The sequence below is a fragment of the Acinetobacter sp. ANC 4973 genome (assembly GCF_002135275.1).
Lineage (GTDB): Bacteria > Pseudomonadota > Gammaproteobacteria > Pseudomonadales > Moraxellaceae > Acinetobacter > Acinetobacter kyonggiensis.
The window spans coordinates 1-47188 of the sequence record NZ_NEGM01000020.1; the positions used below are offsets into that span (position 1 = coordinate 1).

Here is a 47188-nt window from a genome sequence, read left to right on the forward strand (position 1 = left end):
TAAATAAAGCTGCCACTTAAAATTTAGTTTAAATATTTTTTGATTTGATCAAGTACTTGTTGGGTCTTTTCTGCATGTAACCAGTGCCCTGCATCTGCTACAACTTGAATTTTAGCTTTTGGAAATTGTTGTTCAATTGCTGCGAAATGTTCAGTTGTACTAATATATGCAGACTCTCCCCCTCGAATAAAGAGTGTTTCTTTGTCGCATGGTTGAATAGCATCCCAATGTAAAATATCAGAATAATGCTTAAATAAGGCATCGACATTAAAAAGCCACCGACCTTGAGCAAAAGATTTCATTAAAAATTGAATAACCATTTCTTCATGTAAATATTCACGCATGATTTGGCTTGCTTGTAGACGACTTTCAACTTTTGCATTTTGTACTGAAAATAATGCTTTAAAAATTTGATCATGGTGGTTTTGAGTGTATGCAAATGGTGCTATATCCAAGATAACCAATTGCTTAATTCTTTCACCTGCTTGATGAACCAATTGCATTGCAATTTTTCCACCCATTGAATGACCAATGACAGAAAATGTTTGAATATTGATGGAATCAAGCGTATCCAAAATATCTTGTGCCATTACAGCATAATTCATTTCATCTGAATGCGCTGAAAGCCCATGATTACGGACATCTATTTGAATGACAGAATGAGAGTTATAAAATTCGCGCGCAAGCATTGCTAAATTACTTAAACTCCCAAAAATACCATGAATAAATACAATAGGTGTTTTTTCGGTTGCTGTTTCATTGGAATGAATTTGATAATTTAGAAGCATAAATTTCTTTTAACAATTTAAGATTGATTTATATTTGATGATAATAGGAATTTAATCAATTGCCATTTTTTAAAAATATTATTTTGCTTAGGCTATTTTATAGCATGTTTAAAATACGATTCAAAATGTTTATAAAAAAATAGTTGGTTTATTTAATCAGCACCGTAATTTAACAAGTCAAATGAACAGCATCTCATTTCAAAAAAACCAGAAATATTGGTTATTTAAAATAATTGAATGGTAGTTTTAAATAACGAATTCCATTGCCTTCTGGTTCAGGGAATTTCCCTCCGTTCATATTAATCTGAATCGCAGGTAAAATCAGCTTAGGCATTGCAAGTGTGGCATCACGGCGATTACGCATTGCTACAAATTCAGCCTTTGTTGTTTGATCATTGATATGAATATTTGTGCTCTTCTGCGCTTGAATACGACTTTCACAGCGATATTGATGTCGACCTTCAGGTAAATAATCATGGCAAAGGAAAACACGAATATTATCAGCTAACTGATAAAGCATTTTTACCGAATCAAATAAAACTGAAGCACTACCCTTCGGAAAATCGCACCGTGCTGTTCCATAATCTGGCATAAATAAGGTATCACCGACAAATACAGCATCATCTATCACATAACTTAAACATGCAGGCGTATGCCCAGGCGTTGGTATGTTATATGCAATTAATTCACCAATTTTGAACTGTTCATGATCCTCAAATAAATAATCAAATGCTTGCTGGGCGTTAAAGTGCTTGATATCTAAATTATAAATTGAACTAAACGTCTCTTGTACAATGGCAATTTTTTTACTCATCGCAATTTGACCGCCTAAACGCTCTTTTAAATATTGTGATGCAGTTAAATGATCAGCATGGACATGCGTTTCTAAAATCCATTCTACGCTTAGGCTATTTTCTTGAATATAATTCACAATTAAATCAGCATTTGTGGTTTTCGTTGTTGCAGATGCAGCATCATAATCTAAAACACTATCGATAATGGCGCATTTTCCGCTGATAGGGTCAGCTACAACATAACTAAAGGTATTGGTCTGCTCATCAAAAAAATGTTGTACCTGTGGATGTTGTGTCATGAATTTCTTCCTGCCCATTTATGATGAATCAATAAACCTGCGAACATCGCGATAATAAAGTAAATTGCCTGATAGTAGCCTAGGCCAATTAAAGTTAAACTCGGTGCTGGGCAAATCCCCGCAATCCCCCAACCGATTCCAAAAATCGAACTCCCAATCAGCAGTTTAGAATCAATTGTATTGTTTTTAGGTAAATCAATCGCATCACCATATAATGTTTTTGGCGCACGATGACGTACTACTTTTTGAAATGGAATAAATGCGACAGCAATCGCCCCTAGCATCACAAATGCAAGACTTGGATCCCACTGACCGAATATATCAAGGAAATTTAATACTTTTTCTGGATTAGACATACCTGAAAGAATTAAACCAATTGAAAATAATCCACCAAATACAAAAGCCAATATATTTTTCATTTTAGAACGCTCCAATGATATGACGAATGAGATAAACAGTAACAAATCCAGCAAACATAAAAGTCAGGGTTGCAATCATTGAACGCTTAGAAAGTCGACTTATTCCACAAATACCATGTCCGCTGGTACATCCAGAACCCATACGCGTACCAAAACCGACCAATAATCCTGCAACAATCATCATTAGTGGGCTTGCATTAAGTTCAATATTTGGCGTTTGTACCATGCCATAAAAAAATGGCACTACAAATAAGCCCAATAAAAACCACAGTGCAGGCGTCTTAAATATCGTTTGCAAATTTAAGACTTGAGCAATTAAACCACTGACCCCTGCTATACGACCATTTACATATAAATAGCCCACGACAGAGAGACCTAAAAGTGTTCCACCTAGAAATGCGAGTAGGAAGTCGTGCATGATAGAGCGCTCCAAAACAATATACTTTTATATAATGTATTTTAAAATATATCAAGTGCCGTAACTTTATGGATCATAGATTGAGAAGTTTATTTTATTGACATCTTGTGGGAGTTTGGTTGAGTTTACTCGTTGGAAAGGAGCTATATTAGCCAACTGTTTTATACTTAAATTATTTTAATATGTACGCGGCATATACAATATAAAGTATGGTTAAATTTTGTTTAATCTATGGAAGACCTTTTAGAGATCCAGACTGATGCCACTGACTAAGTCGCCTAATACATCAATTAAATCACTGCCTAATTCTGCTAAATCAAATATATCTAATCCTGAAGTAATTTCTGTATTGTTATTTTTGTCTTGTTGCTCTTGCTCAACCTCTTTTACATCAAGATCATCAATAATTTCTATCTTTTCAGAAAACTGAATGTTTGTCATTTTATTTAAACCTTAGTTATTGATTTCGTAGTTATTATTTAATTTTATGAACTACATTTTATAATATACACAATGTTGTTTGCTTTTAAAGATGATTTTTAAAAATCCTTTATTCTGCTGTGAAATCTTTAAGTACTTTTTCTGCAAACCACCACGGTAAATGTAGAACATCAGGATTCATTTTCAAGGTTTCTGCTGATTGAATCTCGGCAATAAATGCAGCTTTTTCGCCATTTGAAGAATTATCAAATAAATACGCTCGATCACTGGCATCTACTGCTTGCATTAATAAATCCATACTACGGTAATAGCGTTCTACAATCTTCTTTTCAGGTACAGGATGACCGCCCACACTCACTCGATACTGAACTCGAGCAATATTAATCAGCGGATCGACAGTCGATACATAATACAAATAAGTTTTAAAGCCTTGGCGCTGCGCCTCTTGTAGAAACTCTACTTTAGAAATATGTGACATCACTGTTTCAAAAGTAAAACTAATCTTTAAGCGTAAAAATTCTAAGCGAATATAATCAATGATACGCGCACAGAGATAAGAATCTATTTCTGAGCTAGCGAATTGAATGTTGTAGTCATCCAATAAAATAGGATCGAGTTTCAGTAAAGGAATGAAATTGCCAATTTGAGGACGCTTTTTTTGCTTTAAAAAATCCATCAAATCTTGTGCTTTTAACGCAGAATGATAAACCATCAAATTTAATTGATGAGTCGTATTCAACATTTGTTCTAATTCATCAGCATTTAAATAAGCCCCAATATGATGGGGCAATAAATATTCTTTGACTGTGCTTTTTCCAGACCCATTAGGACCAGCAAACATTCTTATTCTTGGTTGAGGCATTAAATTATACAGCAGCCTCTTGTTTTTTCTTACGTTTTAATACTTTAGGAAGATGATCAAGCGTGACATAGCATTGAGATAAGTCTTGAAGAACAGTCTCAACCCCATTCACTTCACGTTGTACCAGTTGCTGCTCTTTTGCGTAAACGACGGTCGCAACCGAACATGCTTTATTAAAAGCATGACGAAAGGCATGTATAGCAAGTTTAGGAATCATATCATCCTCATATTTGCTTGCCTTCATAAGGCTGTAATAAGCTGTCATAGAACAACTCCCGTTACACAATTTATATTTCCATCTTATATTAACATAGTACAAATAATTGTCTATTTATACACCAACATAGAAATGTAACCGCTGACTGGATAAATTCGCCATTTAATCATGTTGTTTCAGTAAAAACCGTGAGATCTAACTCCTATTCTAAAAAAAGAAAAGCCACTAATCTAGTGGCTAAAAATAAAGAACTATCTAAAAAAATTAACCTCAGTACACTCTGGAAAGTATCTAGACCAAAATTTTAGACTTAATCTTCTTTCCAAACATCTTCGTAATCTTCACGGTCAATCATAAAACGAAAACCTTCTGCCAAAGCTAAGTACGGTAGCACTTCAGGTAAAATGTCCTGTAACTCTCGAACAGTCATGGTTTGGAAAAAATCCTCGCCCGCTTCAAGTTCCCCACCATAAATAAACCAAGCAACATTTTCTTCTGTTTCAGGCTTTTTACGAATACCAACAATCGGTTCTTGATTTAATGTCTCTACAGCAACTGCAACAACATCATCACCACTCACTTTAATATAGGCAGAATCAAACTCCTCACACAATAACTTTTGTTCTGCGATGAGTTCTTCTAAAGGAGATTTCTGGATCATTGCTTATACCTTGCTACATAGAGCTGAATGCTGCATTTTATCCTAGATTATAAATGTGTTGGCAATCTTTTTATTTGCATGGTTTTTTGCTAGTCTTGAAAAAGTTACAAATTCAAGACTAAAAATGAAAGTAGAAGATTCAGGCATAATAGAACATCAACACGGCGGTAAGCGCAAAAATGCAGGACGCAAAACTCACTACCAAGAAAAAACAGTGGTTATGCGTGTGCCAGAGTCCAAAGTTTTAGAAATAAAAGCATGGTTAAAGCCAACACCTGAAGATGATCTGAGTCAGAAAATTGAGCTGCAAGCAATTCGAAATCAAACAGCATTAAATATTCCTTATCCAGCTATTGCCGATGATTATTCCTTTACAGACCAAGATTACACAGAAGACTTTATCGATTTAAATGAATATTTGGTACATAACCCATTAAGTACATTTGTATTGCGGGTGAGTTCACTGTCTATGAAAAATGCAGGTATAGACCTAGATGATCAAATTCTTATTGATCGTAGCTTAACCGCAGGACACGGCGATATTGTTCTGGCATTAATTCATAATGAATTTACCGTAAAACGGCTGATGAAAGAAAAACAGCAGCGTGCCCCAACCAAGATGTGGTTAAAAGCAGAAAACCCTGATTACCCTGATATTTATTTACGCGATGAAGAACAATTAATTATTTGGGGCGTTGTAACCTGTATTTTAAAAAAACTGAGATAATGAAATTGTATGAATAAAATTCGTCTTTTGAGTGTTGATGCCGATTAGGTTGTTTGGACTACTATTTTGCCGCATTGTTTAGCGATGCTCAGTTAGCAAGCCATACCCCATTTTATAGTCTATTGATTCTCTCTCAGTAAACACCCCATCTACTCTCGAGATGCGATTAACTGTAACTACTCAAGCCTATACGACTTTAAAGATCTTCAATTATACCTTCTTGATTATTCGAATCATCAGCTAAGCACTTTGTTAGTGCTTTAACTCCCCTTTTTTGAAAAAGTTACAAATTCAAGAAGCCAAAAATAGAAAGATCATACTTGAATTTAAGCAATATTCATTTCTGTACAAAGCAATAGCCATCTATCTCACACAATAATAAAGACGCTTCTACCTACCTGAGTAACAACGCCAAAAGCTGAGAAATAGATATGACGGTTTCTTTTGACTGAATTAAAAAAGTTTTTAAATGAATTGATCGTAAAATCAGCGAACAATTGCCCAATAATGAACTTTATAATCGCGATAACATAACTTTTGCCAATGAACATCATCTCATGCAATCGTTTTCGATCACCATGTGCATGCTATTCATGAACTAAAAGGTCAATCCATTATTCGTCAAGATAGCCATATTCCGTCAAAAGAATCCTTTCATCTAGACCTTTTACTTTTATTTTGCATACAAAGCTGATTATAAAATAAACCTGCATTTTCATATAAACAGCGCATATTTAGCATTTAATCGTACAACAATCACTTTTTGCATATGTCGATATTTCTTTAGAAAAAAATACTAAATTCCCCACTATAAAGACAGTATTTCTTACCCCTTAAAACTTAAATATCCAGCGTATAACGCACATGAATCAAACCCTAAAAAACTACAATAACCATATGTTTTATTTTAAAAAATTAAAAATTATTTACCATAAAGGTTATATCTTTACTCTTTAACCTAAGCAACCAGAACGACACAATGCTCATGACTTATACTAGACATGAAAACGTCGCCCATAGCATAATGACTGAATAAAAGCTGATTAAAATAAAATAGGACTTTGTCTTAAATTGCATATAAGTATTTACCACAACAACTATCAACTATGGAAAATGACGCAATAAGATCAATTGCTACCGACTGACAAGACATTCAAACCTTTGATAACTGAGTAATAGCTGTTACACAATTTACATGAACTGTTTTGGTCAATTCGGTTTAGAATATAAAAACAAAGAATAATCATAAAAATTGTCATTTTTTAACATTGCCATTTCCTTGCAAAGTTCTCAATATATAGCGCTGATATGACACATATCCTCCACTTCATTTTAACGAAATTATAAAAAAAATGTAGGATTTTGTGCCATAATGAGGCAACTTTGCAGACATCTTGCAAAGTATTACTGCAACTTAGAAATGGAGCAAGCTGAATGAGTTCGAGCATTTTAGTCATTCACGGACCGAATCTTAATTTATTAGGTAAGCGTGAACCTGAAGTTTATGGACATCTCACTCTTGAGGACATAAATCAGCAACTCATTACACAAGCTCAAAAATCATCTATTTCATTAGACACTTTCCAAAGTAATTGGGAAGGTGCAATTGTTGACCGAATTCATCAAGCCGGACAACACGGCGTGCAATTTATCATTATTAATCCAGCAGCACTGACACATACGTCTGTTGCAATACGCGATGCCCTTCTTGGTGTAGCAATACCATTTATTGAAGTTCATTTGTCTAATGTTCATGCTCGTGAAGCATTTAGACATCATTCATATCTATCCGATAAAGCTGTTGGCGTAATTTGCGGTTTAGGTGCAAAAGGTTATTCCGCTGCACTCGATTATGCCATCGAAAAAATTCAACCTACTACGCAATCATAATTAGGAATACTGTCTCATGGATATTCGTAAAATCAAGAAACTCATCGACCTGATGATTGAATCTGACTTACAAGCGATAGAAGTTAAAGAAGGTGATCAATCCATCGCATTAACTCGTCGTAATCCTGTGGTTGCGGCAGGTGTTCAAGCCATGCCTACGGCTGTTGCAGCTCCTGTAGCTAAAACGCCGCGTGGCGCTGTAGAAACTTCACCGATGGTCGGTGTGTTCTATTCTGCACAAAGCCCAGGTGAAGCACCATTTGTTAAAGTGGGTCAAACCATTTCTGCGGGTGAAACTTTAGGCATCATTGAAGCCATGAAAATCATGAATCCAATTGAAGCAACCCAAAGCGGTGTTGTTGAAGAAATTTTAGTGAAAAATGGTGAAGTGATTCAATTCGGTCAAGCACTTTTCCGCTATCGCGCGTAAAACCACGGGGATTTATAATGTTGCAAAAGGTATTAATTGCAAACCGGGGTGAAATCGCTTTACGCATTACCCGAGCTTGCAAAACTTTAGGAATTAAAACCGTTGGTATTTATTCCGATGCCGATAAAGACCTCATGCACCTTCGTTTTGTTGATGAAGCAGTATGTATTGGTCCGGGTGCAAGTAGTGAAAGCTATTTAAACATCCCAGCAATTATTACTGCTGCTGAAATCACTGGTGCAGATGCAATCCATCCAGGTTATGGGTTCTTGTCTGAAAATGCTGAATTTGCGGAAATTGTAGAAAGCTCAGGCTTTATCTTCATTGGCCCTCGCCCTGAACACATTCGCTTAATGGGGAACAAAGTTTCTGCCATTACAGCAATGCGTAAAGCGGGTGTTCCAACTGTTCCGGGTTCAGCGCATGCCGTAACAATCCACAATGCATTGGCTGAAGCAAAAGAAATTGGCTTCCCGCTGATTGTCAAAGCCGCTTCAGGTGGTGGTGGTCGTGGTATGCGTATTGTTGAACGTGTTGATACATTACTTGAATCAGTTCAAGCAGCACAGCGTGATGCGGAAATGTGGTTTGGTGATGACACCGTCTACATGGAACGCTTCCTACAAAAACCACGCCATGTAGAAGTTCAGATTCTAGCGGATGGTAATGGTCATGCCATTCACTTATTTGATCGTGACTGCTCTTTACAACGTCGTCATCAAAAAGTACTTGAAGAAGCACCAGCACCGGGCCTACCTGAACAAGCACGTGCTGATATTTTAGAAGCTTGTGTAAATGCATGTAAACTAATGCAATACCGTGGTGCAGGCACATTCGAATTCTTATTTGAAGATGATGAATTCTTCTTTATTGAAATGAATACGCGTGTTCAAGTTGAGCATCCAGTCACTGAAATGGTCACTGGTATCGATATTATCGAGCAACAGCTTCTAATTGCAGGTGGTCTTGGTCTTAATATTCAACAAGAAGATGTTGAATGTAATGGTCATGCTATGGAATGCCGTATCAATGCAGAAGATCCAACGACCTTCTTACCATCACCAGGTAAAATTGAACACTTCTATACACCGGGCGGTGCAGGTATTCGTTTAGACTCGCATATCTATCAAGGCTATAGTATTCCACCTTACTATGACTCAATGATTGCTAAACTCATTGCCCATGGTAAAGACCGCAAAACATGTATTGCGCGGATGAAACAAGCATTAGAAGAAATGATCTTGACTGGAATTAAGACCAACATTCCTTTGCATAAAGATCTGATTTTAGAAGATGAAAATTTCTGTTCTCAAGCAATGGATATTCATTATCTAGAAAAACATTTGCTTCAGAAATTAGAAGGTCATGTTAAAGAAGGATCTTAACGTTACCTTCTTTGCTATAAAAAACCGCTCTTTAAGAGCGGTTTTTTATATGCTTATAGCAACTAAGGTAAAATACGGCGTAATGTAGCAAAACATTGATCTGCTTTTTCACTACTACAAAAATTAATGGTTGATGGATTTTTCCACTGCACGAAATATTGAGAAATTTCACCTGTTTGGTCTTCGTTATAACCAGAACAATCAACTTCATTGTTATCGTATTTTACTTGTAATATCAAAGCTGGCAACGCGCTACGTTCTTCTTGTGATGATTGATAGTCATAAATACCCGATGACCATTCTTGCCCACTCTTGATCACCACATTGTTATTACTTTTAAAATTATAATATTCAATACATTTCTTATTATTCGCTATTTGCATGCCCCACAAACCAACAATTTCGGGACGCGTTACAATACGAATAGGATTCGAATCTTCAACTCGATCCATTTCTTCTGTTGCAACAACTGCTTTGTTCTCATTTGCCATCACTACAGATGAGCACAATATGAGAAAAATCGTAAGATATGTTTTTTTCATACATCATAAGTTCAATGATAAAATTTCTAAATACAACTTAGCATATTTTTATGAAAACCCAGTATTTATCAACCATATTACAACAATATATTTATGTTTCAGTCATGCCTTTAAATCGATTTTAGTCTGTGCTGGGCAAAGGAAATTTTAGCGCAATACGTCCATGAATTTATTATTTTCAACTCAAAATTAAATTCAAAAAAATATCAAAACCAGATATAAAAATTCAAGCAATTGCTATACGAATTCGAGTCGCTGCTGAATCAGTACCATTATTAAATCAACCATGCTGATGAAGCCATCTACAATCAAAGGCCTTATAAGGTTCATCCGATCTGTCTTGCTTCTTCATATCAAATCGCTTACAACAACAGAGACTTATATTAAAAAAAACAAGGGCTAGTAATGCAACTTTCTGAATATCTAAAATATGATGGGCTAGGATTGGCCGAATTGGTGGCAAACAAAGAAGTTTCAGCTTCAGAATTACTGAATTTGGCATTGCAACGTGCCGCAAATACCAATCCCCAATTAAATGCCATTATTATTCCCATGCATGACTATGCAGAGCAAAGAACCAAACAACAATTAACGGGACCTTTTGCTGGTGTACCCTTTTTAGTGAAAGACTTATTTCAAGAATATGCAGGTTATCCCACTTCATATGGTTGTAAAGGCTTAAAACGAATTAATCATATTGCTGAACAGAATTCTGAAATTGTTAATCGCTGGGAAAATACGGGGATTGTGACCTTTGGTCGAACCAATACACCAGAATTTGGTATTAAAGGAATTACTGAACCAGATGCTTGGGGAACGTGTCATAACCCTTGGAATTTAAGACACAATAGTGGTGGATCTTCAGGTGGATCGGCTTCCGCAGTTGCGGGAGGTATTGTTCCTATTGCTGGCGCTGGAGATGGCGGTGGTTCTATTCGTATTCCTGCATCGTACTGTGGTTTATTTGGATTAAAACCGAGCCGTGGCCGTACGCCTTGGGGCCCACAAATGAGTGAAGCAATGCATGGAGCCGCAGTTCAACATGTACTGACCAAAACAGTTCGAGATAGCGCTGCCATGCTTGATGCAACACACGGCGCAGAGCATAGTTCCTTGTTTAAAATTGAACCTCCTCAAAGTCGCTATTTAGAAATCATTCAACAGCCATCTAAACCATTAAAAATTGCTTTTAGTACCCACTCACCTATCGGTACGCCTATTTCCAAAGATGCAATTGCAGCAGTTCAACATACAGCAAAATTATTAGAGTCATTAGGACATACTGTGGTGGAAGATACACCTGCAATTGATGGTATGGCGTTAGCCAAAGATTTTATTACCACGTGGTTCAGTCAATTTTCCTATGTTCTTGAAAAAATCAAACAACAACATCAGGCGAAGAATAGTGATTTTGAGCTGGATTCATTGGCACTTGCAGCATTCGGAAAACAAACGACTGCTCTAGAATATATTCACAATCTCAACAATTGGGGCGTGTATGCGACGAAAATGAATCATTTTTTTGATCAATATGATTTGTATTTAACGCCAGCAACCGCTTCTGTTGCACCTAAAAACGGTGAAATCAAATTACCTCACTGGCAAAAACCCATTTTGAAAAGTCTATTAAAATTAGGCAAGGCACATTTATTGGCCCAAGGGAAATTGGTAGATCGAATTGTAAAAGAAAATTTAACATGGGTTCCTTTTACACAATTGGCTAATATCACTGGTCTGCCAGCAATGTCTGTTCCACTGTACTGGAATGCAGACAACCTACCTTTGGGTTCGCAATTTATTGCACCTTTTGCCCGAGAAGACGTATTACTGCAATTGGCAGCTCAACTTGAACAAGCACAACCTTGGTTTAATCGTTATAGTCAAATTCAACTCTAAAAAATAGTCACACTATTTTATTACGTGATTCAGCTTTTTAGGCTTGTTGGATATGTTTTGGAAGCCAGCGAACAAACAACAAGCCTATGAAAGTTGCAAACCCAGCAATAATAAAGATCACCTCCCCAGAGATGAGTTGCCAATATCTGCCTGCTAAGATACTCCCCAAAGCGACACCTAAGCCCCACATCGTGCTATACATCGCTTGCCCACGCCCTTGTTGTCCTATTGAAAAATTTTGGAACACAACACGCATGGCAATCATATGAAATAAGCCAAAACTAAAAGCATGAATGGTTTGTGCTAAAAACTGGGCAACAAATGAGTTCGGCAATAGTCCAACAATCATCCATCTGATGCCAGTCAACACCAAACAAAGACTCACTAAATAACACCAAGAGAATCGGGTTAAAAAAACATGTGCAAAAGCGAACATGATAATTTCAGCAACCACCCCAACCGACCACAAAAAACCGATTTCAGTGGTGCTAAAGCCAACTTGGTGTAAATAGTTACTATAGAAACTATAAAATGGCGCGTGAGAAAATAATAAAACAAATTCAATTGCAAAAAATGCAGCAACAACAGGTCGTTTTAAGATCGGCAACAATGGTTCTAATTGTTGCTGCGAATGAGGTGCCGCAGTCGGTTCTTTAATCGTAAAAGACCAAATGAATGCCAAAAATGCAATACATAGCAACATAATAGGCAGCATCGAAATTGGCACGATTTCAAGTAAAGCCCCTATGCCAAAAACAGCAACAATAAAACCGATAGAACCCCATTTCCGGACTTTTCCATAAAATTGGGTACGTTTTTCAGCCAACCAAAATAAAGTCACCCCTTCAAATTGCGCTAAAATAGCATTTTGAAAAAAGCTAAAAATAAGCATCAGTAATGCAACCGATTGAAATGTATTTGGAATGAGAAAAATCATGAACCAAATACAAGCTTCAACCCAAGTCGCAATACGTACCAACAACATTCTTTTGCCAGATTTATCCGCTATCCAACCCCAAATAAATGGCGCAAAAAAACGTGTCACAATGGCTATAGAAGATAAAAGCCCTATTTCTTGATAATTAAAACCTTGATCTTCTAGATAAAGACTCCAAAATGGCATGAAGCTTCCTACTATCGAGTAGTAGAAAAAGTAGAATCCACTTAGTTTGTGTTGGATAGGTAGGGAGAGCATAAGGTTGTAATCAGTTGTATTTTCAAAGAGTTAATAAAATAAAGAGTTGTATAGGTTTGTACTCAAAAGTACTCATTTGCAGTTCAACTGTATACAAAAATCTAAAAATAAATTTTCGAAAATTTGTAGACTGCACTTTGAAACATTAATTTTTCGTAAGTTTATGATTAAATTTTGCGAAAGTAAAAAGCTCTGACTTAGAGAGCTTTTTGTTTTGGCCACATTTCGATATTCTGTTATGCAAGCTTCGAGTAGTTCTGAATATGTTGATAAGCTTGCAAATAGTAAAGAAGTTGAGTAAATGGCAGATAAAGTGATTGAAGCAAATTGGAAGTATTTTATTAAGAAAAAATTGGGTTCTGAAATTTAAGAGAAACTAATAATAACCATGAAATTTTGATTAAATAGTAAGCGTGAAACGTGAAAAATCACAAAGTTGCCGCCCTGTTACTCTGTGATTCAGGGCGGCAACTTTCAATATACTGATTTTAAAAGACAAAACAATGGCATTTCGTATAAGGTGTATTAGGTTAATTTTAGAAAATCTTAATCTTTAACCAATATAATCTTCAGTTGATATCACTTGAGCATAAGCAAACTCAAAAGCGGCCATTAATGTTGCATGGACATGGCCAGCAGGTACTTTGATGCCATTAAATTCTAGATCTAGCGTTGCACAAGCATCATAAATAACTTTTACTTTATAACCAAAATCAGCAGCAGCACGAACAGCAGCGTCAACACACATATGGCTCATAGCACCTATCACGACTAACTCAGTCACTTCATTGGTATCTAAAATTTCTTTGAGATTCGTATTTAAGAACGCGTTGATGTGATTTTTAATGACCACAGTTTCATCTGTTTGTGGCTTAACTGTATCCTGAAATTCAATACCGTTTGAGCCGGGTTCGAATATAGGAGATTCAGCATTAGCAATATGTTGGACATGAATCACTTGAGTACCCTCTTGACGGGCCTTAGCAATCACTTTCACTGCATTAGCAGCAGCCTGTTCAATACTTACCAATGGTAATTTACCTGTAGGTAGATATTCATTTTGTAAGTCGATAACTAATAAAGCTGATTTTGACATGTCATTTCCTTTATTTAACTAATATTCATTTGTTCTGACTTTTTTAAAACAGAATTAAAAAAAAGAGTTTTTAGCCATAAATTAACTAACAGCTGGAAGTGGTGTTAATTGTCTTAAAATATCCGCCTTATCAAAATGAGCTCTTTTTTCAAGAATCTTTCCATCTTTGATTTTAAGTAACATCATTAGAGAAAATCGAACACGATTCCCTGTTGGTTCAATACCCATAAGCTTTGCTGAATGAGATCCATCAAAAACCATAAATACGGCAACATGATTATCTTCTGCGAACATCTTCTCAACAGTAAATTTGAATCCATTAAAAGCATCAAAATTTGCTTTTTCAGACACAATAAAACCATCTGTACCATGAATAGGAGTATCTAGTTGTAAATAAAAGATGAAATCTTCATTGCATAATTGTGCTGCACTTTCATAGTCTTCATTTTGTAAATAATCGTAGAATTTCTGTGCTAAAGCTTTATTGTTCATGGCTTCAGTATTCATTGTTTGTACCTTACAATATATTGGATAACATAGAATTCACTCATCTTTTTTAGAAAAATGAATACTATGCTGTCCTAAAAGTGAATTTGAATGCATGTAATTAAAAAGAAAGTGTTTCACCATCTATTGGAATTAACACTTTGTCTTGAATGCCTTTTGTTTTTATATATTCTAAAAGCTGAGCACGTGTTACAGACATATGGTTAATCGCATCCATATGTACGGCAACAATTTTAGCATTAGGTGCTTTTTGAACAGCTCGATACGTATCTTCTTTGCCCATAATGATGGAATCATCAGAACCTTGCAGCAGTGCCTTTCCTGTATTCAATACAATGACATTAGGATTAAATTTTTCGATCGCCTGATCAACTTCAGGGTGCCAAATTGTATCTCCAGCAACATAAATTGTTTCATGTCCTGTCGCTTCAAACACCATCCCCATAGCTTCACCTAAAAGAGCCTTTAGCTCGGGGTTGCTATACATTTTATCCGTACCGTGTTGACCACCAATTTTAGTTAACTTAACGCCTTGGAAAGTCGTTTGAGTTAAGATGCGGACATCTTTAAAACCCTGTGATTGAATCGTTTTTTGATCTTGTTTGTTTTGTACAAAAACAGGCATATTCTTCGGAATAGTGGCTTGCGCTGCATCATCCCAATGATCTAAGTGAGTATGCGTAATAATAATCGCATCTACGCCTTCGAGAATCGTTTCTGGTTGAATCGGTAGATCTACCAGTGGGTTACGTAAATAACTACGATATGTATTCGGGAAGCCTTCATAAAAGCCCTTTTTAGCAAACATTGGATCAACTAAAAAAGTGGTGTCTGCATAAGTAACTTTGATCGTTGCATTACGAATTTCTTGTATATGCGTCACTTTAGATGTGTCTCGTTGAATATTTTCATTTGCATATACATTCAATGAACCTGCTGCTATAGATAAAGCAATCAGAGAGCGACTTAGAATTTTTTTCATATCAAATACCGAATGATTTACTGATATTAGAATTATGATAAGAATTAGAATATAGAAACACTGTCCTTAAGGACAACCATCGAAACTATTAGGACAAAATGCTATATTCACTATTTTAGAGAGGTAGATTGAATGGCTATACCGGTCATTGGATTGTTCATTTATCCCAATATAAATCCATTTCACTTCTCGATTCCTCACATTATCTTCAATATTAAAATTGAGGATAAGCTCTTATTTGACCTTAAAATATTTTCTATAGATGGTCAGCCTGTGAAAACAGACCAATCCATCATGATTATTCCTGATGGTGGAATCGAACTTATGAAAGAGTCCGATCTCATCATTATTCCTGGATGGGATGATTTTAATCGCAAGCCTGAACAGTTACTTATTCAGGAGCTAAATTGGGCATATCAAACTGGAATTAGGATAGTAGGATTATGCTATGGGACTTATGCATTAGCATACGCAGGTTTACTCGACCATAAAAAAGCAGCTACACACTGGATGGCTGAACAAGATTTTAGTGAAAGATTTCCACAAGTTCATCTCGATCGTGATGCCCTCTATGTTGAAGACCAAAGAGTCGTAACCTCAGCTGGAACGGGCGCAGCATTGGATTGCTGTCTGTATTTAGTACGTGAAATTTATAATGCACAAATTGCAAATAAAGTATCTAGAGTAATGGTGATTCCACCTCATCGTGAAGGTGGACAAGCTCAGTTTATTGAACAACCTGTAGCAAAATCGAGTCAAGATGCCCAAATTAATCTCTTACTTGATTTTTTAAGAAAGAATTTAGCTCTACAACATAATATTGAAGACTTAGCTGAACGGGTAAATATGACACGTAGGACGTTCACACGACATTTTAAGAAAGCGACAGGAATGACGTTAGTAAATTGGCTGAATACTGAAAGAATCAGGTTAAGTTGTGAACTTTTAGAAACCACAAACTTGTCTATCGAAAAAATAACTGAGCTTTCAGGATTTAATAATACTGTGTCTTTTAGAAAAAATTTCCGTGAAAAATATGGTACTAGTCCTCAAGCATGGAGAAAATCTTTTGGAATCACTAGTAACAATACTCAGCCTTATTTAACATAATGGCGCTTATACGAAGTTAACATTGTAAGCCCCAAATAGAAATGTCCAGTTTCTCCAAAGTAAAAATGTCCGCTTTTAGAATATATGCTTTTGCGATTTTCTTAGCGGACGGTTTGATATGTTGGTGTCTATGTCGGATAAAGAACTTAAACGATTGTCGGTCTTGCAGGAAATCTGCGATCAACGCATAACTCAATCCCAAGCTGCTCAGCTACTTCATATTTCAGAACGTCAGATCAGACGCTTACTGCAAAAATACAAAGCTCAAGGCTCAGCGGCATTAGCACATGCTGCACGTGGCCAAACCAGCAATTCCAAACTTCCTGAAGCACTCAGATTAAAGTGCCTTAATATGGTCGCTGAGCAATTCCATGGTTTCGGACCGACTTTAGCCCATGAAAAGCTGACCAGCGTTCATGGATTCGATCTTTCAGTGGAAACCCTGCGTTCCTGGATGATTGCAGCCGATTTATGGATTCCTCGCTCTAAGCGCCTAAAACGCCCGTATCAGCCTCGATATAACCGGGATTGCCTGGGTGAACTGATCCAAATTGATGGTTCACACCATGACTGGTTCGAAGGACGTGCTGCTAAATGCTGTCTACTGGTATTTATTGATGATGCCACAGGAAAATTGCAGCATTTACGCTTCTGTGAGTCAGAATCAGCCTTTGACTATATGATCTCGACACGCTTGTATGTCGAACAGCACGGTAAACCGTTGGCGTTTTACAGAGACAAACATTCAGTCTTTAGGGTGAATCAAAGCAGCAAGAAAGACACCAAGATTACGCAGTTTGGACGCGTACTCAGTACCCTCAATATCGATATCATCTTCGCTAACTCACCCCAGGCCAAAGGTCGTGTAGAACGTGCCAACAGAACCCTTCAGGACCGTCTGATCAAGGAAATGCGCCTCGAAGGTATCAGTTCGATTGCAGATGCGAATAAGTGGTTGCCCTGTTTTATCGAGCAGTTTAATCGTAAATTTGCCAAGATGGCTTTTAATCCCAAGGATCTACACCGGACTGTCACTGAAACAGCTGAGGAATTAGATGATATTTTTACCTGGCGTGAACCCCGCAGAGTCACGAATAGCTTGACCATTACTTATGATAAATGCGTATATCTCCTGGAGAATACAGAAGCTAATCGGTAAGTATCTTGAGTTTCTAGAATACCCGGATGGTACTGTAGCCATCATGCATCAAGGTAGAAAGATCAATTACAGCATCTTCGATAAATTAAGTCAGCTCAACCAGCGAGAGATCGTTGAGAATAAACGTTTAGGTGCTGTTCTCAATCATATTCAGCAACAACATGAAGAATTGGAACAGCAAAACAAACGTAATCGCTCTCAAAAGATGCCAAGCAGACGTGCACAGAAAACAGCAATCAAAGAACGAAATATGAATCCTGTGCTTGACTTGGAAATGTCCATATAGGACATTTCTATTTGGTTATTAGGTAGGACATTTCTACTTGGGAATAACAGCTTATGTTAGAACCCAATTAAAGTGTCTATATTCTCACCAATAAAAATGTCTGGTCTATGGTGGTTTTTATCACCATGGACTGGATATAATTTTAAGAAGCTCATCTCTATGTTTACAAATAACATGTTTAACATTGTGTATAACAATACGTTCTGGTAATAAAATGGTGAAATAAGAATGTTTAGATTACTTTTAACTGCTGACTCAAACATAGAAATAGGAGTTGGTGATGCATCGATGATAATAGCACCAAATGATTTTTATAAGTTTATGGAAGGATAGGAATATGGCGAGGGTATAAAGCATTTAGCCATTTTTTATATATGTCGTGATCCTGAATTAAAATTTAAACAACGGATTCGATATACGAAAAAAGACCAAGCATTGTGTATAGATATTATGCTTGATTATAATCAATTTGTAGCAATGAGCATGCAACAACGTGTTTTTACAATGTGTGAGAAATTGCTTGAAAAAATTCCACCTATTTTAAAAAATATAAATTTTCTGATTTTGATATAAATAAATTAATAGATAACTTTACGTATTGGTTTAAGCAAAATAAGCTTAGGTAATCCACAATACGTGAAACAAGTCTCTTTAATTACAAAAAATGATAGTTTAAGCAATAGATGTCAGAAGATAATTAATTATTATAGATATTTTTTAATTACTTTATATTTATATTGGGGATTCTATTATGCGTAAAAATATTCTATTAGGGTTTGTATCCTTATTCTTCCTAACTCCCATCTTTATTAGCAATACATATGCATCTGAAGATCAACTATCTACTTTAATCTTAAAAATTAATACCAAATCAAACAATAATGGTGAAGTTAACCTTCTAGAAAATAAGTTCCTAGGGCGCGCTAGCTGGAAAATAAAATGTCAATATAAGGTATTTGAGGACATAAAAGCATGTGTTATGAGTAAAGGGCCTATTTCTATTTTGAATGTTAATAATCAATATGTTGTAAATATTGGCGAAAAGCATCTAAAAGATAATCCGGCATTTATTCATATAGATAACAAAGAGATCCTCCAAGAGCGTGAAGGATTGTTTAGAAATGGCTCCGAACTTATTAAACAATTAAAACATGGGAATTACGCTTATACACGCTTCCAAAATAGTAAAAAACAACTTATTGAAAATAAAATTCCGTTGGTTGGCTTTACTGATGCATTTAACGATATGGAGGCACAATTTCTAAAACTAAGTAATGATAAAAATTATAGTCTCTAATCATTAAATTATTTCAGTTCTAATAAATTATAAAAATTAATATTAGAACTGAAATAAAAAGCTACTGAAATTCAATTTTTCATGCAATACCAAAGCCAAATTCGCAGAAAAACTACTGTGGTCAAGATAGAAATAATGCCTTTTCTCTAGCTCGACGATTCACCAGTCCTTGCATCCGCTTCCCACCAGCATTTATCCATACATCAAACTGATCTGCTGCTCCACGAATATCACCTGCATTAAGCTTTTTAACCAATGTTGATTTATTAAATGCACCTGTACCGATGTTATAAGCCAGTGAAACAAGTGCATCGAATTGATTTTGATTCAATGGAATATTTACAGCACCATTCACAGCTTGTTCAAATTTCTTTAAATCGTGAGCCATATATAATTTGGCTTGGTCAAGTGTGCAAGTATCACCTTTTTTGACTTTGATGCCATTTGGGTAAATGGTTGTACCAAAACCAATCGTCCAGACTCCCACACCATCATCATCATAAGCTGCAAGTCGCTTACCTTCAAAATCGCAGATTAGGTCAACACCTTGGTTACTCACCGACATTTCATCTACAGCAATACCTAGCATGTTGGCAACCATAGAGCCTGTCGTATTCGCAATGACCTGATTCGCTGCATTCACCTGTTTTTGAGTGAGTTTCCCACCACTAATTTTTCGTAAGAAATCAAATATTACTTGCATCACCCACCCCACTTGTTTGCATTTTTCTTTAAACACTCTTCGATGAACGTACTTCCCAATATACATCTACTTTTGTAATAATGATTTTCTTTATTGTATGTACTTCTATCACTAAGTTTGAAGCTTGTTTAGAGATAATGAAAACAGTTAACTTTTCTCTTTTTTGATAGAATCATCATCATAGCCCACATCTATTGATGTAAAGACATACAGGACACTAATAGTTCTTGATCGAGTTAAAGTCAGCCTAAACTTAAGTCTTTAGAATATCTAAAATTAAACTCTCTGATGGATTTTATTTTCAATTAAATGAGTTACTAATTGAGTCATATATTGATAGGTAAATAAATGAGAATGAAACTTTACCAGCCCTTCTAATCCTAAAGTTAGACCTATAAATTGCCAAGCCATATCATCAAGATTTTCATGATGATTATTTAACGGCGCCGATTCCAATATTTTTTTTATAGACTTATGCCATTCTTCAATTGCTATTGAAAAAACTTTATTAAATTCAGGACTAGTTTGGCTGTTTTGTTCAGCATCATTCCACAATCGAACGTAAGGTAATTCATCTTCCGATTCAGTAAAACCGAGAGCCAAAAGTATTTTTTCAGTTAAACTTAAATTATCATCTATTTCACTGATATCTAAATTTTTATAAATGAGCTGCATAAATACTTCACACTTTAATTCTTGAATAGTTTTAAAGTGATGATGAATAAGCCCTACAGACAAAGAAGCTTTTTGAGCCAAATTACGTACTGTCAATGTATTCAAACCATCATCTAATGCGATTGTCATAGCAACATCTAAGATCTGTTTTTTTCTTTCCGTTTTACTTAAGTAGCTCATTTTCTAACACAGTCATTCACAACATGATCAGCATATACAAGTTGCGTAAAAAATCAAAAAATAGTATAAAGTTGAACACGTGTTCAACTTTATACTATTTTTATGTTTTTACATCCCAAATGGTTCATTTTAGCCATTGTCGTTGGGCTTTATCTTCCTGTGGCTATTGATGCAACTGTACTTCATATCGCTGTACCTACATTAAGCCAAGAATTAAAAGCAGGCACATCACAACTATTATGGATTATTGATATTTATCCATTGTTGATGGCTGGGCTTATTTTAGTAATGGGTGCCTTAGGCGATAAAGTTGGTTATCGAAAACTCATGCTTATGGGCAGTATCATCTTTGGTATGGCCTCGGTGCTAGCAGCACTCTCACCTACAGCAAATTTTTTAATTTTCTCAAGAGCTATATTGGCCTTAGGTGCATCAATGATTATGCCTGCAACTTTAGCTTGTCTACGCCATACATTCATGGATGAAAAAGAACGAAATTTTGCTCTAGGAATGTGGGTTATGGCTGGAGGGGCTGGTGCCGCTTTCGGACCTCTAGTCGGTGGGTTACTATTAGAATACTTCTATTGGGGATCAGTGTTTCTGATTAATGTTCCTATTGTCTTGGTTGTCACTGTATGTATTTTAAAGTATCTACCTAAACAAAATTTTATACATGAAAAAAAATTAAATATATTAGATGCGCTAATACTTATAACAGCCATTCTTTTAGTAATTTACAGTTTAAAAGCCGGCTTAAAAGAATTTGATCCTCAATTCATTCTTCTTGGGCTTATAGGGATTGTACTCGGTTTTTTATTTGTAAAAAGGCAGATTAAAAGTGATCAACCACTATTTGATCTTAAGCTATTCACATCGAAATCCGTGAAATATGGTTTCACCATTTCAGTTGTTGCTATGATTGCACTGGTAGGATTTGAGTTACTTATTTCCCAAAAACTACAATATGTGTATCAATTTAGTCCATTAGAAGCTGGTCTATATATTTTACCGTTTATGATTGCAGTCAGTGTGGGTGGCGTGATTAGTACACCTCTTCTAAATAAGTTTGGAGCTAAAAAAGTTGCTGTATTTAGCTTAATACTAAGTTCTGTATCTATGTATTTTTTATCAGTTGTTAATTTTGAAACTGAATACTTATTTTCAGCTTTTTGTATGATCTTATTAGGGCTAAGTATCCTATGTGCCTTTTTAGCAGCTACATCCGCAATTTTATCAGGAGCACCTATTGAACAAGCATCATCGGCTGGTGCTATTGAAGGAATGTCCTATGAATTAGGAACCGGTTTGGGTGTAACAATTTTTGGTTTAATGGCATCTTTTTTCTACACAAAAAATGTAGATTTTTATCATTTTTTTAGTGCTGATCAACTAAAAATAGCTGAAAGTTCTATAGGAGGAACTTATCAAGTTCTTCCAAATTTATCGGCAAAAAGTGCAGATCTCATCATAAAATCAGCCAACTCAGCTTTTGTTATGGCTCATAGCTCTATTTTAATCTTTTCAAGTTTAATACTTTTGTTTCTTGCTATCTTTATCTGGATCTTTTGGAGGGAAAATTCCACCCAATCACTATCCATTTAACATAAATGGCGACTATACTAAGTAAATTTGCATATTAATTTAACTATCAACTACTTAATGAATTTCAACCAGCCTCAAAACAATAAAAGCCGACTCATAAACAAGTCGGCTTTTTTATGTACAATTCTAAAAATATCACCAATAAATTGACTAATATTCAACCTAAATAGCACATGGTTGTGATTTTTTAATGCACCCATTACTCAAATTACCCTCAATTTTTACAGATAACCCTTGGAATAAAATTCAAGCAACTTTGTACACTTTGGCGCACAAAAATTCCCGCTCTTTATGGATATACCATCCCAAACTTATTGCTTATCATGGGGACATATAGAGTAAGTTGCTTTTCATGTTCCAATTTTTCTGACAGCTGCTTAGGAATGCTATTAAATTTGCGCCGTGGAATAGATTGTCCTGTCGCCTTTTCTAAAGCGCCTTTAATCTTTTAAACATACGGCGTTTGATCTGTAATGGCCTTAAGGGTGATACTGCCCATAAAAAAGCCCTATTGTTGAATAGGGCTTTTTGGGTATTAACTGGAAAGCTTACTTACTGGACTTCCAATACTTCAAGACTAAATTACAGAGCAGTTTTTCTTAAAAAATGTATTTGTAAAAACATTAAATCTTGCAGACAAAGCCTTAATATGGCAGATATTTCATTGAAATTTCCCGCTCAAAATCTCAGAAATAATAGATTGTGTTGCGACTTCCATATATGGCCTATTCGACGTTTGTGTTCAACTTTAGATGTTCATCACAGCAGCTACTACACATAATTAAAGCAACCCAATTGAAGATACGTTTGCTTTTTATCACCACTGTTATTATTAAACATTGGACTGCCATCATAAATTTATACTGTGACAGTTTAAAAAATATCAATTATTCATTTCACAGAGGATTCCAATTCAAGTCATAGTCCGCTTTCCAATTTGGCTGATATTTAATAATTATTCATTCCTCTATTTAGTAAACTCTAATAGTGGTAATTTTTTCAATATTGATATGAAACCAATCACTAATTTCAGTATTTTCAAAAATTATAGACCCGTATCTCTACGAGTCTATTTTCATAATTAAAGATAAGTGACTTTAACAATTTCTCGATTAGATTCATGATCTAAACCTAAAATATCAAATCCAGGCATATCACGAATAAACTCTAAAAAGGGTGGTTTTACGCCTAGATCATCTAGATCAGCAGCATGTAATTGATAACGAATGCTGTCTTCTTGACCTGAAGCTACTTTTTCAACCCAATTAGGTTCAATAATTAATTGATGTCCCAAAGCAATAAAATCAATTTCACTATTCATCACATCTTCTGCTTGTTCAGGCGTTCTGATGCTCCCAACCGCAATTAAAGGTTTCTTGCTAGAAACCTTTCTAAGCTGTTTGATAATAGGAACTGAATCAGATTGATCACGCATTGATGTACGCCAGACATTACCCATAGATACATGAATATAATCAATATCTGTTTGTTGTAACTTATCGATAAAATACTTTGTATCATCTAAGCTAATACCGGGTTCTTCCATTTCTTCTGGAGATAATCGATAACCTACAATAAATGATGGTGTTGCAAACTTTTCTTTTACTTTCATGACTTCATCAATAACTGTCATAGGAAAAGATAAACGTTTCTCTAATGAGCCACCCCATTCATCTGTACGTCGATTAGAGTGTGGAGATACAAATTGTTGGAGTAAATATGTATTTGCACCATGCAATTCAACACCATCAAATCCAGCTTCAATTGCTCGTCGTGTTGCTTCTGCAAAGTCCTTGATTGTATTCACAACCTCATCTTGACTGAGTTCACGAGGACATTCTGCACCATTTCTCGGCGCAGCAATTGCACTGGCGCTGACAGGTTTTAAGCCACGTGTGATATAGGAGTTTGTCATTCGGCCAGCACTAAAAATTTGTAAAATTGCTTTAGCACCACGAGATTTAATTGCAAATGCTAACTTGCTTAGCCCCGCAATTTTACTATCATCATCCGCACCTAACTGACCTTCAAAACCTTTACCTTCTTTATTAATATATGCCACAGGTGTAATGAGTAAACCCACACCGCCTGCGCGTTGTTGCATATAAGTAATTTCTTCAAGACTGACCGTTCCATCCTGAAAAGCCATTTGTTCAGTCATTGGTGCTAATACAACACGGTTTTTAATTTGAACCCCATTCGGGAGAATAATAGGGTTTAAAAATTGATAATTTTTCACTCACAGTCCACATGCTTTTAAAACTTAGATGCATCTTAGAACAAAGATTAGGGAATGTGTTTCCCATGCTAAGTGCAGTTATTTCGCATGTGAGTTGTGATAAATATCTTAGATTATTTCGCTACTTAGTATTTTAATGTAAAAAACCACAGCCTTTATTTTAAGGCTGTGGTATCAGTATTTTGCATATATTTAAATAAAATAAGCGATTTATAAATTTTAAACTTATTGATTATCAACCATTAAGTATATCTACAATCAAGTTAAACGTATTTCACTTACTGCTTGACCAATTCGAAGATTAAGCTCAGACGACAGTCCATTCTCATTCCAATCAGTGCTAGTGGCATAAATAGAAGTCGTTACAGGACAGGCTTTAAAATAATTAAATAATGGTCTAACTTGATATTCGACCATTAAAGCATGCCGTTCTGAGCCACCTGTTGCTGCAAGAATCATGGGTTTTGCGCGCATTGCATCTGGCGATATTAAATCAAACAAATGTTTAAACATACCTGGATAACTAGCATTCCATGTCGGTACACTAATCACTAAAATTTCAGCTTTCATCATATCTTCAATAATCGCTTGTGCTTGATCATCTAAATCTTGAAATGACTGTGCATTTGGGAAAGATGACCCTAATGCAGAAAGATTATAAAGCTGAGGCTCCATTCCAAAAGCATGAGCTGTCTTATTTACAATATTCTCAGCTAACTGATATGTTCGTGAAGGTTCATTAAAATTCCCGACAATACCGACAACTTTTTTCATCATAGTTCTCCATGCTGGGTACGAATCCAACCTGGTAAATAGGTCATTCGATGAATTTTCCACTGATTGATCTGAGTTAAATGCAGTTCAATCTTATAATGTGCTGCATAGATAGATTGACCATCAGTATCCTGTGTTTGTTGAGGAATAATTCGACCAATCATTAATTCGGCTTTGTTTTGCTCAAAATTAATATCTATTTGAAGCGGTTCACCATAATGTTGAATAGATGGCCAAGGCATTCTAAAAGCTTTTAAGGTAGAGATGATTTCTCTTTTTCCTGTGAGCGTCCCCATCGGAGGGAGTTGGACAATTGCATCATCTGTAAATGCATCCATATATAGAGATGTATCTGCTAGATCTAATGCCCATGCATAGCGATACCACACTTCTGCAATTAGCTCCTCATCACTATTTGGGTTCACTTCATTTTCTGAGTCGTGCCAAATAGCATCAAGTTCGCTCATAATGGCTGAAGATTTTGGATCATTGGGTTTCCACAAACGTTCTAAGGGTAAAGACCAGTGGGAAATAAGTGATGTATCACCATCGACCCAATTCATTTGAATTTTAATATCATCAATTAATTGATGATTTAAAGTGATAATCATCATTCCACCGAAAAAAACTGTACTTTCAAGCGTTGTTTCACCATAAAAGTATGCACTTATCTGAGTTTTTTCTGTCGTAGATTTTTCTACAACATTTGAGATGTGTATGTTTGTGATTGAATTAAAATCAAAGTCATTTTTAAGATGATCAACAACTTGAGAAATTGAGCGTTGATTGCCTCTATGGCTTGAAGACAATTGAATATCTTGACTCAGGAACGCTTCAACCGGACCAGTCATACTGCCTTGCCAAAGCTGAATAAATTTTTCAAATTGAATTGATGCTTGAGATAGCTTAAGCTTAGTCATATCTTTTAATTTGCCTTAATATTTAACTAATGGCATTATAATTAAAATATTGTAGATATTGATTCCCATATATTGGGTTGATATCGATTTAATAAAAGAGAAAATCATGGAAATCAATCGAATAGGTGATCTATCTGCATTCGTCAGCTCTGTAAAACATGGGAGTTATACCAAAGCTGCAAAACATTTAGGTTTGTCACGCTCTGCTATTGGTAAAAGTATTGTCCGATTAGAACAACAAATGAATGTACGACTACTCAATAGAACCACACGAAGTCTAAGCTTGACCGATGAAGGTCGTATTCTTTTTGATTATTGCAAACAGATTCTAGAAGATTTAGACGAAATTGATCAGGTTATGGCAACTCGTCGTGTACACCCTACGGGCACTTTAAAAATTACAGCACCACATTCATTGGGCCATCAGTATATTTTACCAGTATTGCACGACTTCCTTAAAAAGTGGTCTGATTTGAATGCAGATATTTCTTTTACTGATCGTTTTGTAGATGTTATTGAGGAAGGCTTTGATATCGGTATTCGCATTGGAGAGCCTAAGGATGATTCTCGACTTTTAACACGTACAATTGGTTGGCAAAGCATGCAGACATGTGCTTCTCCTCAATATTTACAACTGCATGGCTGCCCACAAACACCGCAAGATTTATTCCAATTCAATACTATTTTTTTCAATGGTAGTTTTAATAGGAAAACTTGGAAATTTAAAACGGATCAGGGACCTTACATATTTGAAGGGCCTGAAAAAATGAAGATTGACAGTTCAGATGCAATCTTAGCTTCAGCCATTTCAGGTTTTGGGATTATCCAACTACCATCTTACCTAACCAAAAAAGCGGTTGATCGTGGGGATCTTGTTCCAATTTTGGAGGAATATGCAGTTTCGGATGAACCTATTCGTATTATTTATCCAAGTAAAAAACACTTGTCACCGCGTATTCGTATGTTTATTGATTTTCTTACTGAACAATGGACCGATGTACCACCCTGGGAAAGAACAAAAACAGATCCAAAGCTTTAATTTGGATCTGTTTCTTTGTATTTATAAAAACTTAAGAATTACTAAACTGCGGTACAACGTATTCTATTAGCTCCTGTAAAACCTCTTTGGCAGGCCGACGCGTTGGTTTTAAATTGAGTGTGATGTGGGAAACACCGTCTTGACGTTGTTGTTCCCAAAACTCCATCAGCGCATTACGACCTGTTCTTAGAAAAATATTATTGTGTAATTGAGCAGATTCATCTGGATTTTCACTTAAATCTAAAAAGTTTGCATATCCAAATGGATGCCAAGTTTTTCCATCACCTTTTTCTGCAATTTCCTGCACAATACTTTTTGAACGTCTCGGATCAACACCATGCCAAATCCATGCATCTGATTCATTGGCAAACCAAGACATATCTTGACGAGCACGACCAATCGTAATCATCGGTAAACGACTTGCAACAGGTTTCGGAATTAAATCGATATTTCCTGATAAGTTACCATGATGTTGTGTGGTCATCTTAGGGAATTTATTTTCATTTAAGGTTCGGATCATTTGCCATGCTTCTCTAAAACGATCTGCACGATTCTCAAAATCACAACCAAAAGCAGGATATTCGACAGGTCGATCTCCGCTCGACATACCTAAAAGAAAACGTCCACCTGAGAGTTGATCAACGGATGCAGCTTGTTTAGCAGTTAGAATTGGATTACGCAAAGGTGAAACAATGCCTGCTGTACCTAAAGTAATATTTTTAGTGATTGCTGCAAGATAACCTAGATCCACAAATGGATCATAAACTTGTGCCACATCACCAAAATTTGGATCGTAAAACGGCACATCTCTAATCCACAATGCCGAAATGCCACCTTCATCTGCCATTTTTGCCAGCTCTGCATGATCAGACATATTGGGCATAGGCCCTTCTGGATAGCCCTTAAAAGGCGCGATTAAACCAAAGGTAATCTTATTCGGCTGAAAAACACGAGTAAAAGCCTTATTATCAGCTAAATGTGGAGGAAGAATTAGATCAGTCATAGCTATACCAAGTTTTTTTGAACATATACTTAGTTTAATGCTTTCATTAGGGAATTAGATTCCCGTATCTAGAGCCTAAATTTCACAAATATAATACTGAATCAAGTTGCTAATTTACTTAGCTCCGCTTCTACAAAACAATTAATAAACTATTTTAGTTAATTAAGCCTGAATTTACAGTGTATCTGTATTTAAGATGTCTAAATCTATTAGTTTTCTTTCAATATCTGAAACAACAACGATACGCCGTGCCTGCACTTCGAATAGATCCTTGAGGTCTTCATTAAAAGCCACAAAACAAGGCCTCTGATCGTGCAATGTTGGCTAGGCTGATACTTTGCTTAACATTTAACTCGACTATTTGACTGATGAGACCCATTTAAAATTTAGGCCATTAATTAGTTTCTCAGTTTCTTCTGTCGCAAACTCTGTGACATCAATATTAAGTACTTCATCACGAATGTGGATTACGCTATCAATTGTATCTCCTGCAAGCTCACCTAAACCTGCTAGACGGTAGCGGTTTTTCTTAATAATTGAAGCTGATATTAATTTGGTTTTTACACCCTATCATCAGGCTCAAAATTACCCAAACTCTGCAAATTCAATTTTTAACTGACAAAAATATTATCATCTTTATAAAGTAACTCAGTTCCTATCTAATCCTGAAATAGGTTGCCGCCAAAAAAATAAGGGCTGATTAATCAGCCCTCATCTTATACTGCTTAATACTTAATTATCAAAGTAAAAGCATAGCTTTACTCTTGCGCTCGGAGGAAGCAGTGCTTCCTTTATCCTAGCTCATTAAGTCAATTGAGCAGCAGCAATTTTCTTCGTATCAACATTCGCAGCAGCGTCAGTATAGTCGCCCATTTTGTCGAAACTTAAGTATTGATAGATGTCAGAAGACATGCTGTCAATTTGAGCTGCATATTGTTGGTATTCTTCTGGAGTTGGTAATTTACCAAGTACAGCAGCAACAGATGCAAGTTCAGCAGACGCTAAGTAAACGTTAGCACCTTGACCTAGACGGTTCGGGAAGTTACGCGTAGAAGTCGAAACACAAGTTGTGTTCGGAGCTACACGTGCTTGGTTACCCATACATAATGAACAACCTGGCATTTCAGTACGCGCGCCAGCTTTACCATAAATGTTATAGAAACCTTCTTCCATCAATTGACGTTCGTCCATACGCGTCGGTGGAGCAATCCACAAACGAGTTGACAATACACCGCCTGGAACTTTTTCTAACAATTTACCAGTCGCACGGAAGTGACCGATATTTGTCATACAAGAACCAACGAATACTTCGTCAATTTTAACGCCTTGAACGTCAGAAAGAAGTTTAGCGTCATCTGGATCGTTCGGGCAGCAAAGAACTGGTTCTTTAATGTCAGCAAGATCAATTTCATACACTTTAGTGTATTCAGCATCAGCATCAGCTTTAAGAAGTGATGGATTTGCTAACCATTTTTCCATGTTCTCTACACGACGTGCCATAGTACGCGCATCGCCATAACCTTCAGAGATCATCCACTTAAGCATCGTGATGTTCGAACGAAGGTATTCAGCAACTTTCTCTTCAGAAAGTGTGATAGAACAACCCGCAGCAGAACGTTCAGCAGAAGCATCAGAAAGTTCGAATGCTTGCTCAACAGTTAAGTCAGTTTCCATTTCTGTTAAGTCGATTTCAAGAATACGACCAGAGAAGATGTTTTTCTTACCTTTCTTCTCTACAGTTAAGTCACCCGCTTGAATCGCGTAGTAAGGAATTGCATGTACAAGGTCACGTAGTGTGATACCAGGCTGCATTTTACCTTTGAACTTAACAAGTACAGATTCAGGCATGTCTAATGGCATAACACCAGTAGCTGCAGCGAATGCTACAAGACCAGAACCCGCTGGGAAAGAAATACCAATTGGGAAACGTGTATGTGAGTCACCGCCAGTACCAACGGTATCAGGCATTAACATACGGTTTAACCAAGAGTGAATAATACCATCACCTGGACGTAAAGATACACCACCACGGTTCATGATAAAATCAGGAAGCGTGTGTTGCATTTGAACGTCAATTGGTTTTGGATAAGCAGCTGTATGACAGAAAGATTGCATAACGAGGTCAGCAGAGAAACCTAGGCAAGCCAAGTCTTTCAATTCATCACGAGTCATAGGACCTGTTGTATCTTGCGAACCAACAGTTGTCATCTTAGGTTCACAGTAAGTACCTGGAAGTACGCCTTGACCTTCAGGAAGACCACAAGCGCGACCAACCATTTTCTGTGCTTGAGTAAAGCCTTTGCCAGTAGCAGCAGGTTGTACAGGAACACGGAACAATGTAGACACTGGAAGACCTAAAGCTTCACGTGCTTTAGTGGTTAAGCCACGACCAACAATTAAGTTGATACGACCACCCGCACGAACTTCGTCAAGAAGAACAGGCGTTTTCAATTCAGATTCAGCGATTTGTTCGCCAGCTTTGAATGCAGTTACTTTTGCAGCAGCATGATCAATCTTAAGAACGATTTCATCGCCCATGTTCATGTTAGCAACATCAATCTCAATCGGTAACGCACCAGCATCTTCCATAGTGTTGAAGAAAATTGGAGCGATTTTAGAACCTAAGCAGTAACCACCGTCTTTTTTGTTCGGGATGTGAGCAATGTCATCACCAAAGAACCAAAGTACAGAGTTTGTTGCAGATTTACGGCTTGAACCCGTACCAACAACATCACCTACGTAAGCAACTTGGTTACCTTTCGCGATAAGTTCTTTAATTTGGTTGAGTGGACCAACTTCACCAGGAACTTCTGGGTTAATCCCATCACGTACGTTTTTCAACATTGCATTTGCATGTAATGGGATATCTGGACGGCTCCAAGCGTCTTGAGCAGGAGACAAATCATCCGTATTCGTTTCGCCAGTAACTTTGAATACAGTCAGTTTAATTTCTTCTGGAACGTCTGCACGGTTTGTGAACCATTCAGCATCAGCCCAAGATTGCATAACTGCCTGAGCATTTACATTGCCCGCTTTAGCTTTATCTGCTACGTCATGGAACGCATCAAATACTAAAAGTGTTTTTTTCAACGCTTCAGCAGCTAATTCAGAAAGTTCAGCATCATCAAGTAATGTAACTAAAGGTGCTACGTTATAACCACCAAGCATAGTACCTAGTAAGTAAACCGCACGTTCTTTAGAAATTAAAGGAGAAGTTGCGTCACCTTTTGCCAAAGCAGCCAAGAAAGCAGCTTTAACATAAGCAGCTTGGTCAACACCTGCAGGAACACGATTTTCTAGCAAATCAACTAAAAACGCCTCTTCACCAGCTGGTGGATTTTTTAATAGTTCAACCAAGTCAGCTGTTTGAGCATCATCAAGTGGCTTCGGTGGGACTCCGAGTGCGGCACGTTCTTCAACGTGTTGGCGGTAAGCTTCTAGCACGGTGTTATTCCTCTTTTTTAAAAAATTACTTATGAATTCCAGCTTCTTTCGAGCGTCACAAGTAATATGGACAACTAAATTTTACTAAAAATCTAGTTAAAAGTTAATGCAGTAGCGGTGTTTCTTCGTGATGCTCATTATTTTGTAGCTAAATGATGCCTTTTTTGATTAATTCACGACCGATTTAACTCTAATTTACACCTTTAATAGGGCAGCAATTAACTTTTGACTAGAATTTATACATAAAAAAGGCAACCTAATGTTGCCCTTTTTCTAAAAAGAAAAACATTCAACCTTAGTGTACTGTCGTTGCATGAATATATTCACGCAAACTCTCACGACAACCTTCAAATTTAATCTGAATTTCGTCTTCATGCAGCATAGCATGCTCTGTACTGGCAAATGAAATATGAACTTGATAAAGCTTCGTTTCTTGATCAATTATATGTTGAATATAAACTTTATCGCCTAAACTAAGCACATAGTGATTTCCGCTAATAATGGCAACGCCTTGTTCATCTTCTAAGAGCAAGTCTGCATGATGTAGATACCCCACAACGTCCATTGATCACTCCTTATTTTTCGTTATTCATTTTATTATTTACTATTCAGATATGCTTTTCTATATTTATGATTAATTGAAATGTGACAATTTATTCTTGGATTGCTTAGGCTATTTAAGATTATTCAATACTATCCAGATAAAAAAACCGTTCTTTAGAACGGCTTGTAATTAGGTAGTTTGTCATGCGGTGTCGCAATACATTTTTCTGTAATTTTTTGCTTAAATTGATTGCGGCTTTCTTCTGGATTCTTATCAATTTCAGCAAGTGGAAATGCATAAACTTGTTCAATAATATCTAAGATAAATGTTTTTGTAGTTGCATCTTCAATTTTATCCGCATGTTCTAATGCAGCTTTCTTTTCAATTGCATTTTGACGGTCAAACATAATTGTATTTGCAGCATTGCCAACACTAGTACAATACCCTTTCCACTGCTCTTCAAGTGTTAATGGCTTTTTTTCAGCACATCCAACCAAAGCAACCAATACAATTAAAGTGAATAATTTATTCATGAACATTCTCCTATTCTTCATATCATAATCAAAGTTCATAAAAATACGAAATCACTCAGCCTTTATATAAGAAAAAACGCCTGTTTAAGCTTAAAATATAAGCATAAAAAAAGCCTAATCTGTGTAGATTAGGCTATAAACTTGATATTCTTTCGTTGGTAGCGGGAGCTGGATTTGAACCAACGACCTTCGGGTTATGAGCCCGACGAGCTACCAGACTGCTCCATCCCGCATCAACGAAGTGCCTTTATACGCCCTAAACATTAACAAAGCAAACTTTATTCAACTTTAATTGAAATTTAAACTGTATTTCTAACTCACGACCCATTTCTTATCTGTTGACTTTAACTCACCGACCTTCTACTTCAGTTAAGACAATGAGAACACCAAAATAAATTATTGATTTTTAATATTTAAATAATAAATTTAAAATATTAAGCATAAAAAACAAAAAAAGTTATAAATTAAGTTGCATATTCTTATTTATAGGTATACTATGCTCATCAACTAGAAAAAAGTTTGTTCTGGTAAATCTTCTCTTATTTCGCAGTTTTAGTCATAATCCTTCGTTTTTTTCAGATTTAAAGTTCCATTCTTATTTTCAAGTTAACATCGGTTTTTTAGTAAACCAAAAAATATTAAAGTTTATAGGATTGTATTATGTCTAATACTGTTAAAGGTACTGTTAAGTGGTTCAACGAAACTAAAGGTTTCGGTTTTATTCAACAAGAAAACGGTCCTGACGTTTTTGCTCATTTCAGCGAAATCGCTAACTCTGGCTTCAAAACTTTGACTGAAGGTCAACAAGTTGAATTCAGCATCACTCAAGGTCAAAAAGGCCCGAATGCTGTAAACATCGTAGCACTATAATTTTAAAGCTATTCTTACATCAGTAAGGTAGTTTAAGATTAAAAAACGAGAGCCTAGCTCTCGTTTTTGCATATCTGGGTTTTATATTACAATCAACATCAATCACTCAAACAATCGACGCTTCCATCTTCTTAGATGACCTCTGCATTGATTTTTTTATATGCCCCACCTTTAAACTCATTCAAACCAGCCCAATAGTTAGATACATTTTCTAAGCTAAAATATAACCTATAGCTAAATCACTCTTTTTTATTTAGCATCACCCAAGAAGACCATTTACAGATCCCCTTAAACTATTTTCCACTAATATTTTCCAATATCCAAACATCAGGCTTATTCGAACCTGAAATATCGTAAAGCAATAAATGCTGCTTGATTAAAAAATTCCAAATTTAATCCAATACTCTTGCCCGCTGGGTAAAAGCAATAACAATCAACGCTAAAATAATTAAACAGACATTGAGAATCACGATTCCATCCCAACCTTGTTTTTGCCAAATCAGCCCACTCATTGAACCAACAATACTTGAACCTAAATAATAAAAAAGCAAATACAGCGATGCAGCATGACCTTTATTTTCACGCGCCAACTCTCCAACATTGCTGCTGGCAATAGAGTGTGAAATAAAAAAACCAGTTGTCACAATTGCTATTCCTAAAACAATATAAAATAGTGACTTACTTAGGGTAAAACAAACACCTACAAGCATTAAAATAAAGCCAAAATATAAAATTGGCTTACGACCAATCCTGTCAGCAAGGTTTCCCGCAATTGAAGATGAAACTATTCCAAAGCTGTAAGAGAGAAAAATTAAACTGATTTGAGTTTGGCTTAAATGATATGGAGCTGATGAAAAGCGAAATGTCACATAATTAAATAATGTCACGAACACACTTGTCATCAAAAAGCCAATACTGTAAATCCGAACCAATTGAATATTTTTTAGATGTTCCAGCCAAGCATTTAAATGAAAAGATAAACTCATGGCTTTTCGCTGCGTAAAATTTTTTGAATCAGGCAGTAGTTTAATAAAACCCAATGCGCAAAATAGACATATCAAACCGAGCACCGCCATAGAAACTCGCCAAGAAAAAATTTCTGTAAGCAATCCCATTCCTACACGCCCCATCATCCCGCCAAATGCTGTGCCGGCAATATACAATCCCATCGTCCTACTCAGGTCCTTAGGATTTATTTCTTCTGCAATCCATGCCATAGCCACCGCTGGCACACCACCCAATACAAAACCTTCTATGCTTCTTGAAAAGATCAGCATCTGCCAGTTAGGCGAAATTGCGCAGATAATATTTAAAAGCCCAGCTAAAAACATTGAACAGAACATCAACCCTCTTCTGCCCAACACTTGGGAAAATGCACTGGATAGCATTATCGAAAATGCCAAAAATCCCGTTGTCATTGACAAAGCAAGCGCACTGGCACTTGGCGCAATATGAAAACTCGAGGTAAATTCTGGCAATAATGGCTGTACACAATATATTAGGGAAAAACTTGCAAACCCCAATAAAAAAAGCGCAAAGCCGGCTTTTTTGAATTCACTCATTCCAGAATTTATAGCTAAGACAGCATGCACTTTCATGACAGTATTTAAAACTTCTTTGTAGGAATGCCTAATTTTAAATACTGCTCGACTATATGTATAATATATATCAATCAATAGTGGTATATATAAAACATATGGACATACGTCATATTCAATATTTTATAGCTGTCGCAGAAGAGCAAAATTTTTCGAAAGCTGCTTTACGATTAGGTATTAGCCAACCTCCTTTAAGTATGCAAATTAAAAAGTTAGAAGAAGAAATAGGTGTAGAGTTATTTCATCGCTATTCTCAAGGGGCTACGCTTACTCCTGCTGGGCAAACATTCCTAAAAGCAGTATCCCCTATCCAAAATCAACTTAAAAATGCTGTGAGGTTAACAAGAAATACTGCCAATGGTGAAACTGGAGAATTGCGTCTTGGGTTTACAGGTACATCTATTTTAAATCCTTTAATTCCCACTGCGATTCAGACTTTTCAGCATACTTACCCAGATGTTAAGCTGATCCTTAAAGAAGCTAACTCACTGATTTTAATTGAAAGCATATTAAACAATGAATTAGATATAGCAATCATAAGACCACCAGAGAACTATCCTAAAACAATCACAATTAAGAATTTCATTAATGAAAAATTAATTGCTGCTTTACCCATTGATTATCCAAATAATGAAGATAGCATTGATTTAGATCAATTTAAAAATGAGAGTTTTATTGTTTCCCCGCCAAATATAAGTGCTGGACTATATTCAGCAATCATTAATGCCTGCCAACAGCACGGGTTTACTCCCAAGATAGGTCAACAGGCTCCGCAGATTATCTCCATCTTGTCTCTTGTTGCCGCTAATTTAGGAATTTCATTGGTTCCTGAATCGACGAAACAGTTAAAAATTGAAGGTATTAAATATAAATATTTAAACAATCAAACCTCAACCATTGGCCTTGGAATTGCTTTTAAGACTGACTTTGATTGTCAACCTGCGATTAATTTTTCAAGTATTATTAACAGTTTGCTTAGAGATAAATACTGATTTATGACCTAAGCACATGAATTTTTTCCAGACAGAATTATTTTACAGACTATAGCGAATAGTGAGTTCTAGGCTTGAAATCACTCAACAGTCCATACCTCCAAATTCAACACAGATAAATACAGTTAAAATGTATTACAAAATAATATTTTAACTGTATTTATATTTCTGTATGGCTAAAAGCGCCAGTTCTGATAGCTTCATTATGATTCAATTATATTTGGCTGTAATAAGCGATAAATAACTGTTTCTAAAAAATTTATTGCACAAACCTATCAATAAGGATTTATTTACAAATATAATTCTCAGATGAATAAGCCTGCACCTAAAATATATAGAGGGGTCTAAGAAGTTGAGCATATAAAAAAAGGAACCTAATAATAGGTTCCTTTTAACTTATACAGCAATTAATTCAAACGGATGATTAAGCACATTGCTTAGGTTTCACCATATTATTGACGGCTAAAACATCTGCCAAAATTTGATCCGAAAGTAGATTTTCAGCTTTAATTAAGGCTAAAACACTTTGACCTGATTCATTGGCTTGTTTAGCAATACGTGTTGTTGTTTCATAACCCAAATACGGATTCAATGCGGTAATAATACCAATTGAATTTTCAACTAAGGCCTGACAATGTTCAGCATTTGCACGTATATTTTCAATACATTTATGTTGGAACATTTGCATAGCTTTGCCTAACAAATCAATAGATTCGAACAGTTTGAAAGCAATTAAAGGCTCCATGGCATTCAGCTGTAATTGACCTGCTTCTGCTGCCAAAGTAATTGCTAAATCGTTAGCAATAATTTGAAAACAGACTAAGTTCATTGCTTCTGGAATAACTGGATTAACTTTACCTGGCATAATTGAACTACCCGGTTGACGTGGTTCTAAATGAATTTCATTTAAACCTGCACGAGGACCACTAGAGAGTAAACGTAAGTCATTGGCAATTTTTGACAGTTTAGTCGCTGTACGTTTTAACAAGCTAGACAATAAAACGAAATCACCCATATCTGAAGTCGCTTCAATTAAATCAGGTGCGCTGCTAATATTTCGCTGCGTAATTTCTGATAATGAGGCAATCGCATACTCACGATATTTAACTTCGGTATTGATCCCTGTTCCAATTGCAGTACCGCCCAAATTCACCACACTTAAAGCATCTGGCATGATTTGATTAAGTCTGTTCAAATCGCTTTGTAACGTATTTCCAAAAGCGCCAAATTCTTGACCTAAAGTCATCGGCACAGCATCTTGTAATTGAGTACGACCCATTTTTAAAATATGAGAAAACTCATCTGACTTATGTTTAAAGCTTTGAATTAAATTTTCAAATGGTGTATTTAATTGATCTATTGCAGAGATTAATCCAACTTTAATTGCTGTTGGATAAACATCATTTGTAGACTGTGACATATTAACATCATTATTTGGATGTAAATACTGATACTCACCTTTTGAATGCTCTAAATATTCTAAACCAATGTTAGCAAGTACTTCATTAATATTCATATTGGTTGAAGTACCAGCGCCACCTTGAATCATATCGATTGGAAATTGATCATGATACTGATTATTTAAAATCTGTTGGCAAGCATATTGAATGGCATTATTTTTATTTTCTTCAATTTTATTCAATTTAAAATTTGCATGTGCACATGCAGATTTCACCATTGCAAGTGCCTTAATGAAAACAGGAAATTGATTTAACTTATTTTGACTTAAATTAAAATTCTCTATTGCTCTTAACGTTTGAACACCATAATAACAATGAGCAGGAATTTCTTTATAACCTAACAAATCTTTTTCAGTGCGTGTATTAATCTTAATGTTCATTTAAATAGACTCTGAGTAGCAATGAATTTATATTAGAGTGCCAGCTATTTTTTTTCTAATGTAAAAAGATATTACTGCATGCATTTTTTGCATAATAGATTATAATTTATAAAAGTATGCGTGAAGGATTAATGATGACCTTAGAAATTAGATGGATTGAAGATTTACTTGCACTAGAGCAAGAAAAATCTATTTCCCAAGCGGCGGAAATACGACACGTCACACAATCTGCATTTACGCGTAGAATTCAGAACATTGAGAATGCGTTGGGTTTCCAAATTTTAAAGCGATATAGTAAAAATATTGATTTCACAGAAGCAGGTCAAGTCTTATTGGCATCTTCAAAAAATATACAAAATCAACTCACTACAACCATTAAGTATCTAGAAAAGAATGTTAAGAATAACGAATTAACGGTCAAATTTTCAGTATCTCATTCCTTAATCACGCAGTTTTTCCCTCGCTTTATTCATGAATTATCAACCAACATGGAGGATCTAAAATTAGAAATTATTGCCGCCAATCTAAAACAAGGGATGCGTTTACTTAAAGATGGTTCGTGTGATTTTTTAATTGGTTATTGTGATCAAAAAACGCTACAACAACTCGATCTTTCTTTTTTCGTATGCCATAAAATTGTTGAAATGGAAATATTACCAGTGACCACATTAAATAATGAGGGTACTCCTAAATATTCATTAGATCAGCCCTTTCCTTTGTTGGCTTATAGTAAACAAGCATATTTAAGAAACTGTGTTGATGAAGTGATTGAAAATAAATTAGATTATCGAACTTTATACGAAACAGATAATGCTAGTGATTTAAAAGAATTGGTTTTACAAGGTTTAGGTATCGCATGGTTACCTAAATTGTTAGTTGAAAAAGAGATTGCTGAGAATAAATTAAAAGTAGTTGATTGTAATCAATATAATTTATTTCAAGATGTCTATATTATTAGGCGTGAAATGGCATTCTCAAATAGAATTAACTATATTTGGAATACATTAACAAAACAGGATGAATAAAGTTACATTTGATTTATTTATTCAATGCATGATTGCTTGGATTTTATACAAATATTTCTGTGTATTTAATATGCAGTATAAAATTAATACTGATGTTTTCTTTAAGTGACCTAAATAATTTTAGGTCTTTATTTTTTTCTATTTATGCATCATTAACTTGAAATATATTAAGATTAGTTTTTATAGTATATCCACATAATAAAAGGTGATCTTTAAAAACGTCTAGCAATATAAACTCATGCTAATCGTTTTAAAAATCACCTTTTAAATTATTTAAGTGGTTACTTCATTAATTTTATATAAACCTTGCTGAAGCACCTTAACTATTATCAGCTAATCGATTCACAGGAACAATTGTATCAACAACGACACCTTCTTCTTCAGGAAGATCATGCTTGTTGCCTTCGGTACGGGCAATAACCGCTGTAGCAATACTATTTCCAATGACATTGGTCGCAGTACGTCCCATATCTAAGAATTGATCAACAGCCAGAATTAATAAAATACCCGCTTCAGGGAGTTTAAACATGGCAAGCGTTGATGCAATAACCACAATCGATGCACGAGAAACACCTGCAATCCCTTTACTGGTGATCATCAATGTGAGTAGGATCAAAGCCTGTTGTGCAAAACTCAAATCAATGTTGTAGGCTTGTGCGATAAATAACACGGAAAATGCCATATACATCATCGAGCCATCGAGATTAAACGAATAACCCAATGGAAGAACGAAGCTGGTAATACGTTTTGGCACACCAAACTTATCTAAAGCTTCCATCGTTTTTGGGTAAGCCGATTCACTACTCGCTGTTGCAAATGCCAACATGGTGGGTTCACGAACCACTCGCATCAATCTAAAAATATCTTTTTTCAAGAAGATATAACCGAAAGAAATTAAAATTGTCCAAAGGATGAGCAACCCGACATAGAACTGTCCAATAAAAATACTGTAATCGAGAAGTAACTTAGGCCCTTGAACAGTAATGGCAGACGCAATGGCGGCAAAAACTGCGATAGGTGCAAAAGCCATCACATAATCTGTAATACGGAACATGACTCGGCAAAGTTCATCAATAATTCGACCAATCACGGTAGCTTCACTTTGATGCTGAACATAAGCCAGTGCTGAACCAAAGAAAATTGAAAAAACGAGGATTTGTAATATTTCATTATTTGCCATCGCTTCTGCAAAACTACGCGGAAAAATATGCGTAATAAATGTCTGTAAGCTTAGACTAGTGGCACTGACACCCACATCTACGGCTTCTTTCGGGATGCTCAGGTTCATTCCAGATCCCGGCTGGAATAAATTTGCTAAGCCCATCCCAAGCAAAAGGGAGATAAACGATGCACCAACAAACCAACTCATCGCTTTTAAAGTAATCGATCCTAAAGAAGATGATTTCCCCATTGAGATTAAACCAGAAACAATCGTTGCAAATACCAAAGGTGCAATAATCATTTTAATTAATCTTAAGAATACATCTGTAACGATCTTAAAATATGCTGCGATTTCCGTAGTTTGTGCAGTGGTTAAAATACTATGAAAGGCCCAACCAACGAGTATTCCCGATATCATCGCGATCAGAATATATTTGAGCAATTTTTTCTGGTTCATAAAAACAGTTCCTTCTTTAATCTTCTTTGCATCAAGTTTATTGCTTTTATAGCAAGGCATTGATGACATTCCATGTTGATCAATTTACGTAGGCTTGTTCTAGGAGCTGGGTGCAAAATCATCGATTGAGCAATTAACTGCGGCAAGTGTTACTTTTTTTTGGGAAAAACGATAATGCAAAAATTAATTATGGCATGCAAAAAATGCATAAAATTATTCTTTAGTTTTACTTGATAGCTAAATCCTAAAAGATATAGCACGATAGCTAAGTGGCATATTAAACAGGTTTTAAAAAAAAATTCTAAAAATGATGGTTCTGGACAAAATACCGATTTGGAAAATAATCTTACATCTTGCAGTGCATACATTCGATTCAGCGATAGGATAAATTCACTGTGACTAAGCCGATTCCTGAGCATCGCTAGAATTTTATCGCTTGAGTAAAGACCAACAATGGAATTCATCAATTTGATCGTTTTCTTGAAGAAGCAATAAACTTTCCTGACCTCAAATTATTTCAATAAAAGTTTTTTTATTTTTTTAAATTGTAGGCTTGATCTAACATCCCTATTTCTAATCAAACGAAAGCCCAACCTAAGTTGAGCTTTAAAGTTTTATGTTCTTAATTTTATCTTTTAATCATTATAATCAAAAACTAACCACAATTTGCCTGTGTGATTTTCTTAGAAACTGGATCAATCGTCACTGTAATACGATTTGAACGATAATCCATAGTCACTGGCTGACCAGGTGCAACGCGGCGGATAATTTCAGATTGAGTTTTTTGTTTAATTTGATCATCAGTAAGCGCAGATTTACCTATTAACTCCTGAGCCTTTTCAGGTAAACATTCTTTTTGACTGTCTCTGAAAAATTTCCATTCTTCGATAACTTGACCATTTGATAAATGGCAATAACCTACTTGACCATTCGCTTCGTCTTTGATTTCTAGTTTTCCACCTTGGCTAATACAATACTCACTAGCAGGATTTGCTATACCGATCTTTGGTGTATCAGTGTTTTTGTTTTGCATAGCTGAACATGCTGTAAGAGAAGAAATCATCAATCCCAAAAATACAATTTTTTTCATCATTTAAAAATTCTTAGCAAAATATAAAGATATCAAAAATATATAAATTATCAATTTCTTAATTGTTTAAAATAAAAATTCTGTCTATTCTCGGTGAACTAAGCCCATAATAATTTTCAATGAAAAAGTGTCTCAAGACAACTGGACTAAACTGATACATCCTGCTTATTTTCAATTTAAATACAATAAAATTCAGAAATTTACATAAAAAACAATAATTTTGTATTTTTGATAAAGTGACTTACATATTGAGCAATATAGACATTAAAAACTGATTATCAGTGTAAGATTTTAAAAATACTATACTCAATATCTTTGAATAAAAAACGTCCTTTTTAGACGTTTTTTAATATTAGAATGAATTTTATTTTAAACAATAGTTATAGTCCATAGATGATAGAACTCTTGGATATCGGCATCCAGAAACTCATCACTTGTACTGTCATAATTGAATTTTTTGTCATCCAGCAGGTGTTCATAGTTTGACTTAGCCAAGTAATTTTTTAAATATTTTTTGAAATTCCCAGCCTGTTCAGGAAGTACATTTTCTCCATCCCAAAAAATCATAGTCGTCTCTAATATAAAAGAAATCAATATTGAAATATTACATAGATATGCAATAAACATCAACCTATTAAACATAAATGCGACATGTATCACAAAATAATGAGTATTATATAATTTAACTTTTTATGTTTCCTAACATATTATTGATTATTGAGGATTTTTTCTTATGTAGTTATTTCTTTAAAAATGAATGACTCGAAGAAAAAAAGCCATTCTTTCGAACGGCTTCATGTACTGACTAACTCTTAAGAATTAACACTTACTTATAAACACTTTTAAATTCTTTATAAATTAGAGCTTCCTGACCATCTTTATAGACATAACGCGAAATCACACCTTTATCTGTATAGATATTCATTAAAATTTGATCGGAGCCACGTAAATTATTCATGAGATTAACAGGTGTAATAATACTGTTACGTGAACGATAATTTCCAAGAACAAAGTCCTGCTCTGTCTTGCCTACAGGACTAAATGAATAAGATTGCTGTCCATTTTCAAAAATTACTTTCTGAATATCATATTGAGTTTTCGTACTATTCAAACTCATTCTTAATTTAAGTAAATCTTTATGTGATTCATTCCAGCTGACGGTTACGATGGGACACAATTCATTTGGTTTACAAATTAAAAGCCCTACCGTACTGACATTTTCAACATTTTGCGTTGTTGCACAACCCGTCACAAGTAAAGAGCCAAATACCAAGGCAGCTAATTTTTTCATCATATAGAAAATTCCTGTTATTTTTACATTCTTTAATATTTATATAATACCGAAAAATGGGAAAGGCTTGTTAATCGCGGCCAAAAAATGCCATTTCAGCTGAATTATTGTTCACTCAAGCAATCTAATCACTGATATAACAAAATAGCCACACCAATTTTCACATGTACAAAAGCTTCAATCATTCATTTTAATGTTATTTCTGCCCAAACTTCATTATTTCCCACACCCAAAATGACAAATTCGTCATCTCCTCGATGTGCCCAATATCATTGCTGATCTGTGATTGTCTATTGAATTAACGCACCTTCCACAGTATAAGAAAAATGATTATTCACTGTTTAAAAGCATAAAAATCTATAAGAAATTCGGCTGCATAAGCATAATATTTACAGCTTCCACCCTCTCTATAGTGACCCATTGTTTTAAAACTCGGTAATTTTTTATCCATTAATTTTTTAGTTAATGGCCCTTATACCTTAAAAGCTTCGATTGCTCGAGTTCGGGTTTGTTTCAAGTCTGCAATCGGTTTAGGATAATTTAAACTCAGATCGGGATTTTTATTATAAGGTTCATGGATTATTTGAGCATCTAAATGCGCCAATTCAGGAACCCACTGACGAATATAATCACCATTATGATCAAATTTTTGTGATTGCGTGATCGGATTAAATATCCGAAAATAAGGTACTGAATCCATGCCTGTAGAGGCACACCATTGCCACCCCCCATTATTTGCTGCTAAGTCACCATCAACCAAATGTTGCATAAACCATTGTTCGCCCAGTCGCCAATCTATCAATAAATTTTTAGTCAGGAACATGGCTGTGATCATACGCACACGATTATGCATCCAACCCGTTTCCAGCAATTGGCGCATTCCTGCATCTACAATTGGAATACCCGTTTGCCCTTGCTGCCAAGCCGCTAAATCTTCGGGTGCATTACGCCATTGGATGCTCTGTGTATTTGCCTTAAATGGATAATGTTTAGAAAGCTGCGGAAAATCAAAAAGCGTATGTTGATAAAACTCGCGCCATAATAATTCATCTAACCATGTTTGCTGACCCAATTGCTCTATATGAAAATGCCCGTGTTGTAGCCGAAATAAAGCTTGAATACATTGACGAATAGAAATAATCCCTAAATTTAAATAGGGTGATAATTGGCTGGTGGAATCTAAATGAGGAAAGTCGCGTTCTTTCTGATAGTTAATCACTTTATCATTAATAAAATCATCCAATGCCGTTAAGGCATACTCTTCACTTACAGGCCAGTAAACTTGTTGTTTTCTAACAAATTCTGAATATTCATATGTAACCATCAAACTTGATGCTTCAAAAATATCATGGTTCTGAAGATCGGCCTGTACTTCAATTTGAGGGTAACACTGAGGCAAACTTAAACTGAGCTGTTCATAGCATTGTTTCTTAAATGCACTAAAAACTTGATACGGTTGTTTTGTTTTATTGCGAACAGCTCCTACAGGAAATAGAGTACGATCATGATATAACTCAAATGTTTTATTATATTTTTCAAGCAATTGTTGAACTTCAGCATCTCGCTTTAACTCATTTACACCAACTTCAATATTGGCATGTATACATTCAATATCCAGTTTTTGTATAAACTTAGCAATAACCTCAGGAATATCCTTCCAAAAAGAAACTTCCTGAATCACTAATGGAATATTTAGATTTTTTAACTGTTTTTTAAGCTCTTGTAGTTGTCTTAAATAAAAATCTATTTTAACTGCTGCATCGTCATGTAAGGCCCATTGACCAAATGAGATTGCTACGAAAGCAACGCAAGAACCTGCTTGTGTGGCATGCCAAAGTGCCGCATGGTCTTGAATGCGTAAATCTTGTCGAAACCAAATTAATTGCATAGACATGACAAGGTCTCAAACTATTTATTCACTATTATTTTATGAAAAATAAACACATAAAAACAGTATAAAACACAAGTTTTGTACTTTAGATCATTCATTATTAATATTATTTTAGTTTGTTTAATTGTCGAAATTCACTCAAATCACGTTCAACAATACAATTCATATTCGAACTACTGCTATTAACTATTCTGCTTATTAAATTTCTAGCCTGAAAATATTCGCAAACCTTATACAGTAAAGATTTTTAAAGTACCAAATTTGTAAAATTCATGATCATTATTCATTCTATTTGCTTTAATAATAAGAGTAAATAGAAACAAAGAGACCGCTGATGTGTGCAAATTTTAAAGCCATCAAACGAAATCGAGCATATCTGCTGGGTCTTTCTGAACCTCCATTTGAATTTCCTGAAGATGTTTTTCCTTTATATGATGCACCCATTTTAATACATGGTGCCGATCAGCCAGAATGGGATCTTGCTAAGTTTGGTCTTATTCCATCTTGGGCTAAAGAGTTAAAATATGGTCGTCACACCTACAATGCCAGAACTGAAACTGTCGCTGAAAAGCCGAGTTTTCGCCATGCATGGCATAAAAATCAATTTGCGCTAATACCCGTCGATGCTATTTTTGAACCTAAATATATCAATGAAAAACCTTATTGGTATGAAATTTCTCGTAAAGATGGCTTACCCTTCACTATTGCTGCAATCTATGAAAATGCGGTCATCAATAATCAACCGATTCGATCTATGAGTCTGTTAACCATCAATGCCGATCAGCACCCTTTTATGAAGCAGTTCCATGCACCAAACCATGAAAAGCGCTCAATTATTGTCATCCCTGAAGAAAATAGAACTGATTGGCTGAATTGCACACCCAGTGAAGCAATTCAATTTTTCTTTGCAATGAAAGATGAGTATGTCGCTGTACCTAAAAAGACTCATCGGTAAAATCTATTTTAATGACCTTTTATTTATGTACAACCTTATTTAAAAGCTGTGATTTTAATTAGATAAGAATGTTATTTATTGATTAGCAAAACTTTAGCAAAAAGTTCTAAGTTATTTTTATTTTCAAGCAGCGTAACAACGAATAATACGCAAAAGAATAGCTCATATTTCAATCTCAATCACTCCAAAATAATGGCTTAAAAATGATACTGATCCATAAAGGTAAACTTAGTTAACGTTTTGTTTGCTTTTGCATATATATACGATAAAAATTTCAGAATGTCTTAAATTAGATAGGCAAGATTACCGCTATTATAGGAGAGGTATGACATGACGACTATCAATGTGAATGACATTACTAAACATGCAGATGTTATTGCATTATGTGGGACAAAAGTAGGAACCGTAGATCATCTTCAAGGGTCAGATCAGCTTAAGTTAACAAGACATGAAGATGGTCATCATCATTTTATTCCCCTTACATGGGTTAATGAGATTAACAATAATCAAGTTATGCTCAATAAAGATGCTGAAGAAGTAAAAAGTCACTGGGTTACTGCTCAAGATTAAGGTAACTATTCAAAAGTAAGCCCTTTTATTTTGAAGGGCTTATTAATGATTAAAGTACTGTTTACAGCCTTCAAAAAATTCTTGATTAAAATTTATGGTTGGATCATCTTTTTCATCATCACACTGATCTATGGACTTAAGTTGATTGTCTTTAGCATAGCGGTAACCATTGTATTGTTCCGTCCCTTCTGTAAAACCAGCTAACTTTTCTGGCTGTATAACATACTGAAATATGAAAAATGCAGCTATACCCAAAATGGCTAAAACTGTGCTTAGTATTTTCAATTGTTTTGGTAGCATTTTTTACTCGCTGTATTCGCAGCATCAGAAAATAAATATACATTAAACTCTCCAACATTTCCTTAATATTTTATTATTTAATAACCAATCG

The 47188-nt window shown here is 35.4% G+C and carries 44 protein-coding genes, 1 tRNA gene and 1 pseudogene; 15 read left to right on the forward strand and 31 right to left on the reverse strand.

Annotation, left to right across the window (positions count from 1 at the left end):
* Positions 1-23 precede the first annotated feature (23 nt).
* The 8 genes from B9T30_RS14860 to B9T30_RS14895 all read right to left on the reverse strand — a co-directional run bounded on the left by B9T30_RS14860 (position 24) and on the right by B9T30_RS14895 (position 4899).
* On the reverse strand, positions 24-788 hold the full coding sequence (locus B9T30_RS14860) for an alpha/beta fold hydrolase (RefSeq protein WP_086185688.1): 765 nt from the start codon (positions 786-788) through the stop codon (positions 24-26).
* A 220-nt stretch (positions 789-1008) separates the two neighbouring features.
* Positions 1009-1881: an MBL fold metallo-hydrolase gene (locus tag B9T30_RS14865; protein WP_086185689.1), complete on the reverse strand. Its 873-nt coding sequence runs from the start codon at positions 1879-1881 to the stop codon at positions 1009-1011.
* Positions 1878-2300, reverse strand: coding sequence for a DUF6691 family protein (locus B9T30_RS14870; protein ID WP_086185690.1), 423 nt, complete (start codon positions 2298-2300; stop codon positions 1878-1880). The genes B9T30_RS14865 and B9T30_RS14870 overlap by 4 nt, the downstream gene beginning before the upstream one ends.
* Position 2301: 1 nt before the next feature.
* The gene (locus B9T30_RS14875; protein ID WP_086185691.1) at positions 2302-2718 is read right to left on the reverse strand and encodes a YeeE/YedE family protein; all 417 of its coding nucleotides are present in this window, start codon (positions 2716-2718) and stop codon (positions 2302-2304) included.
* Between the two features lie 243 nt (positions 2719-2961).
* Entirely contained in the window at positions 2962-3159 is a 198-nt protein-coding gene (locus B9T30_RS14880; protein ID WP_086185692.1) for a hypothetical protein, read from the reverse strand.
* Between the two features lie 109 nt (positions 3160-3268).
* The gene (locus B9T30_RS14885; RefSeq protein WP_086185693.1) at positions 3269-4021 is read right to left on the reverse strand and encodes a zeta toxin; all 753 of its coding nucleotides are present in this window, start codon (positions 4019-4021) and stop codon (positions 3269-3271) included.
* 4 nt (positions 4022-4025) lie between these two features.
* Complete coding sequence (locus B9T30_RS14890; protein ID WP_086185694.1) at positions 4026-4286, reverse strand: hypothetical protein; 261 nt, start codon at positions 4284-4286, stop codon at positions 4026-4028.
* Between the two features lie 262 nt (positions 4287-4548).
* Entirely contained in the window at positions 4549-4899 is a 351-nt protein-coding gene (locus tag B9T30_RS14895; RefSeq protein ID WP_086185695.1) for a hypothetical protein, read from the reverse strand.
* 124 nt (positions 4900-5023) lie between these two features.
* On the opposite strand from B9T30_RS14895, the gene B9T30_RS14900 reads away from it, so the two are divergent.
* From B9T30_RS14900 to accC, 4 genes are all read left to right on the forward strand, one after another.
* On the forward strand, positions 5024-5626 hold the full coding sequence (locus B9T30_RS14900; RefSeq protein ID WP_086185723.1) for a LexA family protein: 603 nt from the start codon (positions 5024-5026) through the stop codon (positions 5624-5626).
* Between the two features lie 1434 nt (positions 5627-7060).
* Positions 7061-7516, forward strand: coding sequence for a type II 3-dehydroquinate dehydratase (aroQ, locus tag B9T30_RS14910; protein ID WP_086185697.1), 456 nt, complete (start codon positions 7061-7063; stop codon positions 7514-7516).
* A gap of 16 nt (positions 7517-7532) precedes the next feature.
* Positions 7533-7946 carry an acetyl-CoA carboxylase biotin carboxyl carrier protein gene (locus B9T30_RS14915; protein WP_086166703.1) on the forward strand — a complete coding sequence of 138 codons (414 nt, stop codon included), beginning with the start codon at positions 7533-7535 and terminating at the stop codon, positions 7944-7946.
* A gap of 17 nt (positions 7947-7963) precedes the next feature.
* On the forward strand, positions 7964-9331 hold the full coding sequence (gene accC / locus B9T30_RS14920) for an acetyl-CoA carboxylase biotin carboxylase subunit (protein ID WP_086166702.1): 1368 nt from the start codon (positions 7964-7966) through the stop codon (positions 9329-9331).
* Between the two features lie 62 nt (positions 9332-9393).
* On the opposite strand, the gene B9T30_RS14925 is transcribed toward accC, so the two are convergent.
* A complete protein-coding gene (locus B9T30_RS14925; protein WP_413772576.1) occupies positions 9394-9822 on the reverse strand; it encodes a hypothetical protein in 429 nt (142 codons plus the stop codon).
* 456 nt (positions 9823-10278) lie between these two features.
* Between B9T30_RS14925 and B9T30_RS14930 the strand changes: the two genes are divergently transcribed.
* Positions 10279-11769, forward strand: a complete 1491-nt coding sequence (locus tag B9T30_RS14930; RefSeq protein ID WP_086185698.1) for an amidase — start codon at positions 10279-10281, stop codon at positions 11767-11769.
* 37 nt (positions 11770-11806) lie between these two features.
* Here the strand turns inward: B9T30_RS14930 and B9T30_RS14935 are convergent, their stop codons facing one another.
* The 4 genes from B9T30_RS14935 to B9T30_RS14950 form a co-directional block, all read right to left on the reverse strand.
* The gene (locus B9T30_RS14935) at positions 11807-12964 is read right to left on the reverse strand and encodes an MFS transporter (RefSeq protein ID WP_086185699.1); all 1158 of its coding nucleotides are present in this window, start codon (positions 12962-12964) and stop codon (positions 11807-11809) included.
* A gap of 553 nt (positions 12965-13517) precedes the next feature.
* Complete coding sequence (locus B9T30_RS14940; protein WP_086185700.1) at positions 13518-14060, reverse strand: cysteine hydrolase family protein; 543 nt, start codon at positions 14058-14060, stop codon at positions 13518-13520.
* A gap of 81 nt (positions 14061-14141) precedes the next feature.
* Positions 14142-14567, reverse strand: a complete 426-nt coding sequence (locus B9T30_RS14945; protein ID WP_086185701.1) for an ester cyclase — start codon at positions 14565-14567, stop codon at positions 14142-14144.
* Positions 14568-14667: 100 nt separating this feature from the next.
* Positions 14668-15549, reverse strand: coding sequence for an MBL fold metallo-hydrolase (locus tag B9T30_RS14950; RefSeq protein ID WP_086185702.1), 882 nt, complete (start codon positions 15547-15549; stop codon positions 14668-14670).
* A 132-nt stretch (positions 15550-15681) separates the two neighbouring features.
* Here B9T30_RS14950 and B9T30_RS14955 point away from each other — a divergent pair, with 132 nt between their 5' ends.
* The 3 genes and pseudogenes from B9T30_RS14955 (at position 15682) to B9T30_RS14975 (ending at position 19401) form a co-directional block, all read left to right on the forward strand.
* Positions 15682-16659, forward strand: coding sequence for a GlxA family transcriptional regulator (locus tag B9T30_RS14955; protein WP_086185703.1), 978 nt, complete (start codon positions 15682-15684; stop codon positions 16657-16659).
* A 130-nt stretch (positions 16660-16789) separates the two neighbouring features.
* Positions 16790-18104 (forward strand): annotated as a pseudogene (locus tag B9T30_RS14965) (ISNCY family transposase).
* Positions 18105-18855: 751 nt separating this feature from the next.
* Positions 18856-19401, forward strand: a complete 546-nt coding sequence (locus B9T30_RS14975; protein WP_086185705.1) for a hypothetical protein — start codon at positions 18856-18858, stop codon at positions 19399-19401.
* A gap of 121 nt (positions 19402-19522) precedes the next feature.
* On the opposite strand, the gene B9T30_RS14980 is transcribed toward B9T30_RS14975, so the two are convergent.
* Positions 19523-20104 (reverse strand): lysozyme, encoded by a 582-nt coding sequence (locus B9T30_RS14980; RefSeq protein WP_086185706.1) that lies wholly within the window; start codon positions 20102-20104, stop codon positions 19523-19525.
* Positions 20105-20380: 276 nt separating this feature from the next.
* Positions 20381-20959 carry a TetR family transcriptional regulator gene (locus tag B9T30_RS14985; protein WP_086185707.1) on the reverse strand — a complete coding sequence of 193 codons (579 nt, stop codon included), beginning with the start codon at positions 20957-20959 and terminating at the stop codon, positions 20381-20383.
* Between the two features lie 102 nt (positions 20960-21061).
* On the opposite strand from B9T30_RS14985, the gene B9T30_RS14990 reads away from it, so the two are divergent.
* Positions 21062-22561, forward strand: a complete 1500-nt coding sequence (locus tag B9T30_RS14990; RefSeq protein ID WP_086185708.1) for an MFS transporter — start codon at positions 21062-21064, stop codon at positions 22559-22561.
* Between the two features lie 1081 nt (positions 22562-23642).
* Here the strand turns inward: B9T30_RS14990 and B9T30_RS14995 are convergent.
* The 3 genes from B9T30_RS14995 to B9T30_RS15005 all read right to left on the reverse strand — a co-directional run bounded on the left by B9T30_RS14995 (position 23643) and on the right by B9T30_RS15005 (position 26494).
* Complete coding sequence (locus B9T30_RS14995) at positions 23643-24800, reverse strand: NADH-dependent flavin oxidoreductase (RefSeq protein ID WP_086185709.1); 1158 nt, start codon at positions 24798-24800, stop codon at positions 23643-23645.
* 258 nt (positions 24801-25058) lie between these two features.
* The gene (locus B9T30_RS15000) at positions 25059-25574 is read right to left on the reverse strand and encodes an NAD(P)H-dependent oxidoreductase (RefSeq protein WP_086185710.1); all 516 of its coding nucleotides are present in this window, start codon (positions 25572-25574) and stop codon (positions 25059-25061) included.
* The gene (locus tag B9T30_RS15005; protein ID WP_086185711.1) at positions 25574-26494 is read right to left on the reverse strand and encodes a nuclear transport factor 2 family protein; all 921 of its coding nucleotides are present in this window, start codon (positions 26492-26494) and stop codon (positions 25574-25576) included. The genes B9T30_RS15000 and B9T30_RS15005 overlap by 1 nt, the downstream gene beginning before the upstream one ends.
* Before the next feature lie 106 nt (positions 26495-26600).
* Between B9T30_RS15005 and B9T30_RS15010 the strand changes: the two genes are divergently transcribed.
* On the forward strand, positions 26601-27533 hold the full coding sequence (locus B9T30_RS15010; RefSeq protein WP_086185712.1) for a LysR family transcriptional regulator: 933 nt from the start codon (positions 26601-26603) through the stop codon (positions 27531-27533).
* A 31-nt stretch (positions 27534-27564) separates the two neighbouring features.
* On the opposite strand, the gene B9T30_RS15015 is transcribed toward B9T30_RS15010, so the two are convergent.
* The 5 genes from B9T30_RS15015 to B9T30_RS15035 all read right to left on the reverse strand — a co-directional run bounded on the left by B9T30_RS15015 (position 27565) and on the right by B9T30_RS15035 (position 33290).
* Positions 27565-28536, reverse strand: coding sequence for an LLM class oxidoreductase (locus tag B9T30_RS15015; protein ID WP_086185713.1), 972 nt, complete (start codon positions 28534-28536; stop codon positions 27565-27567).
* An 804-nt stretch (positions 28537-29340) separates the two neighbouring features.
* The gene (locus B9T30_RS15020) at positions 29341-31980 is read right to left on the reverse strand and encodes a bifunctional aconitate hydratase 2/2-methylisocitrate dehydratase (protein WP_086185714.1); all 2640 of its coding nucleotides are present in this window, start codon (positions 31978-31980) and stop codon (positions 29341-29343) included.
* A gap of 295 nt (positions 31981-32275) precedes the next feature.
* The gene (locus B9T30_RS15025) at positions 32276-32545 is read right to left on the reverse strand and encodes a hypothetical protein (protein ID WP_086185715.1); all 270 of its coding nucleotides are present in this window, start codon (positions 32543-32545) and stop codon (positions 32276-32278) included.
* A 152-nt stretch (positions 32546-32697) separates the two neighbouring features.
* The gene (locus B9T30_RS15030) at positions 32698-33057 is read right to left on the reverse strand and encodes a hypothetical protein (RefSeq protein ID WP_086185716.1); all 360 of its coding nucleotides are present in this window, start codon (positions 33055-33057) and stop codon (positions 32698-32700) included.
* Positions 33058-33213: 156 nt separating this feature from the next.
* A tRNA-Met gene (locus B9T30_RS15035) sits at positions 33214-33290 on the reverse strand.
* Positions 33291-33717: 427 nt separating this feature from the next.
* Here B9T30_RS15035 and B9T30_RS15040 point away from each other — a divergent pair.
* A complete protein-coding gene (locus B9T30_RS15040; RefSeq protein WP_004648869.1) occupies positions 33718-33927 on the forward strand; it encodes a cold-shock protein in 210 nt (69 codons plus the stop codon).
* Between the two features lie 392 nt (positions 33928-34319).
* On the opposite strand, the gene B9T30_RS15045 is transcribed toward B9T30_RS15040, so the two are convergent.
* On the reverse strand, positions 34320-35525 hold the full coding sequence (locus B9T30_RS15045; protein WP_086185717.1) for an MFS transporter: 1206 nt from the start codon (positions 35523-35525) through the stop codon (positions 34320-34322).
* A gap of 98 nt (positions 35526-35623) precedes the next feature.
* Here B9T30_RS15045 and B9T30_RS15050 point away from each other — a divergent pair, with 98 nt between their 5' ends.
* Positions 35624-36517: a LysR family transcriptional regulator gene (locus tag B9T30_RS15050; RefSeq protein ID WP_086185725.1), complete on the forward strand. Its 894-nt coding sequence runs from the start codon at positions 35624-35626 to the stop codon at positions 36515-36517.
* Positions 36518-36941: 424 nt separating this feature from the next.
* Here the strand turns inward: B9T30_RS15050 and B9T30_RS15055 are convergent, their stop codons facing one another.
* Entirely contained in the window at positions 36942-38357 is a 1416-nt protein-coding gene (locus tag B9T30_RS15055; RefSeq protein ID WP_086185718.1) for an aspartate ammonia-lyase, read from the reverse strand.
* 134 nt (positions 38358-38491) lie between these two features.
* Here B9T30_RS15055 and B9T30_RS15060 point away from each other — a divergent pair, with 134 nt between their 5' ends.
* On the forward strand, positions 38492-39382 hold the full coding sequence (locus B9T30_RS15060) for a LysR substrate-binding domain-containing protein (protein ID WP_086185719.1): 891 nt from the start codon (positions 38492-38494) through the stop codon (positions 39380-39382).
* A 319-nt stretch (positions 39383-39701) separates the two neighbouring features.
* Here the strand turns inward: B9T30_RS15060 and B9T30_RS15065 are convergent, their stop codons facing one another.
* The 5 genes from B9T30_RS15065 to B9T30_RS15085 form a co-directional block, all read right to left on the reverse strand.
* A complete protein-coding gene (locus B9T30_RS15065) occupies positions 39702-41000 on the reverse strand; it encodes a dicarboxylate/amino acid:cation symporter (RefSeq protein ID WP_086185726.1) in 1299 nt (432 codons plus the stop codon).
* A 655-nt stretch (positions 41001-41655) separates the two neighbouring features.
* Positions 41656-42090 carry an I78 family peptidase inhibitor gene (locus B9T30_RS15070; protein WP_086185727.1) on the reverse strand — a complete coding sequence of 145 codons (435 nt, stop codon included), beginning with the start codon at positions 42088-42090 and terminating at the stop codon, positions 41656-41658.
* Positions 42091-42459: 369 nt separating this feature from the next.
* A complete protein-coding gene (locus B9T30_RS15075) occupies positions 42460-42657 on the reverse strand; it encodes a hypothetical protein (RefSeq protein WP_086166691.1) in 198 nt (65 codons plus the stop codon).
* 259 nt (positions 42658-42916) lie between these two features.
* The gene (locus B9T30_RS15080) at positions 42917-43384 is read right to left on the reverse strand and encodes a hypothetical protein (protein WP_086185720.1); all 468 of its coding nucleotides are present in this window, start codon (positions 43382-43384) and stop codon (positions 42917-42919) included.
* Between the two features lie 469 nt (positions 43385-43853).
* On the reverse strand, positions 43854-45269 hold the full coding sequence (locus B9T30_RS15085) for a cryptochrome/photolyase family protein (protein ID WP_086185728.1): 1416 nt from the start codon (positions 45267-45269) through the stop codon (positions 43854-43856).
* 337 nt (positions 45270-45606) lie between these two features.
* On the opposite strand from B9T30_RS15085, the gene B9T30_RS15090 reads away from it, so the two are divergent.
* Both B9T30_RS15090 and B9T30_RS15095 read left to right on the forward strand, forming a co-directional pair.
* The gene (locus B9T30_RS15090) at positions 45607-46227 is read left to right on the forward strand and encodes an SOS response-associated peptidase (RefSeq protein WP_086185721.1); all 621 of its coding nucleotides are present in this window, start codon (positions 45607-45609) and stop codon (positions 46225-46227) included.
* 330 nt (positions 46228-46557) lie between these two features.
* Positions 46558-46797 carry a DUF2171 domain-containing protein gene (locus B9T30_RS15095; RefSeq protein ID WP_086166687.1) on the forward strand — a complete coding sequence of 80 codons (240 nt, stop codon included), beginning with the start codon at positions 46558-46560 and terminating at the stop codon, positions 46795-46797.
* Positions 46798-46839: 42 nt separating this feature from the next.
* Here B9T30_RS15095 and B9T30_RS15100 read toward each other — a convergent pair whose 3' ends face one another.
* Complete coding sequence (locus B9T30_RS15100; protein WP_086185722.1) at positions 46840-47097, reverse strand: hypothetical protein; 258 nt, start codon at positions 47095-47097, stop codon at positions 46840-46842.
* Between the last annotated feature and the right edge of the window lie 91 nt (positions 47098-47188).

Coding starts and splice junctions, on each gene's coding strand:
- B9T30_RS15095 (WP_086166687.1), top strand. CDS start 46,558: ATGACGACTATCAATGTGAATGACATTACTAAACATGCAGATGTTATT.
- B9T30_RS14935 (WP_086185699.1), bottom strand. CDS start 12,964: ATGCTCTCCCTACCTATCCAACACAAACTAAGTGGATTCTACTTTTTC.
- B9T30_RS15040 (WP_004648869.1), top strand. CDS start 33,718: ATGTCTAATACTGTTAAAGGTACTGTTAAGTGGTTCAACGAAACTAAA.
- B9T30_RS15085 (WP_086185728.1), bottom strand. CDS start 45,269: ATGCAATTAATTTGGTTTCGACAAGATTTACGCATTCAAGACCATGCG.
- B9T30_RS15055 (WP_086185718.1), bottom strand. CDS start 38,357: ATGAACATTAAGATTAATACACGCACTGAAAAAGATTTGTTAGGTTAT.
- B9T30_RS14915 (WP_086166703.1), top strand. CDS start 7,533: ATGGATATTCGTAAAATCAAGAAACTCATCGACCTGATGATTGAATCT.
- B9T30_RS14900 (WP_086185723.1), top strand. CDS start 5,024: ATGAAAGTAGAAGATTCAGGCATAATAGAACATCAACACGGCGGTAAG.
- B9T30_RS14895 (WP_086185695.1), bottom strand. CDS start 4,899: ATGATCCAGAAATCTCCTTTAGAAGAACTCATCGCAGAACAAAAGTTA.
- B9T30_RS15060 (WP_086185719.1), top strand. CDS start 38,492: ATGACCTTAGAAATTAGATGGATTGAAGATTTACTTGCACTAGAGCAA.
- B9T30_RS15000 (WP_086185710.1), bottom strand. CDS start 25,574: ATGAAAAAAGTTGTCGGTATTGTCGGGAATTTTAATGAACCTTCACGA.
- B9T30_RS15100 (WP_086185722.1), bottom strand. CDS start 47,097: ATGCTACCAAAACAATTGAAAATACTAAGCACAGTTTTAGCCATTTTG.
- B9T30_RS14875 (WP_086185691.1), bottom strand. CDS start 2,718: ATGCACGACTTCCTACTCGCATTTCTAGGTGGAACACTTTTAGGTCTC.
- B9T30_RS14870 (WP_086185690.1), bottom strand. CDS start 2,300: ATGAAAAATATATTGGCTTTTGTATTTGGTGGATTATTTTCAATTGGT.
- B9T30_RS15010 (WP_086185712.1), top strand. CDS start 26,601: ATGGAAATCAATCGAATAGGTGATCTATCTGCATTCGTCAGCTCTGTA.
- B9T30_RS15090 (WP_086185721.1), top strand. CDS start 45,607: ATGTGTGCAAATTTTAAAGCCATCAAACGAAATCGAGCATATCTGCTG.
- B9T30_RS14940 (WP_086185700.1), bottom strand. CDS start 14,060: ATGTCAAAATCAGCTTTATTAGTTATCGACTTACAAAATGAATATCTA.
- B9T30_RS15045 (WP_086185717.1), bottom strand. CDS start 35,525: ATGAAAGTGCATGCTGTCTTAGCTATAAATTCTGGAATGAGTGAATTC.
- B9T30_RS15065 (WP_086185726.1), bottom strand. CDS start 41,000: ATGAACCAGAAAAAATTGCTCAAATATATTCTGATCGCGATGATATCG.
- B9T30_RS15030 (WP_086185716.1), bottom strand. CDS start 33,057: ATGAATAAATTATTCACTTTAATTGTATTGGTTGCTTTGGTTGGATGT.
- B9T30_RS14885 (WP_086185693.1), bottom strand. CDS start 4,021: ATGCCTCAACCAAGAATAAGAATGTTTGCTGGTCCTAATGGGTCTGGA.
- B9T30_RS15070 (WP_086185727.1), bottom strand. CDS start 42,090: ATGAAAAAAATTGTATTTTTGGGATTGATGATTTCTTCTCTTACAGCA.
- B9T30_RS15025 (WP_086185715.1), bottom strand. CDS start 32,545: ATGGACGTTGTGGGGTATCTACATCATGCAGACTTGCTCTTAGAAGAT.
- B9T30_RS15005 (WP_086185711.1), bottom strand. CDS start 26,494: ATGACTAAGCTTAAGCTATCTCAAGCATCAATTCAATTTGAAAAATTT.
- B9T30_RS14925 (WP_413772576.1), bottom strand. CDS start 9,822: ATGGCAAATGAGAACAAAGCAGTTGTTGCAACAGAAGAAATGGATCGA.
- B9T30_RS14860 (WP_086185688.1), bottom strand. CDS start 788: ATGCTTCTAAATTATCAAATTCATTCCAATGAAACAGCAACCGAAAAA.
- accC (WP_086166702.1), top strand. CDS start 7,964: ATGTTGCAAAAGGTATTAATTGCAAACCGGGGTGAAATCGCTTTACGC.
- B9T30_RS15050 (WP_086185725.1), top strand. CDS start 35,624: ATGGACATACGTCATATTCAATATTTTATAGCTGTCGCAGAAGAGCAA.
- B9T30_RS14975 (WP_086185705.1), top strand. CDS start 18,856: ATGCGTAAAAATATTCTATTAGGGTTTGTATCCTTATTCTTCCTAACT.
- B9T30_RS14930 (WP_086185698.1), top strand. CDS start 10,279: ATGCAACTTTCTGAATATCTAAAATATGATGGGCTAGGATTGGCCGAA.
- B9T30_RS14890 (WP_086185694.1), bottom strand. CDS start 4,286: ATGACAGCTTATTACAGCCTTATGAAGGCAAGCAAATATGAGGATGAT.
- B9T30_RS14865 (WP_086185689.1), bottom strand. CDS start 1,881: ATGACACAACATCCACAGGTACAACATTTTTTTGATGAGCAGACCAAT.
- B9T30_RS14980 (WP_086185706.1), bottom strand. CDS start 20,104: ATGCAAGTAATATTTGATTTCTTACGAAAAATTAGTGGTGGGAAACTC.
- aroQ (WP_086185697.1), top strand. CDS start 7,061: ATGAGTTCGAGCATTTTAGTCATTCACGGACCGAATCTTAATTTATTA.
- B9T30_RS14950 (WP_086185702.1), bottom strand. CDS start 15,549: ATGAAAAAAATTCTAAGTCGCTCTCTGATTGCTTTATCTATAGCAGCA.
- B9T30_RS14985 (WP_086185707.1), bottom strand. CDS start 20,959: ATGAGCTACTTAAGTAAAACGGAAAGAAAAAAACAGATCTTAGATGTT.
- B9T30_RS14945 (WP_086185701.1), bottom strand. CDS start 14,567: ATGAATACTGAAGCCATGAACAATAAAGCTTTAGCACAGAAATTCTAC.
- B9T30_RS15075 (WP_086166691.1), bottom strand. CDS start 42,657: ATGATTTTTTGGGATGGAGAAAATGTACTTCCTGAACAGGCTGGGAAT.
- B9T30_RS14880 (WP_086185692.1), bottom strand. CDS start 3,159: ATGACAAACATTCAGTTTTCTGAAAAGATAGAAATTATTGATGATCTT.
- B9T30_RS14990 (WP_086185708.1), top strand. CDS start 21,062: ATGTTTTTACATCCCAAATGGTTCATTTTAGCCATTGTCGTTGGGCTT.
- B9T30_RS15080 (WP_086185720.1), bottom strand. CDS start 43,384: ATGATGAAAAAATTAGCTGCCTTGGTATTTGGCTCTTTACTTGTGACG.
- B9T30_RS14955 (WP_086185703.1), top strand. CDS start 15,682: ATGGCTATACCGGTCATTGGATTGTTCATTTATCCCAATATAAATCCA.
- B9T30_RS15015 (WP_086185713.1), bottom strand. CDS start 28,536: ATGACTGATCTAATTCTTCCTCCACATTTAGCTGATAATAAGGCTTTT.